A 45,263-nucleotide genomic window follows, 5' to 3' on the forward strand; every position below is an offset into this window, starting at 1 on the left:
ATAGCCTCAAGAATAGTAAGAAGTAGTCGCTACATAATATTTAAGCTTTGCAGTAGCTACGCATATAAAAATGATTTTTATGAGATTGTAGCAAATATTCACAAGTTAGAATGAAATTCTTTTATTATTGTTCTTTGATAAGTTCAAAAAGTAAAATTTTATACTATAGGTGAAATCTATTCTTCTTTAATGTAAATATCTGTAATTTATGAAAATTTTATTCATATAACAATTATACTAAGATTTCTTATAAATATTTTTCAGTTTAATTTTTGGTTGGTGAATAATTCAGGTTAAATTTATTTAACCTATACATATTTACAAAATATGCAGCGACTATAAAATTTATTAGGGCCAATGAAAAATATATGGACATAAAGTAGCTGTTCATAAATTTATCCTTCTTTATTAAGTCATTTGCTTTTCCTATAAAAATTTCTTGGCTCGATCCATATTCATAGGAAGATTTCATATAGATATCTATCTTATTTTCTCCGTTTAAATTAATAAACTCCATTGGTATAAAATAGGTATATCGTGCATTCCAATCGTTATAAATAAAATCATCAAAGGGAGACTCTCCTATTAAATGGCCATTAATATAAACCTTATGTCCTAAGGGTATGCCTCCTATTGATAACGCTAAATTTTCATTTTTTAGGCTATCTGTTAAATAAAAACTCCTGCTAAACTTAACAATTTTATCTTGTTTCTCCTTTTCCCCTAAAACACTTCTTATGTGTATATCCTGAGTAATATAATTTATACCGTCAAATGTGACCTGCCAATTTTCCTTTAAGTCTATATATGTACTTTTTCTCTCTAAAACCTTATGTCCATACCTAAAAAAGGTAATTAATATACTAAATAAAATAATGCCTGCAAGTAGACTCTCAAATAGCCTCTTCAATTTAGCCGTCCCCCTTAAAGCTAAATGGTTTTATTTAATATATTCTATAATTCAATAAAAACTCCTTCTAAAATTAATCAAATATAAAAATGAATATATTACCCTCATCAGATTGTTGACAAACCTACTTATTAGCTAAAGTATGCAAAAGCCCCATGAAAGGATTTCAATAGGCTCTTTCATAAGCTTTAGCGAAATGAGCCGATGCCTAAGAAATCCTTCATGGGGCTAATCAACATATAACTTTTTCAACAGCTTGCTCAATTTTACTATTCTATCTTACCCTTCATAACATCATCTATTCTTCTATTTATAGTGTCAATAGGTGCCTCCAGCATCATTCTTCCATATCTAAAATTAGCTGCTGCTGCCTCTATTATTACTGCTAAATTTCTTCCTGGTTTTACAGGCATTCTGAGCCTTCTTACTGGTATATTTAAAATATTTATATATTCTGGAGTACCAATTCTATCAAAATCGTCCTCATCTCTCCACTTCTCTAAGTGGATTACTAAGTCAACAGTCTTTTCTTCTAATACCGAACTTAAACCATATAAAGACTGTATGTTTATTATTCCAAGCCCTCTAACCTCAAGCATACCTGAAGTTATGTAGGGACTTTTACCATATAAAACCCCATCTACTAATTTAATTTCAACAGCATCGTCACTTATAAGCATATGTCCCCTTTTAATTAGTTCAAGTGCTGCCTCACTTTTTCCTATGCCACTTTCTCCTGTAATCAAAATTCCTATTCCATAAACATCCACTAAAACTCCATGCATTGTAGTTGTTTTAGCAAGTGCTCTATCTAAATAGTTTATTACCTTATTAACAAGCCTTGTTGTTAATCTTGTACTTCTTAAAACCCATATTTTCTTTTCCTTTGCAAGTTCCATAAACTCCCTATGTGGTTGTAGATTTCTTGCAAATATTACACAGGGTAGATCGTATTGAAAATATTTTTCTAACCTCTCTCTCCTCACAGAAGGTTCAAGATTATTTAGATAATGCCATTCAGCATTCCCTACTATTTGTATTCTTGTATTTACGAAATAATCATAATACCCAACAAACTGTAGCCCTGGTCTTATTATATCATTGCAGTTTATCTCTCTATCCTCATTTCCCTCAACTAATACCTCTAAATTTAAGTCCTCAATAAACTTCTTTATTGTAATTGACATAGTAATCCTCCTACTTCAATCTTGCAATTAAAAACATTATTTTCATTCCCATTTTTGAAAATTTGGTTTCGTATTCTGTCATAATGTTTTCTTTAAAATCGCTATTATGTAAATCATAGGTTAAATATTCAATATCAAATCCTGCCTCTTTAAAGTATTCAATTGAATCATTAAAAAAGCCCTCTTGATCCGTCTTAAACCATATCTCGCTCCCCTTCTTTAAAAACTTTTTATACCTTTCAAGAAAGGTTACATAGGTTAATCTTCTTTTATTATGTCTTTTTTTAGGCCAAGGTGTTGAAAAATTTAAATATATCCTTGAAACCTCATCTTTATCAAACACGTTTTCAATAAAGGCAATTTCCATTGGAATCAGTGCAACATTATCTATTTCTTTATTATTCTCATTAAAAACTTCCTCTACTTTTCTTTTGGCATATACAAGCACCTCATCCTTTATGTCTATCCCAACAAAATTTTTGTCCTTTATCTTTACTGCATTTTCTGCGATGAATTTTCCACGCCCACAACCTAACTCTAAATATATTTCATTATCATTTTTAAAAAATTCCTTCCATTTACCTTTATATTGATATGGATTTGTTACTACAAATCTGCAGGCCTCAAGTTCAGGTCTTGCCCACGGCTTCCTTCTTAATCTCATATAGTCCTCCTATGTTTTTGTAGTTAAATATGCATTTTTATTATATCAAAAAATTATTTTTTAGTGTATTGAAACAAAAATTTATTTTTGCCAGTCTGTTGAATAAGTTAGCCCCATGAAGGATTTCTTAGGCATTGCTTCATTTCGCCAAGCAATTCTAAGCTTTTCTTTGTTTGAAAAAGTCCTACCCTCGCGATGCCATCGTCCTGATGGCCGCTCGGCTCGGCACGTCCTGTGCCGAATTACGGACTTTTTTCAAAATCGAAAAGCAAGAATTGCTAAAGCTCATGAAAGAGCCTATTGAAATCCTTTCATGGGGCTTTTTCATACTTTAGCTAACTATTGGGTTTATCAAAAATCTGACAAAATTTATTTTTACCAGATTGTTGAATAAAAAATACTATGAAAAGTTTTCTTTTCATAGCATAAATACTTTTTTGGTGCGGGTGACAGGACTCGAACCTGCACGTTATTAAACGCTGGAACCTGAATCCAGTGCGTCTGCCAGTTTCGCCACACCCGCCTTTAAGTTATATAATTCTAAAATTATTATATTACATTTTTTCTAATATATGCAAATATATAGTAAAATGGTTGTGATAAAATGTATATGGTTTTTCTGAAATAATATTTAATTTTACCCCTTTCCCTTATCTTTTTTGAAATTAGCTTTTGTTTCCTCTTTAAAAGATTAAAATCGTGTTCACTCAGTTTCCTACCTCCATAGTAATAGGCATCAAGAATATCCTTTATCTTGTTTAAATCAATTTGAAGCTGTCCTTCTATTTTTTCGATATATTCCCTCAATGTCATATCCCTTGAATATTTTATGCCATTTAGCTTACCATAAAATACAATAGTATTTAATATTTTACTTAGCCTATCTATTTTAAAGAATACAAATAAATAGATACATAAATACAGTAAAATTAAAATAGCTATAACATATACATAAATTGGATTATTTATTTTCTCTTTTGCTGCTTCTTTCTTATCCCATTGTTCTTTATCTTTAACATCTTCCTTCTCTTTTGATTTATCCTTTTGCTCTATAGGTTTAATTTCTTTATCCTCTTTTTCTTTACCATTCTTATCTTCCTCTAAAAAGAGAGATTGTGGTAGAAAATCTGAAATACTCACGTGTCCTGGAGTTGCATCAAAGGTAACCCAACCCAATTCCTCTGTATAAACCTCAACCCAGGCGTGTGCATTTTTGTTATAGACAATATTTTCTCCCTTAGTTACATTGACTGTAAAGCCCTCTACGTATCTTGTAGGTATATTTGCAATTCTACACATTACTGCCATAGCACTTGCATAGTAGGTACAGTATCCCCTTTTTTCATCAAATAAAAAGTAGTCCACAAAATCTCTATCATCGGGTACAACACTAACATTTTTATCATACTGAAAATTAGATTTTAAATATCTTTCTATTAATGCTGCCTTTACAAGATTACTTTTATCTTTATGTTGTCTAACGATTTCTTCAGTTAAGCTATACACTCTTTGAGGAACTGAATTTGGAACATTTAAGTAGATAGAAAACTGTCTTATATCATATTTTTTATTCAAACTATTCTTCAATAAATATTCTATATTATTATAATCATAATAAATAGAAATTAAATTATAGGTATCCTTTGAAAACAAATTTTTATCTGCTAAAACTTCCCATTCTCCATCAATAGAAAGCTGTCTATTGGAGCTTATATTAATGCTTTGTAGATAAAGTGGAGTAAATATTGTCTTTGTGTTTATATATTTGGGGATTATTTCAAGATTTATGTTTTTTAGCTTATCTCCTTCAAATATATTTACTTCCTTTAAACCATTAACATCAGGAACTGCATTTTTTATCTCTAATTTATTATTATCTATTTTAGTCCACATACTTCCATTATAGGTTGTCTTTACTGTACCTCTTAAGTGAACTTCTCCTAAGGTGGATTGTGACTTTACAATAAAGGCCTTTGAATTATCATCCTCTATAGGTCCTCCTAATTTTTTATCATCCCTTTGATAACCTGTCATTGATAGAGAAAAACTCTTCTGTTCAAAATTTAAAACTCTATTTACTATTGAACCCGATTCAAAATCCAATTCATCTATATATATGTAAGGTTCATTTTTAAAGGGAAGCAATTTGATAAATAGGTTTGTTGCCATAATAAATATAATTATAAGCGTTAACCACCTAACAAAATAACCTCTTTGGAATTTAAAATTATTGTCTATTGTTTTGGTATTTTTGCTGAAATTATTATATCCATATAGCATTAAAAGAGCTGTAAAATATATAACTGCCCTGTTGATATTAACTAAATCATAATAATATAAGCCATAAAAGACAAATAATCCTACAACAAATAAAAATATTGAACTTTTTTTGTTTTTTATAAGATAGTAAACGACTATATAGCTTGGAATAAATAATATTGTTACAAGGCCTATAAAATATCCATTATAAGTTTCTATAAGCCCACCATTTTCTATCAAACTTTGAACAAAAGGAACAAAACCCTTATATAATTCAATAACTCCATTTTTAATTGCAGGATGTATAAAAAGTAATATTATAGCTAAATTAAATATCCTATATCTAATTGAGATAAACAGACAGACAAGAATAAAAACATATATAAAAATCAATAAATAAGAAAAAATCTTCACCTTAAATAAATTTTGAAGGTTCAATATTATTATTATAAAAAGAATTGATTGTATAAAATTGTACCATATAAACTCAAGGGGTTTATTTTTCATACATAAATCCCCCCTTTATATCAATAGAATTTACTATATAAACTATATCGCTATGTTTTTCCTCTGTATCATCACAGCTTACTATATAGAAATTATTTATATATTCCTTTATTTTATTTAATCTATTCAGCTTTTCACTTGAAATACTACCAGTTATATATAAAATTGTGCTGTGTTTGTTTAATTTTATTCTGTCTTTTACTACATCAATAACATCTATACTACCCTCTGCTCTAACAGTTGCAATTAAATTACTTAACTTTTTGAAATCATTTATATTTTTTCCATCTGAAGAATAAAGTTTGTTAGAAACTACATAAAGTGTTGTCTCTACCCTATTCCTTAATAGATACTCTACAATAGAAATACATACCTCCGCTGCAGTTTCCTCTAAATCAAAACTTTTATAAACCTCTGTCATATCAAGTATAATATTTACAGAATTTGTTCCTGATATATCGTATTCCTTTATCTGAAGTTCTCCACGCTTTGCGGATAGTTTCCAATGTACTCTTTTTAAATTATCTCCTACAACATATCCTCTTATATTCCTTATACTTGTGTAATCCTCATTAGTTGAACTTTTAGCCTTATGGGTTCCAAGTGGTCTAAAATTGGGTAGGTTTAAATTATCAATATAATGAATTTTAGGGTAAACATATATACTTTTCCCTATATCAACGCTTTTTTCAAAACAGATTATTCCAAATACATCCCATAACTTAATCTCTATAGGGCCTAAGCTATATATACCTCTGTATTTAAAATTTATTTTATTGTCCATAATAACCTTTTCAAAAGGCATCAAGGAAAAATATTCTTTTTTAAAATCATTTTCTAAAATAAATATTTTATCAACCTCAACAAAGGGTATTGGTAAAACAGATTTGTTTTCTACAACTGTCTGTAAATTGATTTCTTCATCTGTAGTACAGTAGATTCTATCCACCTTTTGATTTGCATTAATATTCCTCTTGCTTAAAATACACCAAATTATTGAAAAAAACAAACTAAAAAATATTAAATAAAATATTCTATAAAAAACTTCACTCCCTATGGTAGCGACTAACCAGACAGAAATAACTAAAATTACTATTGAGGATTTATTTATTTTAAACATATAGCTTTGCTCCAGGTACTTTCACTTCACTTAGTATTTCTCCAAGTATTTTTACCTCTGAATAACCTCTCAGTTTAATTTCTGGTTTTATCGCTATCCTGTGGGATATGACCTCTATAAAAACTTGTTTTACATCATCTGGTGTAACATAATCTCTATCATTTATGTATGCCTTTGCTTGTGATGCCTTCAATAAATGAATAGATGCTCTTGGACTTGCCCCTATAATTATTTCTTCCCTATTTCTTGTCCTTGATACTAAAGATACTATGTATCTTTCAATTTTATCGTCTATATAAACCTCTTTAACTTCCCTCTGCATTTTTAAAATTTCTTCCCTTTTAACAACTTCTTTTAATTCAAATAGAGGATTTTTATTTTTAAATCTTCTTAATATCATTATTTCTTCATCTTCATTAGGATAACCAATACTAATCTTCATCATAAATCTGTCAAGCTGTGCCTCTAAAAGTGGAAAGGTACCTTCATATTCTATTGGATTTTGAGTTGCAAGAACTATAAATGGTTCCTGTAGTTTATAGGTTTTATTATCAACTGTAACCTGCTTCTCCTCCATTGCCTCAAGTAGGCTCGATTGAGTTTTAGGAGACGTTCTATTTATTTCATCCGCCAATATTATGTTACTCATTATAGGCCCAAATTTAAATTCAAACTCTCCTGTTTTAGGATTTAGTATGTTAACTCCAGTAATATCCGATGGAAGAAGGTCCGGTGTAAACTGTATTCTACTAAAATCGCATCCTAATGACTTAGCTAACGCCTTTATCAGCATAGTTTTACCTACCCCCGGAACATCCTCTAATAGAGCATTTCCTTCAGATAAAAGGCATATTAAAACCTTTTCAACAACCTCCTTCTTACCCACAATAACCTCTCCAACATTTTGTATAATATCATTTACTTTTGTCCTATAACCCATTGTAACCCTCCTATACAATTTTACATTAAATGAAATATTTTACTTTAGACATTTAAATTAATTTCCATTTTGGTACACTGCACCAAAATGGAAAAATTTTAATTAACATTATCTACTTCCTCTGAATTTATGGGCTGTTCATTTATTGTATCATTTTGTGTTTGTGTATTCTGTATTACCTTTTTAGTTCCAACTCTAATTTTACCATTTAATACTTTATAGGTATCGTCACCAAGCTTTTCGGTCTTTATTAGCTTTCCATTTTGATATATCTTTCTGTAGGTTCTTACCTTCATACCAGCAATGGGTTTTATTTCTACTACCTTTTGTCCCTCTGGTAGGTTTGGGTCATTTATATACTCAACCTTAGGTTCTGTTCTTTCATAAACTTCAGACACTATTTCTACAGATTGACCTATTCTTTCATTAGCACCATATATATTAATTGTTATTGTTGAAGTTTCAACAACTGCCTCTATGTATATAGGATTGTTGTAATTATTCTTAAATTGAAAATCTATAGAATCTCCTGCTATGGTAGCATCTCTACCTGGTGCCACATAGGCAACAGCAAGTCCGTGGGGCCTTCTCTTTACTATTTCAAAATTTCCAAGCAGTGCCGCATTATACATAGTTGTTGAAACTTGGCATATTCCACCTGCAAGTCCTGGTTCTAATTTTCCATTTATAATAACTGGTGCCTCCTTGTATCCTTGGTTTTCGTTTCTTGGGCCTAATACCTTTATCATTGAAAATACATCCCCTGGCATAATAACAGTTCCTGTTAAATACTTTGCAGCTATTTTTATATTTCCTGTTCTATTTACGTCTGAAGGCTTAAAGGATGTTGTAAAGGATGAAATCTTTGTTGTTATATTAGACAATGCCTCTGCCTTTATTTTGGCTTCAACTACTTTTGTTGGAACTTCTATTTTTTCTATTTCACCCTCTGGCTTTATCTCATTTTTTATAAATTCTATAAGCTTTGGTTCATCTACAGCAATTCCTGATTTTTCAGGGGTTATAATAAATTTACCTGAAATTCTACTAATTTTTGCATCTATTGGTTCTTTATTTATGTCCTTTGCGATTTTTTTAACTTCTCCTTCTAATATTGTAGTATCTGACACAAAATTTAGTGGTATGTTGTATGGATTTCTTTTTAAATTATACCTTTGTATTGTTTTTTCTATAATATTTCCTGTTTTACCATATGAATAGGCCTCTTCAACAGCTTTTTCAATATCATAATGTGCCTTTAACCTTTTAAAATCTATTGAATACTTCTTATCACCATAAAACATATCAATTTTTCTATTTTGTATTTTACTATTGAACTTTTCGTTGAGTAATTTATTTGCCTCCTCCTTAGTCATACCACCTACATATTCATTATTAATATAGATTCCTTCAAATATTTTATTTGATGCTTTATTTGTGCTGTTTAACAGAAATATTACTGACGAAACAATAAAAAGAATTGTTAAAGAAAAAAATATTATAAGTCCATTTCTTAATCCCTTTTTCACCTAATTTTCCCCCTTTATACTTAGCTGATAATTTTTATTATAAAAATCGCAAAGTTCATTTATAGGGCAATCCATACACTTTGGATTTCTTGCAGTACAAATATTTCTACCGTGCCAAATAAGAAGATGATGTGCACTTGACCACATTTCCTTTGGTATGTTTTCCATAAGATGTTCTTCGGTTTCAAGTACATCCTCTGATTTAGCAAGCCCTATTCTATTTGAAACCCTAAAGACGTGGGTATCCACTGCAATTGCATCCTTACCAAAGGCATTGGATAATACGACATTTGCAGTTTTTCTACCAACACCTGGAAGTTTAGTGAGTTCCTCCAATGAGTCAGGTACTTCTCCATTATATATTTCAATTATCATTTTGCTTGCAGCTATTATATTCTTTGCTTTATTTTTATAAAATCCACAGGTTCTTATGTATTCCTCAAGCTCACTCTGCGATATATTAGCAAAATCCTGAGGTTTATTATACTTTTTAAAAAGAACTTCAGTTGCCTTATTTACAGTGACATCTGTTGTTTGGGCAGATAGCATTGTTGCCACAAGCAGTTCAAAGGGAGTTGTAAAATTTAGTGCACAACCTAAATGTCCATATAAATTCTCTAAAATTTTTAGTATCTTAATTACTCTTGTTTTTTCCATAATAATCACCTAAAATAATTTTATGTTAAAAATATTTTAACATAACAGCTATTTTTTTCAACAAACACTTTTAAGGATGGTGTATAATTTGTCTATAAAAAATCAAATAATCGAATTTTCTAAGTCTATTGGAGTTGAATATATTGGATTTTGTAGGGCTGAATATACAGATGATTTTATAAAAAGATTAAACTACAGCTATCATAAAAATTATAACTGTGAATTTCAAACAACTGAAGTTCAAAAAAGAATTAACATAAAAGAATATATGGAGGATGCTAAAACTTTTATTTCTATAGCACTCCCCTATAAAACTATAGAAATTAATAAATCTAAGCCCTATTTTTCAAAATCTTCCTTAGGAAAAGATTATCACATTGTAGTAAAAAATAAATTAAAACTTATTGAAGACTTTTTACAAAATAATTACAACGCTAAAACCCTTTCCTTTGTTGATACAAGTCCTATGCACGATAGAGAAATTGCATATATGTGTGGTATAGGATTCTATGGTAAAAACTCAACCTTGATAACTGAAAAATACGGCTCCTACGTTTTTTTAGGAGAAATTTTAACCAATATATATATTGAACCTTCAACTCCAATGTCTTCTCTATGCGGTAGCTGTGATAAGTGTCTAAAAGCCTGTCCTGTTGGTGCAATTAAGAAAGATTATTTTATTGATGCAAATAAATGTTTATCATACATCACTCAAAAGAAGGATGATTTGTCAGAACAGGAACAAACAAAATTAGGACTTAGAATTTATGGTTGCGATACCTGCCAGGATGTTTGTCCCTTTAATCATAAAGCACAAATTTCAAATATTGAAGACTTTTTACCTGAGGATTGGAATATTAATATTAATGAAGATGATTTTTTAAATATATCTAATAGCCAGTTTAACAAAACCTTTAAAACTACCTCTGCTGGATGGAGAGGAAAAAAAGTACTTCAAAGAAACTTAATTATAGCAATGGGGAACTCAGGAAAAAAGGAATATTTAGATATATTAAAAAGGTTAAATAAAAATGAATATCTTGAAAAATACATAAAAAATGCAATTAAAAAATTGGAGGTGAAGAAATGAAAAAGGGAATTTTAACTAAAATAATCCTAAATGCTGCATCTATATATATTACAGCTTCAATTGTAAAGGGAGTAGAGATTAGAGGTTTTTTAGCTGCTATTGTTGCTGCAGCAATACTTGGTATAGTAAATGCACTAATTAGACCTATTTTTCTACTTTTCTCACTGCCTATTAATTTGATGACTCTTGGGCTTTTTACATTTGTGATAAACGGATTGATGCTTTCTATTGCCGCATCAGTTACACAGGGCTTTTATATATCTAATTTTGGTTCTGCAATAGTTGCATCTATTATAATATCAATCGTTAGTGCTATACTTAATTTTCTATTAGTTGAATAAAGGAGAACTATTATGATTATAGGATATGCATCAATAACTTTAATGCTCTACTCTCCAACTTCACTTAAGGAAAAGAGGCAGATAATAAAAAGCCTAATAACTAAAATTAGAACAACACTTAATGTATCCTGTGCAGAGGTTGACTTAAACGATAAATGGCAGCTTGCTCAGATTGGTATTGCTACTGTGTCTAATGATAGAAGGATAGTTGATACTCAAATTAATTCAGTAATAAGTTTAATTGAGAAGGATGGTAGAGCAGAAATTGTGGATGTAGTGGTGAATACAATATAAAAAGTCCCCCTGCGGGGACTTTTTATATAACATAGTCCTCTAAATATACTATATTTTCTTCTTTACTTCTTACTATCCTTGCAGGTATTCCAACTACTGTAACATTTGGTGGAACGTTCTTTAAAACAACTGCATTAGCTCCAATCTTTACATTGTCCCCAACAGTAATTGGGCCTAATACCTTAGCTCCTGCTCCTATAACTACATTGTTACCTATTGTTGGATGTCTCTTACCCTTATCCTTTCCTGTACCTCCAAGGGTAACGCCGTGGTATATGGTTACATTATCTCCAACCTCTGCTGTCTCTCCAATAACTACCCCCATACCGTGGTCAATAAAAAGTCCCTTTCCTATTTTAGCCCCTGGATGTATTTCTATGCCTGTAAGGTTTCTTGCTATTTGTGATATGACTCTTGCAAGTACAAACATCCTTCTTTTATAAAGTTTATGGGACAATCTATAGAAAAGAACTGCATAAAGACCTGGATAGCAAAGTATTACCTCCAGCATATTCTTTGCTGCTGGGTCCTTCTCCATTATATTCTTGGCCTCTCTATATAATGTTCTAAACATAATAATCACTCCTCATTAAAAAGTTCTGTTGATAGATATCTCTCCCCTGTATCAGGAAGAAGAACAACTACTTTTTTGCCTCTTCCAAGTTCCCTTGCCTTAAGAAGTGCTGCATATAATGCTGCACCTGATGATATTCCAACTAATATACCCTCTTTTTTGGCAATTTCCCTTGCATATTTCATAGCATCCTCATTTGATACGGTAACTATTTCATCTATAATTTCTCTTTTTAAAACCTTTGGAACAAATCCTGCTCCAATACCTTGTATTTTATGTGGTCCTGGGTTACCTCCAGATAATACTGGAGAATCCTTTGGCTCTACTGCTATAATCTTTACATTTTCTACCCTTTCCTTTAAAACCTCTCCAACTCCAGTGATAGTTCCTCCTGTGCCTACCCCTGCCACAAACATATCAATTTTTCCCTTCATATCCTCTATAATTTCTAAAGCAGTTGTCTTCATATGTGCTATTGGATTATATATGTTTTCAAACTGCATAGGCATAAAGTATCCTTTTTCATTAGCAAGCTCATTTGCCTTTTCTACTGCTCCCTTCATTCCCTTTGAACCTTCGGTTAGTATAATATCTGCACCATATGCCTTTAGTATCCTTCTTCTTTCTATACTCATTGTTTCAGGCATAACTAAAATTAATTTATATCCCTTTGCTGCTGCAACCATTGCAAGGCCTATACCTGTATTTCCACTTGTAGGTTCTATTATCGTGTCACCCTTCTTTATTAGACCTTGTTTTTCAGCCTCTTCAATCATAGATAGAGCTATTCTGTCCTTTACGCTACCACCTGGGTTGAAAAACTCTACCTTTACATAAACCTCAGCACTATTTTCATCAACCATATTGTTTAGCTTAACTAATGGTGTTCTTCCTATTGTTTCAAAGATATTATTATAAATCATCTTAACCCCTCCTAAAAAACTAAAATTTTTGATGCATAACACCTCTTAATTAATTTTTTTACAAATTAAAAAACCTTCTACCTCTGTATATACAGAGGCAGAAGGTTTACTTCCGCGGTTCCACTCTGCTTAGGCTAAAAAAGCCTATCTCCTCTTCAGGCACTAACATACCCTATCTCTATAACGGGAGCTCCCGTAACAGCCTACTTCTATTTTCGGCCTAACACTCCAAGGGGCACTTCAATTATACTCTGCTTAGAACTCTCTCAGCCAAGGAGTTCCTCTCTGTAAAGCTTTATATAATTTACTTTCCCTCTTCACCGTGTTTAATTCCTATTAATTTACTCGGATTTCTTATTTATATTATATGCAACAGCATCAAAAAAATCAATAAATATTTTTAAATTTTTTTATGTATTTTTATTTACAAAAAATATGCTTACCAATAACCTTGATGACAGGTCTTGATAATATCCACTTATTTGTTGTCTTTTCGGGGTTGTAATAGTATATAGCTCCACCTGATGGATCCCATCCATTTAGTGCATCAATTGCTGCCTTTTTAGAACTATCAACAACTTCAGCGTTTATTTGGCCATCTACAACTGCTGTAAAGGCACCAGGCTGATAAACTACTCCTGGTATTGTGGAAGGGAATCTTGGATCCCTAACTCTATTTAAAACAACTCCTCCAACTGCAACTTGACCTATATAGGGCTCTCCTCTTGCCTCACCATTTATAACCCTTGTAAGAAGGTCTAAATTTTGAGAACCTGCCCCCGATGTACTTTGAGTTTTGTTTTGCGAAACATTTATTCCAAGTGCCGCTAATGTTTTAGGCCCTACAACTCCATCAGGACTTAGGCCATTTTTTCTTTGAAAGTTTTTAACCGCTGTATAGGTTTGGTATCCATATATTCCGTCTATTGCTCCATTATAATAGCCCCACCTTTTTAGTCTGGTTTGTATTTCTTTAACTACATCTCCTCTTGAACCATAGGAATAGGTTTGGGCATTAATTACACTGGTTGTAATAAAATATGCAAAATACATCATAAATGCTACCCATACAGCTAAAAATGCCTTCTTCAACTTACATCCCCTCCTTCATTATCTTATTATTTCCAAGAAACGATATAAATTATTACAAAAACTCCTTAATTTTAAAAAATAAAAAACTATGATATATTGGTTTTGCCAAATATCATAGTTAAAACTTTTATCTATTATTTTCACATATCTGTTTTAGCTGTCCATTAGAATATTTGAAAAGTTTATAGGCACTAATATTATTTACAACATTAAGCTCTGTAAAATATAGTTCTCCATTTACCAATCTAATATCTTCAATTAGATTGTTGCTTTTATATATGTTGCTATAAACATTATTTTTTGCATCAACCTGAAATATTTTAAATGTATCTCCCGTTCTACAAACTATATATATATAATTATCATCTACTACCACCGAATATATATCTGAAAGTTCTATTTTAAACCTATCTTTATAATCAATATAATAATAATCCTTAGTGTTTAAATCATTATAAACAAGCTTTAATTTTTTTATATCCAAATAATTTATGTATATATCATTGTATTTATAGTTTGTAATTATAGATAAAGCATTATCTTTTAAATTTAATTTGTTTAGTGCTAACTCTAAGTTTTTAAACTCTGTTAAATTGTAAACATTATAGTCCTTTTCAATATTTATTAAATAAAGTCTATCCCTATTATTTTCTGTAACCTTTACTACAGCACTATACTCATCTATATAATTAACATCTATCTTCTGTGCATCTTCTAAATTAAATATAGTATTATACTCACCTGTATTTTTATCTACTGCAATAAGATATAATATTGAGTTTGATATTGTTTTAGTTATTATAATATTTCCTGATATATTATATATTGGATCATATACTTTTCCCTGTATCTTGTCTTTAGTAAGCTTTAAATTTTTAGGTACTTCATCTACCTTAAACTCTGAAAAAATCCATTTGCCATTTTTTAAAATCCAATTATAATTTTTATATCTTATGCCGCTCTCTTCTACTATGTACTGTATATTTCCATTCAAATCGACTATTTTATACTCATTCTCATATTTAAGTGCTACCTTTTTATTATCTGGACACCACTTTATGTTTTCTATTATATTATAGCTTTCTTCCTTAATATCTACATCATAAATATAATATACAAACATAAATACTAAAAATATAGACAATATAATCGTTATTTTCTTCAAAATACCACCCCTTTTAACTCCTCTTAACATTTTATCATATTTTTATTTAAATACCTATTTTCTTTTTATATTATTATTTTTGTGTTATAATACTAAAACAATACAAAAAGAGGTGATTATATGGCAGATTTTCTACCCATAAGCAAAGAAGATATGAAAAAACGAAATATTCAACAACTTGATTTCATATATATTTCAGGCGACGCATACGTTGACCATCCTTCCTTTGGCCACGCTATAATTACAAGGCTTATAGAACACTATGGTTTTACAGTTGGTATAATACCTCAACCAAATTGGAAGAGTAAAGATGATTTTATGAGGCTTGGAAAACCTAAAATTGCTTTTCTTGTATCATCAGGAAACATAGATTCAATGGTAAACCACTATACAGCCCATAAAAAAAGAAGAAATGATGATGCATATTCGCCCGGCGGAAAAGCAGGATACAGACCTGATAGAGCAGTAATTGTTTACTGTAATAGATTGAGGGAAGCCTATAAGGATGTTCCAATAATAATAGGTGGAATTGAAGCAAGTCTTAGAAGATTTGCCCACTACGACTATTGGGATGATAAGGTTAGAAATTCAATACTAATAGACAGTAGTGCCGACCTACTTATATATGGTATGGGAGAAAAGCCTCTTATGGAAATGCTCAATCTTATCCAATTTGGCAAAAATATCAAGGACATTAAAGATATACGCGGAACCTGTTATTTGACATCTGATATAAGCAATTTAAAAGAATATATTGAACTTCCAAGCTTTGAGGCAGTATCTACTAATAAAAAAGAATATGCAAAGTCCTTTAAAATACAGTATGAAGAACAGGATGCCATAAGGGGAAGAACATTGGTTCAAAGGCACGACAACAAATATGTTGTTCAAAATCCACCCTCCTTTCCACTATCTAAAGATGAAATGGATTTTGTTTATTCTCTTCCATACAATAGAACCTACCATCCAATATATAAGCAACAAGGGGGTATTCCTGCATTAAAGGAGGTTGAATTTAGTATAACCTCCCATAGGGGATGTTTTGGTGGATGTTCCTTCTGCGCATTAAATTTTCATCAGGGAAGGGTAATACAACCAAGGAGCGAAGAGTCAATACTAAAAGAGGCAGAAGTATTAACGAAGCTTCCTAATTTTAAAGGCTATATCCACGATGTAGGAGGACCTACTGCTAACTTTAGAAAACCCTCCTGTAAAAAGCAACTTGAACAGGGTGTATGCAAGAATAGGCAGTGCCTTTTTCCAACTCCCTGTAAAAATTTAGAGGTTGACCACTCTGAGTATTTAAATATGCTAAGAAAAATCAGAAAAATTAAGGGTGTAAAAAAGGTATTTATACGTTCTGGAATAAGATATGATTATCTTATGCTGGATAAAAACGAAGCATTTTTTGATGAGCTAATAAAACACCATATAAGTGGGCAGCTTAAGGTTGCACCTGAACATATTTGTAATGAAGTATTAAGCCTTATGGGAAAACCAAATAGAAAAGTATATGATGCATTTGTTAAAAAATATTTTGAGAAAAATAAAAAATTTAAACTAAACCAGTTTTTAGTACCTTATCTTATGTCAAGCCATCCAGGAAGTACATTAAAAAGTGCAGTAGAGCTTGCTGAATATATTAGAGATATGGGATACAATCCTGAGCAGGTACAGGATTTTTACCCAACACCGGGTAGTCTATCAACAGCTATGTATTATACTGAGATGAACCCTCTAACTGGAGAAAAGGTTTATGTACCTAAATCTAAAGAAGAAAAGGAAATGCAAAGGGCCCTATTACAATTTAGAGATCCTAAAAATTATGATTTAGTATATAAGGCTTTAATTAAGGCAGGAAGAGAGGATTTAATTGGATATGGTAAAAAATGCTTAATACCACCTAAAAAATCTAAGGTCAAAAAGGGTAGATGATAAATGGAAAGACAAGTTCTTATTATAGTTAAATCAATCGTTGATAAAAGCTTAATTGGAACGTATTTTTTCTTCTTTTTAAATTCCTGTTTACAAATACTCTTTCCTCCATATCCAGGAGACACCATAACTATTTTTCAGGGGTATTTGACCTATAGGATGGGATTTAACAAATACTTAATGCTTCTTTCTACTATATCTGGTTCCTTCTTAAGCAGTATGTTTCTTTATTACCTAAGCTATGCGAAATCAGACATTGTACTAAACAATAGGTTTATAATTAAATTTTTTAATCTTGATAAAATAAACAAATTAGAGGATCTATTTAAAAAATATGGTGTATTTTTTATTCTAATAAACAAGTTTATTCCAGGACTTGGTTCTCTTACATTTATTGCAGCAGGTATTTTCAAACTTCCACTAATACCTGCTACTATATCTATTTTATTAGCTAATGTTTTGCATAATACAATGCTGTTTTCTGCAGGTGCCCTAACAGGAGATAATATGGAAATAATTAAGGCTTCTATAAAGGAATATTATAGGCTAATCGTTGGAATAACTGTTATAATATCACTACTCTATTTAATAATAAGAAGCAGAATAAAGCTATATAGAAGGTCAGTTAAATAAGCAAAAATATTTATCCCTAATAATGATTACATTAACATTAATTTTTTTACCAAATAAATTAAACTCTTATTAGGGCTCAAGCTGTTGCCAAAACTAATTGTTAGCTAAAGTATGAAAAAGCCCCATGAAAGGATTTCAATAGGCTCTTTCATAAGCTTTAGCAATTCTTAGCTTTAGACGTAGAAAAAGTCCGTAATTCGGCACAGGACGTGCCGAGCCGAGCGGCCATCAGGACGATGGCATCGCGAGGGTAGGACTTTTTCAAATAAAGAAAAGCTTAGAATTGCTTAGCGAAATGAACGAATGCCTAAGAAATCCTTCATGGGGCTAATCAACATATAACTTTTTAACAGCCTGAGCCCTTGTTAGGGCTTTTTTCATAATTCAATTATGATATATACAAAAAAATGTTACCCACTTACAGTAGTGAGCAACATCCTTTTTAATCAAGTTGAACTTATATCTAAAAATGCTGCAATTAATAAAATAACCTCTGGAATTAGTGTCATTGTCTTAAGTTCCATTCCCACATAAATAGAAATAGCCTGAATTAAAAAGATTAAATAACCAATAATATAGAGAAGGTTTAAAGCTTTAAAATAGGCTGAAGTAATTATTCTAAAATAGTTTGAAGCAATAAAAATAAATAATAATGCAAAAAATGCTACTAAAAGAATCAAATAATTCCTATATTCATTACTGCATATGAACTTAAATCCACCATAAAACTTTATAAAGTTATTAGGTATAATGTATATTATATATGCTTCTAATATTAGAAATGCTACCATAAGCAACTTATCTATTAGTCCGATTTCTGATTTTCTATTCAAAATATATATGCAGTATAAGCCTATAGTAAAAAGCACAACTGGTATTAAAGTAAATTTGCCAAGATTAAATAGATAGTTTAACTTTTTAACGCTGAGAAACAGATAAATTAATATATACCTAAAGGAAGATATAAAAAATAATAGGGCTAAAACAACACTATACTTTTGTTTTTTCTTTAGTAGAATATAAAAATTAAATAAACATAAAACACAGCATATAAAAATTAATGAAAATAGAGTTTTCACCTTTTACCTCTTTTATATTGCTACTATTTAATTAATATTATTGACCTGTTTTATTTATAACCTTAAGGCGTAAATATTTTTATCTTTTTAGAAGATATTCTTACATTAAGTGGAAATTGAGGTCCCACCTCTCCATCTATATCTGTCTCTATGTTTTCATCGCATTCTATTTTAAATTCACTGCTTTTTAAGTATATTACATTGCTACTCTCAAGATGTTCTCCCTTTAACATCTTTAAGAATAAATTAAATAGTTCTACAAGATTAGACTGCTTTATTGCAATTAAATTAAGTTTTTCATCATTTGCAGTTGAATCTGGTGCAAGTTTAAAACCTCCTGCACTGGAACCATTTAATATGACAAATAAATATATATTTTCCTCTATTGTTTTTCCATCGCAGGTTATTTTAATTGGAATAGCTCTAAAGTTTGGAAGCTGTTCTATTCCCTTTAGATAATAGGCTACTTTTCCAAGGGTATTCTTTATATTTATGTCAATTTTTTGTGAAACATCGGTTAAAAGGCCTCCTGCTGCAACGTTTATAAAATACCTATCATTAATCTTTCCTAAATCAAATTCACTAAGTTTACCCTTTGCAATTACATCACAGGCTTCTGTTATTTTTCTTGGTATCCCTAAGTGCGATGCAAAATCATTTGCTGTTCCATAGGGGAATATTCCAAGAGGAACATTAATTTCATTTAAAATCATTGCATTTATTACGTGATTAATTGTTCCATCTCCACCTGAAACAAGTATCACATCATAATCCTTTGCCCTCTTCATACTTGTGTATATATCTTCTATTGACATTGTTCTATATGGAGTTACTTCATATCCTGCTAATTGAAGTCTATCTATTACAGCATCTAACCTATTTCTAAAGGATCTATCACCAGAATATGGATTATAAATAAGTCTTGCCTTTTTCATATTATCGCCCCCCCAAATTATATACTACTCAAAATATCTAATCCCTGCAACTGCAGGGATTAGAACATTATGTCATTTGGTTTAGAAATGTCGCTTAATGCTTCACCTGCATCATCGTGAAGCCTGTTTGTTACAGCAATATCTCCAAGTGCCAACATTCCAACAAGCCTTCCATCTTCAACAACAGGAAGCCTTCTTATTTGCTTTTCTGCCATAAGCCTTGCAGCATCGTGAATATCCTTATCTGAATTTATTGTTGTAAGACCAACTGTCATAACATCCCTTGCTAATACTTCACTTGGATTTTTTCCATAGGCAACATCCCTTAAAACTATGTCCCTATCTGTAATTATTCCTACCACTCTATTACCTTCACAGACTGGAACTGAACCTATGTTGTAATTTTTCATTAAATTTGCAACTTCTGTTACAGGTGTATTAGGAGTTACTGTAACAACTTCCCTTGTCATTATATCCTTTACCTTCATTTAAAACACCTCCATATTTAGTATTTCCAGAAGGTGTTTTTTTACTCTAACTCCTTCATATCCTTTATTATATAAGAAACCACCAAAAGTATTATTATTATAGTTATAGGAATAAGGAGACTCCTATAATGCCTTGTATTAAAGGAATTCCCAAAATAATTATATGCAAACATCTCTGGCATAACACCAAGTACACTTGCTAATATAAAATCTCTATATCTTATGGAAGTAAGTCCACAGGCTAAACTTAAAGCATCATATGGGAAAATTACAGGTAGCCTCATTAAAAATAGAATCTTAAAACCATCCTTCTTTAACACTTTATCAAATTTATTCAATTTACCCTTTGTAACTTTATGGACAAAATCCTTACCTAAAAATCCCGCTACATAGTATCCAACAGTTGCAGAGATAAAACATCCAATTAGTGAAACTATATACCCTAAAAACCATCCATATAATATCCCTGAAACAACGCCAAGAACCCAAGTTGGGAATAACATAATAAAGGGTTTTACTGCATAAATAATCAAAATAACAAATATTGAATATTTACCATAGCTCTCTATAAAACTCTTTAGACTTTTTATACTAACTCTATTAAAACAAAAATGCAATTTACTAACTTTAAATAAGTATATTATGGCTATAAATGATATAAATATAGCTATATATTTATATAATCTTTTTTTTGTCAAATATACCACCCCAAAATTGCTTCATATTATTGTAAAAAAGTTTGTTTTTGTTTATAATATATAATTAGTAAATTAAATAAAAATTCTAAAAGCAGTTACATTAAATATTGTATAACATTTTATGTTTTACTTCAATGTAACTTAAATATTTTATTTGGGGTGATTGTTTTGAAAAAAGATTTTATTCCTAATTTATTTACCTTTGCTAACCTATCCCTTGGAATGGTATCTATTATGGCTACCTTCAACAACAATCTAAAGTTAGCAGCAATTTTGATTATGTCAGCAGCTCTACTTGATAGATATGATGGTAGGATAGCAAGAAGAATAGGGGTTTCAAGTGAACTTGGAAAGGAACTTGATTCATTGGCAGACCTTGTTTCCTTTGGTGCTGCACCAGCAATATTAAGTTGGCAATTATATTTAATTAATTTTGGACTTATAGGTTATATCATAACGCTTTTATTTCCAATAGCCGGTGCCTTCAGACTTGCAAGGTTTAATGTAACAAAATTCAATAATGTATTTACTGGTGTACCTATAACTGTTGCAGGTGCAGTAGTTGCACTTGATAATCTAATTGGATTATATAAGCCTCATAGCTATATATCAACTGTTATATTTATTGTTTTTGCTTACTTAATGGTTAGTAAACTGCAAATTAAGAAGTTTTAAATAGGGTTTAATACCCTATTTTTTTTGTAAAATTATTTAAACATAATACATATTATATAACTGTGAGTATAAAATTTTAGGAGGATTCTAATGAATCTTAAGGGAAGTAAAACTGAAAAAAATCTATTAAAAACATTTGCAGGAGAATCAAGAGCAAGAAATAAGTACACATTCTATGCAGAAAAAGCAAGAAAAGAAGGTTTTGAGTTTATAGCAAAGATATTTGAAATAACATCAGACAACGAAAAGGCACACGCCAGAAGAGTATATGATGATTTCTTAAAGGAAAATAAAACTACTGCTGAAAATCTTTTAGATTGTGCTATGAATGAAGCCTTTGAAGCAGAAAAACTTTATAAAGAGTTTGAGAAGGTTGCTCGTGAAGAAGGATTTGTTGAAATAGCAGACTTTTATAAAGAACTTGCAGAAACAGAAGAATATCATAAGATTAGATTTTTAAAGATACTTGAAAATCTAAAATCAGGTAAGATGTTCAAGAGGGATATTCCTGTTAAATGGCAGTGTTTGAATTGTGGATATGTTCACGAAGGAACTGAAGCACCTGAAGTTTGTCCACTATGTGCCTTTAAGAGGGCCTTCTTTGAAATCTACTGTGAGAACTATAAATAGAGGTGAATGTAATGTGTCCTTGTATGATTGTTTGGGTACCAATTAGCTATTTTGAAGATGAAGAGGATATATTTGAAAACAATAGATTTTTTAGAGCTGATGGCAGTGAAGATGATTATGAAAATAAATTAAAATTATATGAGATGATTGATGAGGAATTTAGTGAAGAATATTTAAAGCAATCAAATAGATAAACAAAAGGTGCTGGGCACCTTTTGTTTATTTTATTGCTGCTTTTCAAATTTTTCCTTTGTTGCACCGCATTTTGGGCACTTTTGAGGCCTACATCTTCCTTCCTTTGTTTCTCCACATACTGTACATTTCCAAACAGCCATAACACAACCCACCTTTTGTATAATATAATAAGAGTGGAAATTCCACTCTTATTATAATTCTAATTACATTTTTTGTATTTGTCAATAATAATTATCTTTTAAATATAATTATTATTCTCCCAATACCTGTTTTCTTAATTTAATTCCAGTTGGGGTTGCTGCAATTCCTCCAAGTGCAGTCTCCCTTAATGCCTCCGGAAGTGCCTTCCCTACCCTATACATTGCCTCCACAACTTCATCAAATGGAATAATGCTTTTTATTCCTGCAAGTGCAAGCTCTGATGAAATTAATGCATTTACAACTCCAGATGCATTTCTTTTAGCACAGGGAGCCTCAACAAGGCCTGCTATTGGGTCACATACAAGTCCCATTATATTTTTTAATGCTATTGAAGCTGCGTTAAGGCACATCTCTGGTGTACCTCCAGCCATTTCTACAATAGCTGCTGCTGCCATAGCAGCTGCTGCACCGCATTCTGCTTGACAGCCTCCTTCTGCCCCAGATACGGTTGCATTCTTTGCAATAATCTGACCTATACCAGATGCCGTAAATAGAGCATTTACAATCTCATCTTCAGTTTTGTTTAACTTTTCTCCCGCTGTAATTAATGCAGCAGGTAAAATTCCACAGGATCCAGCCGTTGGTGCTGCAACTATTCTTCCCATAGCTGCATTTACCTCAGAACAAGAAAGAGCTCTTGCCATTGCCTTAACTACAGTATCACCACATAATGTATTTCCATTTTTTCTATAATCCTCAAATCTTTTTGCATCTCCACCAATGAGTCCACTTACTGATTTTATTTCCTTATCAAGTGCCTCCTGTGCAGATGATTTCATCACCTCAAGGGCCTTTTTCATCTTTAATATTATCTCTTCTCTACTTAAGCCCTGAAGCTCTACTTCATTTTCAATTACAATCTCATATATCTTACACTTTTTAGAATTTGCCAACTCCATCAATTCTAAACCTGTATTGTACATACCTTAACCTCCAATTACTTTACAGGATTTATAGCCTTTGCTGAAATAATATTTTCTACCTTTTCAATGACCTTTAATACATATTCGCTTATTTCAGCATCTGTTTCAATTATCATAAGAGCCTCTTTACCCTTTGCTCTTCTTGTAACCCTCATAGTTGCTATATTTATATTTTGACTTGCTAAAATAGCAGTAACCGAACTTATCATACCCTTAACGTCCTTTTGCTTAACAATAAGTGTTGGATAGTCTCCTGTAAACTCTACCTTGTCTCCATTTATTTCTGTTATTATTATATTTCCTCCACCAATAGATGAACCTACAACCTCAAATTTAGTTCCATCCTCTTTATAAAAAACAATTTTTACAGTATTAGGATGAACATCACCTAAATCTGACTCAACAAATTCTATTTCTATTCCCTTCTCTTTAGCTATATCTAAAGAATACTTAAGTCTATCATCATAGGTTTCCATTCCAAGTACACCTGCAACAAGTGCCCTATCTGTTCCGTGTCCACGATACGTCTTTGCAAAGGATCCGTGAAGATAAAATATTACCTTTTTGAAATTACCTCCTGCAATAGACATTGCAACCTTTCCAAGTCTTGCAGCTCCTGCTGTGTGCGAACTTGATGGCCCAACCATTATAGGTCCAATGATATCGAAGGAACTTAAACTACTCATACTATCTTCCTCTCTCTTAAAATTCGACATTATTTTCACTTTAATTTTATCATTTTATTAATTTTTAAACAATAGAAATTTAAAATTCTTTTTAATTTTTATAAGAAAAGACAGTTGCAAATAAATTTGTTTAACAAAATTTAAATTATATTAATATTATATAATGTAAGTCAAATTAGGAGGTATTATTTTAATGAACCCTTTTGATATGATTCCAACAATGATTATGCCAAATATGGTACCTATTATTGTAGATATCGAAGATGACGAAGATGATAGACAAAAAGGTGATTTTGAAGAAAAAGGGCAATTTAATGAGGTCGATAGAATACTAAACAAAATTGAAAAAAACAATCCTGAAATATTTGTGCTGCTAAAAATGTACAATATGCCTTATCCTGTTGCAAGAAGACTTGTGAGAAGAATAATAAGGCTTACATTAAATTATCAAAAATAAATTTGAATAAGTGCCAAGAGACTTGTCTTGGCACTTGTAATTTTATTTTCCTGACACATTGAGTTCTTTAATTATAATACTTGGACTTCCATAACTTCCAAGTCCAACTGGGAGAGCAAGTTCGAAGTCAGAAAGTACCTCCTCTATTTCATTTAAAACGTTATAGAAATTACCTGCTACTGTTATCTGTTCAACTGGTTTTGTAATTTTTCCATCTTCCACAAGGTATCCCTCTGCCGCAAGTGAAAAATCACCTGAAACAGGATTTGCCCCAGAGTGAAGCCCTTGGAGGCTTGTTATAATAAGGGCCTTTTCTTGCATTTTTATTGCTTCTTCATACCCTAAAGTACCCTTTACAATATACATATTAGTAGGTGCAACTACTACCGGTGATTTATAGGTTGATTTAAATCCATTACCAGTTGATTTTACTCCGTCTTTTTTGGCTGTCTTTATGTCATAAAGAAAAGTTTTTAAAACACCATCCTTAATAACTTCCTTTGTATATGTTTCAACACCCTCATCGTCAAAGGAGCAGCTTAAGGGTGCGTCCTTTAAAAACGGGTCGTCTAATATGGTTATTTTATCTGATGCAATCTTTGTGTTTAATTTTCCCTTTAAAAGCGAAAATCCCTTCTGCACTGAATCTGCTGAAAAAATTGATGAAAATGTTGCAAGTAGTGTTGCAGCTGCATCACGTCTTAGTATTACCTTATATTTTGCTGATGGTATACTTTCTGCACCGAGGGAATTAATAGCCTCGTCACAGGCCTCTTTTACTAATTTTTCGAAGTCTATTTTATTGTAGTTAGTTGTTACCTTAAAGCTGCTTCCACTTTTTACATCATCCTTATCCTTTGCAACAACTGCAATGTATGCTACACCTACACCACCCTCTTCTTCTAAGTTAAGTCCCTTTGTATTTACTATTTTTCTTCTTCCTTTAGTAGTTTCTACAAGACAGTAGTTTACAGAATCAATCCTTGAATCATATTCCTTTGCTCTTTTTTCCATAAACATAGCATCATCAATTTTCTTTTTTGCATCAATATCAACATTAACATCCTGTTCAATTTCTTTGTATTTACCTCCTTGATAAAATTCAGGAAGTACATCTGTTTGTGTTTCCTTTGCATTGTTTTTGGCGTTTTTAATCAGAAATTCTATATCCTCCTCCTCAAACTTTTCTGAATATGCATACCCAAGCCTTCCATCATAAATAGCTCTAAGGGAAATTCCTTTATTTTTATTTACATTATACTTATCTACCTCTTGATTGTATATATTCACCTCAAAGCTATCAGAATCTATGTAATATACCTCCATATCACTAAAACCTTCTTCTCTGCCCCTTCTAAAAAGCTCTTCAATAAACTTATTAAGCTCCATATTATCACCTCCTACCTTCTTCCACCAACAGTCATCTTCTTAACTCTAATCATAGGCTGACCTACATTGGCAGGAACGCTTCCACTTACAGAACCACACATTCCCTGTCCTAACTCTAAATTGTTTCCAACCATATCAATATCAAGTAAAACCTCAGAACCCTTTCCTATAAGTGTAGCCCCTCTTACTGGTCTATCTATTTTTCCATCCTTTATTAGATACGCCTCATTTACAGCAAAATTGAAATCACCTGTTACAGGATTTACCGAACCACCACCCATATATTTTGCATATAGTCCATACTCTGTTGACTTTATTATCTCCTCAGGTGTTTTATCTCCTTTTGCAATAAATGTATTTGTCATTCTTGAGGTTGGTGCATACTTGTAGCTCTCACGCCTGCTATTTCCTGTTGGTTTCATATTCATTCTTCTTCCATTTAACATATCTATCATATATCCCTTTAATATTCCATTTTCAATTAAAACATTTCTTTGTGTTGGATGTCCTTCATCATCAATATTTGATGAACCCCAAGCATTCTGAATAGTTCCATCATCTATTGCAGTTACTACCTCTGAAGCAATCCTTTGACCAAGCTTTCCTGAAAATACTGAATGTCCCTTTGCAACTGATGTAGCCTCAAGGGAGTGTCCACACGCTTCGTGGAATATAACACCTCCAAAACCATTATCTATAACAACAGGCATAACACCAGAAGGGCAAAGGTCTGCGTGAAGCATTGTTACTGCAATCCTTGCTGCCTCCTTCGCGTGCCACTCTATATCAACATTATCAAAGAATTCAAACCCCATAAGCCTTCCTGGGCCAAAGAATCCTGTTTGATTTTCATTTCCGTCAGAAGCAACAGCCTCAATAGCCATCCTTGTTCTTATTCTCCTATCCTCTGCAAATAATCCCTCTGAATTTGCAATTAAAACCTTTTTATCGTTATCTACATATCTAACTGAAACCTGCACTATTTCACTACTATAGCTTTTTGCTATAGTATATGCCTCTTTAACCTTTGAAACCTTTTTCGAAATATCAACTGCACTTGGAACTATAGATATAGGATGAGCATTTGTGTAATCAAGCTTGATAAAGTCTCTACTTTCTACATTTTTAACACCAGTTAATGCATAGGATGCATCCCTTGCTATCTTTAAAAGTCCTTCCCTTGATAAATCATTCGTATATGCATAAATGCATTTAAAACCTGATAAAATTCTAACCCCAGCACCATAATCCTTTCCAGACAGTACACTTTCAACCTTACCATCTGTCATATATGCAGTATTTAAATCATTTTGTTCTATGTAAATTTCTGCAAAATCTCCACCTGTCTTTAATGCTTCATTTAAAACTTCCTGTAGTATTGATTTTTCTATCATCCTTACACCTCCCATTATTATATTATCCTAAATTTTACAGGTAATACCTATATATTAACATTTATATTATTTAAATTCAATTATAATGGCAAAAAATAAAAAGGACTTTGCCCTTTTTCAGATTGTTGAAAAAGTTATATATTAATTAGCCCCATGAAGGATTTCTTAGGCATTCGTTCATTTCGCCAAGCAATTCTAAGCTTTTCTTTATTTGAAAAAGTCCTACCCTCGCGATGCCATCGTCCTGATGGCCGCTCGGCTCGGCACGTCCTGTGCCGAATTACGGACTTTTTCAAAGTCGAAAAGCAATAATTGCTAAAGCTCATGAAAGAGCCTATTGAAATCCTTTCATGGGGCTTTTTCATACTTAAGATAACAAAATGGTTTGTCAACAATATGAAGGGCCTTAGCCCTTTTATTATTCGAAACAGCTTCCCCCTATAAATTCCTTTATTATAGAATTCTTTGGAATTATATCCTCATCCTCAACTGATATAAAATATTGCAGGAAGGATAGAAGCCTTTTTGCTTCAATGTAGGCTGGGCTATCCTTTTTAATCTCAAGAAGAAGAGGTTCTGCATACTTTTTAAGTATGCTCATTTCATAAACAAGGGTTGAATTAAACATTGCATCTGCATCCTCTTGGAATGGGAATATATTTTTCTCTTCTCCTCTTCTTACACTTGGCCAAGACAGGATAGTAGCCTCTGCATTTCTTCCCCTTGAACGATTGTCTCTTACAATTCTTCTAAGCAGTCTTACATCCGTTGTGGGTATTCTATTGTGATTATCAATATTTAATTGAGTTAAGGCACTTATATATATTTTAAACTTATTTTCCCTTGGGATTGCATTTGTTAGCATTTCATTTAGTCCGTGTATTCCTTCAATTACAAGAATAGAATTAGATTCCATTTTATATTTATGTCCCTTCCATTCCCTTTTACCTTCTATAAAATTAAAGGTTGGAATCTCTACTTCTTGACCATCTAAAAGTAATGCAAGGTGCTTATTAAATAGCTCTAAGTCAAGTGCATATATTGACTCAAAATCATATTCTCCATTTTCATCAAGGGGAGTTTTTTCCCTATCTACAAAATAATCATCTAATGATATCGGATGAGGCTTTAATCCTAAAACCCTCAATTGAATAGACAGCCTCTTTGAAAAGGTTGTTTTACCTGATGAAGATGGCCCTGCAATTAATACAATCTTTACCTTATCCTTGTTTTCATAAATTTTATCTGCAATTTGAGCAATCTTTTTCTCGTGAAGTCCCTCTGCAACTAATATTAATTCATTCATCTCCTTATTTACAACCTTGTCATTTAATGCACCAACATCTGCAACATCAAGTATTTTTGCCCACTCCTCCGTCTCCTTAAAAACCTTTGCAAGCTTTGGCACATCTCTAAACTTAATTAGCTTTGTAGGATCATTTTCTTGAGGATAAAGAAGCAAAAATCCTGGATCGTGGAATTTTAAATCAAATAGCTTTAAATACCCTGCTGAAGGCACCATTGGCCCATAGAAGTAGTCATAAAGATATCCACATCTATATAAATTTATATAAGCAAGATTTACATATTTTAAAAGTCTTAATTTATCCTTCATTCCATAGTTTTGGAATATCTTTAGTGCCTCCTCCTTCTTAACCTTAATCTTTTCAAAGGCCTCATCCGCATCTATAATCTCCTGCATCCTCTTTTTTATAAGTTCAATATCCTTCTCCTCTATCTTTCTTTCATAGTGTATCTCTCCATATAGAGCCTTATTTAAGGAATGCTCTATAGTAACCTCTGCACCAGAAAATAGATCCTCAACAGCCTTAATCAATACAAAGGTTAAACTTCTTAAGTATGTTTTTACACCGAGGGGACTTTTTAAAGTTATTGGAAGAACTTCAACATCATAGTGAATCTTTTTAGTTAGCTCTTCAATTTCTCCATCTACCATTGCAACAACTGGATCCTTAAGGTCTTTTCCTGTCTTTAATATATCAAGTAAACTACTTCCAACATTTGCCTTTAATATTTCTCCAGTATCCATTCTCTTTACTGTAATTAGTTTTTCCATAGTTATCCCCCTTTTATAGAGTGTAGTTTATTATATGCAATATTTCATTAAATGTTACATTTACAGTTTATTATATTTTACATAAATATTTTGTTTTTTTCTACTTTAGTTTATCAAAAATAATTGCCTCAACATATATTATATTGAAAAGATAAGGGGGGATAATATGAAAACCTTTGCTGTATATACAGCTAATTTAAACTCATCCAGCGTAACTTGTATTGACACAACCACTGATAAAGTTATCGCTAATATACCTGTTGGAAGTAACCCCTATGATGTAGTGGCAACCCACGACGGCAGATATGTATTTTCATTAAACTCTGGTGATGGAACTTTAAGTATGATTAACACAACAACAAATACTGTAGTATCTACAATAACAGTCGGACAATTTCCTATGTCTGGAGTAATAAGCCAAGATGACCTATTCCTTTATGTAGCCTGTCGTGACAGTGAGTATATTGCTGTTGTAAATATCTCAACTCAAACTTTAGTTACTACAATACCTCTTAATTTTAAACCTGTTAGGATGGCTATTACACCTGATGGTAAATATATATTTGTACAGTGTATAAATGCCTTTAATGTACCTGTAATTGATACAGAAACTCTATCTATTATAAAAAGAATTACTCTTCCTACCTCTTTAACCTATACACCAACCGATCTTTTAATGAGTAAAGACGGAAAATATGTATACTTTGTAAGTTACCAAAGGCCTTTTATAGGAATGATATCTGTTGAAACTCTTGAACTTTTAACACCTTATATAACCTTCACATCAGGAGTATTCAATCCAACATCAATATGTACCTCTCAAGATGGGAAATATGTATTCGTTGCAGGTTTAAGCAGAACAACTGGTATGATAATGCAGCTATCTACAGCACCTCCTCTTAGAATAATAAAGACCAAATTCCTATTTGCTGTACCCTATAAATACGAAACAACTCCAGACTCTAAAAAACTTATTACACTTAATCCAACTTCAGGTAGTATAACAATATTTGATATAAACAATCTTGATAGTAATAAAACAGTATATTTAGGAGGTTCTTTAACCGATATTGAAATAAGACCAGAATCCAAAATTGCCTACGTTACAAACCAAAGTTTAAATATAGCAATAAGGGTTGACCTTGAACACGCAAATCCAGTATCTGCACTTCCAACAGGAAACTATCCTATTTCGCTGCACGGTACTTTAATAGAAGTTCCAACACCTTCCTCACTGCTTCTATGTAGAGCATTAAAAGCAGAAACAAATGATATAGAACTTACCAAAAATGCAAGTATTAATATAACTATAACACCTACCCTCGACCAAAGTCCTGAAGCTATAATATATGGAAATATCACTGCCCCAGACAACAATCCTATTGTTAGTGCTTCAGTAAAGGTTCTTACCACCGATGGATATACAATTTATCACGATATAACCGATAGCAAAGGTTTCTTTACAGGAAGACTTCCTGCGGGGAAATATACCTTAATAGTTGTGTCTCCAGACTACAATTTATCCTATGTTGGGGATTTTATATTAGAAGGCGGAGAACAGAAAAATTTAAGCCTACTACTAAATGACAATATGGTATCTAAACTTGGTGTAATATTTGGAGAAGCTTTAGGAAGTACACTTGAAGGAATAGTAAATGGCGGTGCAAATCTTTATAGAAATGAAGATGGAACAGATAGATTATATGTTCACAGTTTCACAAGTATAAACGGAAGATATAGAATAGCATATATACCTCAGGGAATATACACCTTAAGAATTGCAGCTAATGGCTATCTCCCACAGGATTCGCTTGTTGTAATAGATAAAGACTATATGGTAATATCCTCAACCAATAAACTTTCTAAAGATCCTACAAATCCTCAGGGCAAAATATCAGGTACAGTTATGTATAATGGCGTACCTGTTGATAAGTGCCTTGTTGAAATCTATAGACGTGAAGGAGATATGAAATATGTTGTTGCAATAGCTGAAACAAAATCCGATGGTTACTTTGAATTTGGAAGCCTTCCTGCTGGAACTTACTTTATAGAGACATTTAAGCTTATTCCTCAAAACTAATTATTTTTTAAAATTAGTATGAGGACTTCTAAATGCTCATACAGTTTGTTGACAAATCTGTTTGTTAGCTAAAGTATGAAAAAGCCCCATGAAAGGATTTCAATGGGCTCTTTCATGAGCTTTAGCAATTCTTAGCTTTTCGACTTTGAAAAAGTCCGTAATTCGGCACAGGACGTGCCGAGCCGAGCGGCCATCAGGACGATGGCATCGCGAGGGTAGGACTTTTCAAACAAAGAAAAGCTTAGAATTGATTAGCGAAATGAACGAATGCCCAAGAAATCCTTCATGGGGCTTATAACCTTTTCAACAGCCATATGAGCACCTCTAAGTACTACTACTCTATATCTTTTTTACATTTTTGTAATCTATACAATGTCTCCTCTTTCCCTATAATCTCAAATACATCAAATAGAGGTGGTGATACCTTGGAGCCTGTTACGGCAATTCTAAGGAGCATAAAAAGTATTTTAGTCTTTGTGTTTATTTCTTCACAAAGTCTCCTCATCTCTTGCTCTAAATATACCTTATCCCAGTTTTGTATCTTTTCTAAGTGTTTTATTGACTCATCTAAAAGCCTTATTATTTCATCCTTATCTATTTTTTTAATTGATTCTATTATAAAATCTAAGGAATACTCCCTTGGACTTTCATAAAACATCCTAAAGGCATCCTTTGCCTCATCAAGCCTCTTTAGTCTTTCCTGTTCAACTTCAATTATTCTCTTTAATTTTTTATAATCCTCCTCTGTCTTTTTAAAATAGTCTTGTCCTTCGATAAAGGGTAAAATAAGCTCATATAATTCCTCTACACTCTTTCTTCTAATGTAGTGCCCATTATACCATTCAAGTTTTTTAAAATCAAAAACAACATTTGAATTATTTATATTGTCTAAACTGAACTTGTCTATCATCTCATCTATGTTTAAAAACTCTTGACCATCCTTTGGGTTCCATCCTAAAAGCACTATAAAGTTCAATACTGCCTCCTTCAAATAGCCCATATCCCTATATTCACCAATATAAAGTGCACCATCCCTTTTTGAAATCTTGCTCCTATCTTCATTTAATAAAAGTGGAAAATGCACATATTGTGGAATCTTGGCCGAAAGCGACTCTAAAATTAATACTTGGCAGAAGGTATTAGGTATGTGTTCTTGGCTTCTCAAAACGTGGGATATATTCATTAAATAGTCATCTATTGCCGTTGCAAAGTTATATGTTGGAACTCCATCTGATTTTCTTATGACAAAATCCCCCATCAAATTTCCATCCCACTTAAGTTCTCCCCTTACTGCATCATTGAAGGTTATTATTTTATTAGGAACTTTAAATCTTACAACAGGTTTTAACCCTTTATTTAGTTTGTCCTCTATCTCTTCCTTTGTTAAATTTCTACATCTTCCTGAATATTTTGGAGGAAGCTTTTGTTCAATCTGCCTCTTTCTTTCCTCCTCAAGTTCCTCCTCACTACAAAAGCAGTAGTAGGCATATCCTTCATCTATCAATTTTTGTATGTATTTATCATAAATATCTAATCTTTCTGACTGCCTATAGGGGCCATAGGGGCCCCCTACATCTGGCCCTTCATCCCAGTTTATTCCGAGCCATCTTAAACCTTCAAATATCCCCTCCTCAGACTCCTTTGAATTTCTTTTCATATCGGTATCATCTATTCTTAATATAAACTTTCCATTATTCTTTTTGGCAAAAAGATAATTATATAATGCATTTCTTGCAGTACCAACGTGACAGTTTCCAGTTGGACTTGGTGCAATTCTAACCCTAACCTCCATCTATAACACCTTCCTATTTAAATTTTTTATATCATTTTCTATTATTTTTGTTAAATAAGAATCTCCTGAAACCTTTGTAATTTTTAGTGCTAAGTTTAATATTTCCTCCTTATCTTCACTACTACAGTAGAGTGCATTTGCACATTCCTCTAAAGCCTGTTTATATCTACCTCTACCAAAATATTCCTCAGCCATAATTTTTCTAAGCTTAGCATCATAGGGGTCAATCCCCCTCATTAATCTTCCCTCTAATAAATCATCATAATCATACATATCCTCAACAAAAAGAGCCACTTCTCTATGGGCATCCTCTGGAATATCTATAAAATCCTCCTGCCAATAACTGTATCCTGTTAGGCACAAGGATTTTTTAAGCGATTTTTTTAAATATGTATAACCATCCATTTTGCCTGAAAAAATAAGGTGTCTCCCAAGTATATAATATGGTGCAAAATAAGTACCGCAGGCCTTTATAGCCATATTTATATAGCTAACTCCCTTTTTAAAATCTCCATTTTCAAGAAAATATTTGCCAAGATAACATAGGCTCTGTACTGCTTTTTTATCTCTATTTACCATAAGCCTATGATAATCTATTTCAGACTTGTATTGTTTTATTTCGTTAAAATCAAAACCATAATCCTTTGATAAAATCAAACATCTTTCAATGCACTCCTTTGAGGCATTTATATTCTCCTCAAAGGAATATTCATCAACACCATTAATCGATGCAAAATAATCATCCAGCATACATCTATATAAAAATGACTCAAAGTTTGAAGACAAAATCACAAAATTAGAAGTTTCGTGAAGGTATAGCCCTATAAAATAATCATTTACATCAGGGCCATATTTATAAAAGCAGTATAAATCACCATTGCTTATGTCCCCAAAGGGAAGAAGCCTAAAATCCATCTTACCGGGAATTCTTAAAATATTTGCAGATATGTTTTCTGGATATTCAAATCTACAACTTCCAAACTGAATATCTCCACCATATCTATATATAAATTGTTTATATTCCATAGGTAAAAAATACCCATATTTCATTTCAAATTTTTCCAATCTCCCTTTTGCCATACCTTAGTTCCTTTCCTTAAAATGTACTAATTAAATTATATTAATAATCCTAATAATTTACAAGCAAATTGCAAACAATTCTAAATAGTTAAAATTGAATTATAGAGGTTAAAAAAACAATTTTATTCAAATAATACAACATAGGAGGCGAAATTATGGTTGTATTTGTTCGAACAATAATTTTATATATATTCGTCACCCTTGCAATGAGACTTATGGGTAAAAGACAAATAGGTGAGCTTCAGCCCTTTGAACTTGTAGTTGCACTAATGCTCTCAGAACTTGCAACGCTCCCTATGCAGGATACGGCTATACCTTTGATTCACGGAATAATTCCTATCCTAACCTTAATGACACTTGAAATACTAATATCCTTTTTAACCTTAAAGGTTGAATTTTTTAGAAAGCTTTTCTGCGGAACCCCTGATATTCTAATAAAACACGGAAAAGTATCTGAAGAAGAGTTAAGAAGGCAACGCTTTAACTTAGATGACCTGATTGAAGAGCTCAGAATGATGGGATACCTTGACATTGCAGACATTGAATATGCAATACTTGAAACCAGTGGAAAACTCAGCATAATCCCTAAAGCAGAAAAATCGCCTGCAACAAGAGAGGATTTAAACTTAAATCACCAATCTGTAAAGTTGCCAGTTAGTATCATACTTGATGGGGTTTTAAATAAAAAGAATCTATCCATAACTGGTCACGACCTTAATTGGCTTATGGAAAATTTAAAAAGTAAGGGTATTGAAGATATTAAGGATGTGTTTATTGCTATGATAGATTCTAAAGGAAATCTTTTTATTCAAAGGAGGGATAAGGATGAAGAAAAGAATAAAAAGTAATATAAAGACATCACTAATCATCCTCCTTCTCTTTTCATCTATTACATCCATAGGATTATTAGTAAATAATTTTTTAAATAATACATCTTATTCTTTATTAAATTCAATATGTGTTATACAATTAAATATAGAACACGATAATTGGGATGTATCATATAACGAAATTATGAAACTTAAATCTGAATGGGAAAAAGACAAAAAAATTTGGAGTGCTCTAATTCACCACGATGAAATAGATAAAATATCTGAAAATATGGAACTTCTTATAGAATATATAAAGGCTAAGGATAAAACAAATTCATTAAGTCACATTGCTGTATTAAAAAATTATATAGAACATATACCTGAATTGGATAAACTAAGCCTCCAAAATATTTTTTAAAAAAATTATTTGCTTACGCCCAAAAATGTACTATAATATACATAGTGCCTAATTGTCCCATAGGGACTATTTGTGTCCCATAATACATATAAAGGAGGATTTACAATGCCACTTGTTACAACTAAAGAAATGTTTAAAAAAGCCTATGAAGGCGGATATGCAATTGGTGCTTTTAACATCAACAACCTTGAAATACTTCAAGGTGTTGTAAAGGGTGCAAAGGCTAAAAATTCACCAGTTATACTTCAATGCTCAACTGGTGCACTTAAATATGCAGGCCCAAAATATCTAAGAGCTATGGTTGAGGCTGCTGCTGAAGAAACAGGAATTGATATAGCACTTCATCTTGACCACGGCCCAGATTTAGATGCAGTAAAACTTGCAATAGCAAGCGGATTTACTTCAGTTATGTTTGATGGTTCACATTATGATTTTGAAGAAAACATAAGAAAGACTAAGGAAGTTGTTGAATATGCACACGCACACGGTGTTGTTGTTGAAGCTGAACTTGGTGTGCTTGCTGGAGTAGAAGATGACGTGGTTGCTGCTGAGCACGTTTACACTGACCCAGACCAAGCTGTTGAATTTGTTGAAAGAACTGGATGTGACTCCCTTGCAATAGCTATTGGTACATCCCACGGTGCCTTCAAGTTCCCACCAGATTATGAACCACAACTAAGATTTGATATACTTGAAGAAATACAAAGAAAGCTTCCAAACTTCCCAATAGTTCTTCACGGTGCATCAGCAGTTGATCCAGAAACTGTTGAAATGTGCAACAAGTTTGGTGGAAACATTGCAAACGCTAAGGGAATTCCAGTTGAAATGCTAAGAAAGGCTGCTTCAATGGCTGTATGTAAGATAAATATGGATACAGATTTAAGACTTGCTATGACAGCCGCAATAAGAAAGGTATTTGCAGAAAATCCAGCTGAATTTGACCCAAGAAAATACCTTGGTGCTGGTAGAGATGCTATACAAAAGGTTGTTGAATACAAGATCGAAAACGTTCTTGGTTCAGCAAATAGACTATAATATAAAGCAGACCTATATGGTCTGCTTTATTTCAATTATTTTTTTGCATAAGAAACTATTGAGTATTCCCCTCTTTCAACATTATAAAAGAGGTACTCCCCTTGTGAGTTTGTTCTTGTATATTTTATAAACCTTCCATCCTTTGTTTGAAGCACAACAAGTGCATCCTTAACTCTATTACCCTCACTATCTACTATAACACCACTTATAGTACCATAAATCATATTAGGTTTAATTTGAGGATATATAGTTAATGAATTAAGTCCAGGTCTTAAGCATATTTTTTCTTTATAGTAAAACATATTGTTTTCTGCCTTAATAATATATATTCCGCTTGCAACCTTATCAATAAAAAAAACACCATTCTTATCTGTAACAGTTCTTTCACATAGTGTAAGTATTCCATAATAACAGGAATATAATTCTACTTGACACATATCAACTGGTTTATTATTAAAAACTACTCTTCCAACAAAAATAGATAGTATATTTTCAAGCTTATTCAATATTATTGTTACGCTTAATTTTTGTCCATCAAATAAAAATATATTCTGAAAGTCTGATGTAGAATACCCTTCACAGGTTGCAAATATCTTATAGCAATTCTTATTATCAAAAATAAATAATTTAAAATTTCCATATCCATCAGTAATTGTATGTTCAATTGGATTAGAAAACACATCTAAAACCTTAACACAGGCACCACATATACCCTGCCCCTTTGAATTGATGACTCTTCCTTTTATAATTTTTACAGTATTTTTTCTTTCTTCTATCCTCCCATCAATTCTAATCTCATTATTCATAAAATCACCACCAATTCCACCTACTACATATTATTCACAACATACCTTTTTTTGTCATATTATATTACAGGAAAGAAAAAGGAGTATTTTCTATGCCAATTGATATTAGAAAGGTAATGATGTACTTTGAAGAAAAGTTCAATTTAATATACAGTAAACTTGATACTTTAAACAACTCCTTTTGTATATGTGAAACTATTACTAAAAGTATTACAAGGGAAGAGACGATTATAATAAAGCCTACCACTCAAAATATTATAATCAAGGACATAATTGTATCTTCTACATTTGATGACAATCCTATGTGTGAAATTAAAGTAAACTTTGGATTATCCTATGTAATATTCGTTATAACAAAGGAACAGCCAACTCTACACATAAATCTAACAAATGGAATACTACTTAAATACAATCTACCTGCTACAGCAAAGATTGAAAATGGTTGTAGCAGTGCATCCATAACCTTAATATACAAAACTCTTTAGGGGGGATATAAATGTCAAATCAAGTAAGTGACCTATATATTTTAGGTCAATCAGTTGCAAAGCAGCTTACAGGTATAGGACAAGAAATTCGTATTGACCTTGACCTACAGCCAAACCCAAACATTGACTCAGGTACAATTATAGGTACTATTAAGGATGAAAATGGAAACCCAATACCTGGTGCAATAGTAAAGATATTTGATGCACAGGGTAACCCAATAGCCCACACCTTTACAGATGCACAGGGTAATTATACCTTCTCTCCATTCCCTCCTGGAACACAATACTATATATCTTCAATTGCTCCGGGATTTATATTTTCACCATTACAACTATTTGCACTTCAACCACGACAACAGCTTCAAATTGACATTACACTTACCTCTGACCCTAAGGCAAACCTTTCTATTATTGCAGGTGATGTATTTACAACAACAGGTGAACCAATACAGGATGCCATAGTTCAGCTATTTAAGGTAAACCAAGATCAGACAGAAACACTAATTGGAACAACATTTACTAACCAGACAGGACAGTTCCTGTTTATGGATGTAGACCAGGGAACCTATAGGATACGAACAAGTAAATTTGGATATATAAGCGATACTTCAACTATATTAATAGATGCAAATAGAATGATAGGTAAACTTGTTATCACTCTTAACGTTGATCCAAATGCTTCAAAGGGTACTATCTCTGGTTATATTAAGGATGATAACAATCAACCAATTGCAAATGCTGTTGTTACTCTTTACAGGGTTGAAGCTGATGGTAAACTTACACCAATTAAATTTACAAGAACTAATGCTCAAGGTATGTATCTATTCTCAGACGTTCCAAACGGTAACTACAAAGTTAAGGCTAATAAATTATCTGTATAACAAAAAGTGCCCAAAAAACTGGGCACTTTTTACTGTCCTTTATTTTGTTCACCTGTATTTTGGCCATCGTTATTTTGCTGACTTGTCCCTTGGTTATTTTCTGAGTGGTTACTCTCCTGTTCATTTCCACCCTGATTCGATTGACTACCTTGATCAGCATTTCCTTGGTTATTGTCTTGTTTATTGTTTTGCTCCGTTGTTGTATTTTGCTTATCTTTATCACTACTATTTATTTCGTCTTGTTTTTTGTTATCTATATAATCATCAACATCCTGTGAATCTGTCTTCTTTTTTGTCTCTTCCTTTGGTATTTCCAATTTTATAACCGGTGGTTTCTTCCCTCGTTTATCAATAGGCTTGTCTTGTGAATGATAGTTGTTTACCATATAAATAGGTGCATTTGATGAAGCTCCTGATGCTGAATATAAAAACTTTTCAAGCATAATAGCATTCTTTTGAAAATCAGGTATTAAAACACTCATACCATTCACATAGGTATCCTCAAAGGTATAATCAAAGGGCACCCTTGCCTTTTCAACTGGTGTATTTCCAAATTTATAGGCAGTGTATCCTATATTCATAAGTTTAGTTGTAGGAATATTTGTTTTTATATATGGAAGTACTGCCTTTGCTAACTCTGGCAGTTTAAATACACTTACACCTCTAACCTTATCAATTAAAAGTCCTAATACCTTTCTTTGTCTCTCGGTTCTCTCATAATCTCCATTACCTACTTTTCTTATTCTACAATAGGAAAGTGCCTGTTGCCCATTTAGTTTTTGATAGCCAGGTGCTGTAAGTAAAGTTGAGTTTTTGCCATTTACCTCTTTTATATATTTATTGATTTCATCTACTTCATAATCCTTAACCTCAACCTCTATTCCTCCAAGTGTATCAATAACATCTTGGAAGGCATTAAAATCTATGCAAATATAATATTGAACGTTAACCTGAAAATCCTCATATAAAGTTTTCATTAAAAGTTCTGGCCCACCTAATGTAAAGGCAGCGTTTATTTTATGAGGCCTGTACCCTGGTATTGGAACATACATATCCCTCATAAAGGATGTAAGTTTTATTGTTTTATTGTTGGTATCTAATGTTGCAAGTATTATAGAATCTGTTCTTGCAGCCTCTCCCTTTTCTCTTGCATCAATTCCTATTAAAAGTATATTTATAAAACCTTTTTCTTCTTCATATTCAAACTTTTGCCTTTCCTCTTCAGATGAAAAGAAATCCTTTGGAGTTGGAACGTGTATTGTATCATTTATATAGCAAAAAACGCCCAAAGTTAGTCCAATTAAAACAATTAATGGAATCAATATATATTTTAGCTTCTTCATATTAACCTCCCTAATGATAGTATATACCTAATATATTATGCCACAAAAATATAAAGGAGACAATTGAATTATATGAATAAAATGTAAAAAACTCTTAAACTACAATTAAAAATTTAAAAGGTTGAATTATATAAAAGAATAGCCATTTTGTTGTATTTTCTCAACAAAATGGCTATTATATGCTTTATTTATTTGTAAAAATCACATAATCATAGGGCTTGAGTTGATATTTTTGAACTCCGTTTTCTGTAACTTCTCCAGCATTTCCCTTGATTATTTTGTTAAATCCATTGTCATTAATTAGTTGCTTATCAATCAGTACATTTTCTTCCCTTATGTTTACAATAACAAGTCTCTTCTCGCCATTTTTATCCCTTATAAAAGAAACAGCAAGGGGTGTTGTATCAAAGGAGACTATATCTCCATATTTCATTACATCATCGCTTAATCTAAACTTAATAAAATCTCTATAGAAGTTAAGTAGTGAATTTGGATCCTTATCCTGTTCTTCTACAGATGGTGAATACTCTCCTACATTGTGTTTTATTAACTCCCACTTTGTTTGTCCTTGGCCAGTTGTTCTATACCACTTAAAGGGTTCCCTTATTTCTTCATCTGGTTTATGCCCCTTCATTCCTATCTCTTCACCATAATATATAAATGGATTTCCTGGTAAACTTAAATAAATTGCTGCTGCTGCCTTGTTCTTTTCTACACTATCAAGCCTTGACATAACTCTATCCATATCGTGGTTTGTTAAAAATGGTGCATCTACATAGTCTTTGTACTCTGCTTTATATGCATCATAGGTATACTTTAATCTTTGAGAGAACTTTGTAGAGAAGCCTGTGTTTAATGCCTCAATTATTTTTTCTGCAATGTTGAAATTGAAGCAGGAATCAAAGGCTGTAAAGAATGGTGCTATCTTTGATTCTGAATCCCAAACCTCCCCAACTATATATGTATCATTTTTAACGCTTCTTACATAGTTTGAAAATTCCTGCCACCAAGCAACTGTGTCCTTAAACCTCTTACCATCGTATATATGCAGTGCAGCATCTATTCTAAATCCATCAACACCTTTATCTATCCAAAACTTTGCTGCATCCTTTATTTCCTTTCTTACCTTTTTATTATCAAAATTCAAATCTGGCATCTCTGACCAGAAGGTAGCATAATAATAGTTTTTACTGTCCTTAGTATGCCAAGCCTTTTGTCCTATACCTGAAAGCTCTCTTAGATTTGTATCCTTATCTGACCAAATATAATAGTCCTTATACTTTCTGTCTCCCTTTAAAGCCTTTTCAAACCAAGGATGTTTGCTGCTGGTATGGTTTGGAACAAAATCTAATATTACTTTTATTCCATTTTCGTGTGCCTTCTTAACTAAATTTTCAAAGTCCTCCATTGTACCAAAATCCTTGTTTATTCCCTTATAATCCGTAACATCATATCCGTGATAGCTTGGTGATGGATATATAGGATTTAGCCATATTGCATTTGCTCCTAAACTTTTTATATAGTCTATTTTTTCAGCAACTCCCTTTAAGTCTCCTACTCCATCTCCATCAGAGTCATAGAAGGACCTAACAAAAATCTGGTAAACTACAAGTCCATCCTGTTTTGTTCTTGGTGCAATCGTTTGCTCTTTTTTAAAAAAGCACCCTACACTTGATAGTAGAGCAGCTAATGCTAAAAATAGTGCTAAAAATCGTTTTTTCATATTCTTTTCCCCCTGTTATATAAATTTATTAGTTTTAACATCTCCTCATCTGGTGCTATATACCCTGCCTTTTTACCCTGTTTGTTATATAAAAAAACATATCTATCCTCATTGCAATTCCAAGGTATAAACAAATTCTTCTTTGTTCCATCTAAAACCTTTATTTCACTTTCTTTACCGAAGGCTTCAAACTCCTTAACATCAATATCCAATAGTGTTTTTCTCTTTTGTTTGTTGTATATCGCATCTATTTGAAGGTTTCCATTTGTAAATATATACTCATATTCTGTATACTGCCTATTTCTCATATACAGCATTAAATATGTAATTATACTTAATAGTATAAAACCTATAAAAAACTTAATATTAAATGTAAACAAAGTAAAAAGCAAAGCTATTGAAGAAATGAATCCAAAAGCATAAATCAATACATTAAAGACTCCATAGAGACTATTTTTTTCTGTTCCTAAATGTTGCTCATAGAACTTGTCCATAAAAACTACCTCCTAAGTTTCGCAATCTTCGTAAATATTATATCATATAAATAGAATAATACCTGCAAAATTAAAAATAAAAATAATGTAATAAACTTCATATGACTTGTAATATTTATTGTAAATATATTTCCGCTTACCATATATACTAAAAATAAAATTGAATTAAACCACAAAAACTTAAACAATATTTTTTCCCTCCGGTTTAATGAAGACAGTTCTATAAAGTAGTTTATTATTGGATAGATACCTAAAAAGCTGTATATAATCCAACACAGACTATTACATCCAAAAATATAAAGTAAAATTAAAGAATAAAAATAGGCTATAAATCCAAAACTCACTCCACATTTTTTTATTGGATATGATAAAATAAAGGTTGTTATCAATATAATTATTAAGTTTAAAAATAATATATTGTTTAGTTTTTGTGAAGTTATCATTATCATAGAAGTTAGTGTTCCAACCAAAATTGATATATTTAAATCTCTCCTCATTCTATACACCCTTAAGCTAAAATTATAAAAAATATTAATAATATTTTACAATAATTTAAATAAAATTTCTACACTTTATTTTGGAGGAATTGCTATGAAGGAAATAGAGGTTAAAGTTTTAAATGTTGATTTGGAAAAAATAAAGGAAAAACTAAAATCTTTAAACGCAGAAAAGGTTAAGGAGGAAAATCAAAAAAACTACTTCTTTAGTCTGCCAAACGGGGAAAATGGCTATGTAAGAATAAGGATAATAGAAGATTTAATAGATAGAAAAGAAAAAATTACACTTTGCATAAAAAAAATATTTAAAACTGATTTTGCAAGACAAAATATAGAACACGAATTTGAAGTATCTGATTTTAATGAATGCATAAATTTTTTAAATGAATTAGGTATAAATGATTTTAAAAGGGAAGATAAGCATAGAGAAAGCTATATATTAAATGGTACATTAATAGAATTTGATACTTGGGATAAAAAAGTTTTCCCTATCCCATATATGGAAATTGAGGCTCCAAGTATTGAAGCTTTGGAGGATATATTAAAAATTTTAGACATACCAAAGGATAAAATAACATCAAAGGGACTTTTGGAGATTAAAAGGGATATGGGATTAATTTAGCTACATATTGTTAATAAAGCGACATTTATCACCTAAAATATAGTGGTAGGTAAATGTCGCTATTATTTATATCTAAACAAAAGCCTATTAAAAAAATGATATATAGATTTAAACCGATAAAGATTTCTTAGACATTTTTTCAATTATATTTCTACTTTAGCAGTATCAAAACGGCTGGAATAGTTACTACTGATAAGATAGTTGTTAAGAAAACAACCTTTGAGGCATATTCTGCATTTCCTCCATATTTTTCTGCCATAATAACAGTATTGGCAGCCGCAGGCATTGCTGTTATTATTACTGGAATGTTTAAATAAAAGTCCTTTAATCCAAATAGGTTCAAGATAAAATAAACTATTAAAGGAATTGAAATTAATCTAATAAAGGAACCAAAATATACTGAATATCCTTCAAAAATTGATTTTATCTTGGCATCTGCTAAAGTAGAACCAATTATAATCATAGAAAGAGGAGTTGTCATTGAACCGACCATTTCCAGAGTTTTAATAATAGGTGTAGGAAGTTCAACTGAGAAAAGGAATATGATTAAACCTATAAAAACTGATAATATTCCTGGGTTTAATATTGCCTTTCTTAAATTTTGTTTGTCCCCTCTGCCTGAAAATATAAAAACTCCAGCTGTCCACATCAATATATTAAAGGGTATATTAAAAAGTGCCGCATAGAAAAGTCCTATTTTACCATAAATACTCTCTACAACAGGATATCCCATAAAACCACAGTTTGAAAATACAGTTATAAACCAAAGAACTTTATATTCATCCTCATTAAACCTTTTATAAATTATACTTCCTAATAAGAGTAAAACTGTATGGATTACCGTTGATATTAAAAATAGTTTTATGCCTAAATTCAGCATATCCTTTGAGAATTTAAAATTGAAGGAGGCTATAATCATAAAAGGGAGTGTAACGTTTAATAAAAGCTCTGAAAGACTTTTATTTACCTGAAGATTTATAAATCCCCTTTTTCTTGATATATAACCCACCACCATAATTAAAAAAAGAACGATTACTTGAGTTACTATTGTATTCATCCTTTATCCTCCAAATTACTTACTATATTTTTTAAAAACAGTTCATATATTTCCTTATTAAATTTATTAAGTGCGATTGGTTTTAGGTTGTTATCGGTAAATCCGTGTACTGTATAACCTTCTGCTAAAAGTGTTCCTCCTCTATATACTTTATATCCAAATTTTACCTTAACTCTTGAAACTTCTAAAATACTTGCTTCTATTTCAATTAAATCATCATAATAGGAGGGACTTTTATATTTTACATTCACCTCTACTACAGGAAGCATAAGTCCTATTTCCTCAAGATGTCTATAATCAAATCCTAAACTCCTTAAAAGTTCTGTTCTTCCTACATCAAACCAAACTATGTAATTGGAATGATATACAATACCCATCCTATCAGTTTCCTTATACCTTACTCTAAACTGTGTCTTCATTTAAATCACTCCCTTCAATATATAATTTATCATAGTTTATGTTAAAAAAACATAACAAAATTGATTTTTAAA

47 protein-coding genes, 1 tRNA gene and 1 other annotated feature are annotated in these 45,263 nt (G+C 31.6%); of the genes, 16 read left to right on the top strand and 32 right to left on the bottom strand.

The window, feature by feature from the left end; translation table 11 throughout:
* Positions 1-265 precede the first annotated feature (265 nt).
* The 9 genes from BUB63_RS05290 to nth form a co-directional block, all read right to left on the bottom strand.
* Positions 266-910, bottom strand: a complete 645-nt coding sequence (locus BUB63_RS05290; RefSeq protein WP_073248261.1) for a hypothetical protein — start codon at positions 908-910, stop codon at positions 266-268.
* Between the two features lie 269 nt (positions 911-1,179).
* On the bottom strand, positions 1,180-2,097 hold the full coding sequence (hprK, locus tag BUB63_RS05295) for an HPr(Ser) kinase/phosphatase (RefSeq protein WP_027308376.1): 918 nt from the start codon (positions 2,095-2,097) through the stop codon (positions 1,180-1,182).
* Between the two features lie 10 nt (positions 2,098-2,107).
* Positions 2,108-2,761, bottom strand: coding sequence for a tRNA (guanosine(46)-N7)-methyltransferase TrmB (trmB, locus tag BUB63_RS05300; protein WP_073248263.1), 654 nt, complete (start codon positions 2,759-2,761; stop codon positions 2,108-2,110).
* Between the two features lie 438 nt (positions 2,762-3,199).
* A tRNA-Leu gene (locus tag BUB63_RS05305) sits at positions 3,200-3,284 on the bottom strand.
* 26 nt (positions 3,285-3,310) lie between these two features.
* The gene (locus tag BUB63_RS05310) at positions 3,311-5,527 is read right to left on the bottom strand and encodes a transglutaminase-like domain-containing protein (protein WP_073248265.1); all 2,217 of its coding nucleotides are present in this window, start codon (positions 5,525-5,527) and stop codon (positions 3,311-3,313) included.
* The gene (locus BUB63_RS05315) at positions 5,517-6,647 is read right to left on the bottom strand and encodes a DUF58 domain-containing protein (protein ID WP_073248267.1); all 1,131 of its coding nucleotides are present in this window, start codon (positions 6,645-6,647) and stop codon (positions 5,517-5,519) included. The genes BUB63_RS05310 and BUB63_RS05315 overlap by 11 nt, the downstream gene beginning before the upstream one ends.
* Positions 6,640-7,587 (bottom strand): AAA family ATPase, encoded by a 948-nt coding sequence (locus BUB63_RS05320; protein WP_073248269.1) that lies wholly within the window; start codon positions 7,585-7,587, stop codon positions 6,640-6,642. The genes BUB63_RS05315 and BUB63_RS05320 overlap by 8 nt, the downstream gene beginning before the upstream one ends.
* Before the next feature lie 98 nt (positions 7,588-7,685).
* Positions 7,686-9,116: a VanW family protein gene (locus tag BUB63_RS05325; protein ID WP_073248270.1), complete on the bottom strand. Its 1,431-nt coding sequence runs from the start codon at positions 9,114-9,116 to the stop codon at positions 7,686-7,688.
* Entirely contained in the window at positions 9,117-9,773 is a 657-nt protein-coding gene (gene nth, locus BUB63_RS05330) for an endonuclease III (RefSeq protein WP_073248272.1), read from the bottom strand.
* Positions 9,774-9,861: 88 nt separating this feature from the next.
* Here nth and queG point away from each other — a divergent pair, with 88 nt between their 5' ends.
* Genes queG through BUB63_RS05345 form a run of 3 tightly spaced genes read left to right on the top strand, consistent with a single transcriptional unit; the run spans position 9,862 to position 11,498 of the window.
* The gene (gene queG, locus BUB63_RS05335) at positions 9,862-10,863 is read left to right on the top strand and encodes a tRNA epoxyqueuosine(34) reductase QueG (protein ID WP_073248273.1); all 1,002 of its coding nucleotides are present in this window, start codon (positions 9,862-9,864) and stop codon (positions 10,861-10,863) included.
* Positions 10,860-11,204 carry a phage holin family protein gene (locus tag BUB63_RS05340; RefSeq protein WP_073248275.1) on the top strand — a complete coding sequence of 115 codons (345 nt, stop codon included), beginning with the start codon at positions 10,860-10,862 and terminating at the stop codon, positions 11,202-11,204. The genes queG and BUB63_RS05340 overlap by 4 nt, the downstream gene beginning before the upstream one ends.
* Before the next feature lie 12 nt (positions 11,205-11,216).
* Entirely contained in the window at positions 11,217-11,498 is a 282-nt protein-coding gene (locus BUB63_RS05345; protein WP_027308384.1) for a DUF503 domain-containing protein, read from the top strand.
* A 22-nt stretch (positions 11,499-11,520) separates the two neighbouring features.
* On the opposite strand, the gene epsC is transcribed toward BUB63_RS05345, so the two are convergent.
* The 4 genes from epsC to BUB63_RS05365 form a co-directional block, all read right to left on the bottom strand.
* A complete protein-coding gene (gene epsC / locus BUB63_RS05350; protein ID WP_027308385.1) occupies positions 11,521-12,072 on the bottom strand; it encodes a serine O-acetyltransferase EpsC in 552 nt (183 codons plus the stop codon).
* Positions 12,073-12,077: 5 nt separating this feature from the next.
* Positions 12,078-12,995, bottom strand: coding sequence for a cysteine synthase A (gene cysK / locus BUB63_RS05355; protein ID WP_027308386.1), 918 nt, complete (start codon positions 12,993-12,995; stop codon positions 12,078-12,080).
* Positions 12,996-13,085: 90 nt separating this feature from the next.
* Positions 13,086-13,325 (bottom strand) — a binding site (T-box leader).
* Positions 13,326-13,415: 90 nt separating this feature from the next.
* Positions 13,416-14,051, bottom strand: a complete 636-nt coding sequence (gene sleB, locus BUB63_RS05360) for a spore cortex-lytic enzyme (RefSeq protein ID WP_073248325.1) — start codon at positions 14,049-14,051, stop codon at positions 13,416-13,418.
* Positions 14,052-14,214: 163 nt separating this feature from the next.
* Positions 14,215-15,252 (bottom strand): hypothetical protein, encoded by a 1,038-nt coding sequence (locus BUB63_RS05365; protein WP_073248277.1) that lies wholly within the window; start codon positions 15,250-15,252, stop codon positions 14,215-14,217.
* A 120-nt stretch (positions 15,253-15,372) separates the two neighbouring features.
* Between BUB63_RS05365 and BUB63_RS05370 the strand changes: the two genes are divergently transcribed.
* On the top strand, positions 15,373-17,187 hold the full coding sequence (locus BUB63_RS05370) for a YgiQ family radical SAM protein (RefSeq protein WP_073248279.1): 1,815 nt from the start codon (positions 15,373-15,375) through the stop codon (positions 17,185-17,187).
* A 3-nt stretch (positions 17,188-17,190) separates the two neighbouring features.
* Complete coding sequence (locus tag BUB63_RS05375; protein ID WP_073248281.1) at positions 17,191-17,820, top strand: DedA family protein; 630 nt, start codon at positions 17,191-17,193, stop codon at positions 17,818-17,820.
* 446 nt (positions 17,821-18,266) lie between these two features.
* On the opposite strand, the gene BUB63_RS05380 is transcribed toward BUB63_RS05375, so the two are convergent.
* The 4 genes from BUB63_RS05380 to BUB63_RS05395 all read right to left on the bottom strand — a co-directional run bounded on the left by BUB63_RS05380 (position 18,267) and on the right by BUB63_RS05395 (position 21,020).
* Complete coding sequence (locus tag BUB63_RS05380; protein WP_073248283.1) at positions 18,267-18,899, bottom strand: hypothetical protein; 633 nt, start codon at positions 18,897-18,899, stop codon at positions 18,267-18,269.
* A gap of 62 nt (positions 18,900-18,961) precedes the next feature.
* Positions 18,962-19,834, bottom strand: coding sequence for a YegS/Rv2252/BmrU family lipid kinase (locus BUB63_RS05385; RefSeq protein ID WP_073248285.1), 873 nt, complete (start codon positions 19,832-19,834; stop codon positions 18,962-18,964).
* Positions 19,835-19,893: 59 nt separating this feature from the next.
* Positions 19,894-20,322 carry a CBS domain-containing protein gene (locus BUB63_RS05390; RefSeq protein WP_073248287.1) on the bottom strand — a complete coding sequence of 143 codons (429 nt, stop codon included), beginning with the start codon at positions 20,320-20,322 and terminating at the stop codon, positions 19,894-19,896.
* A 41-nt stretch (positions 20,323-20,363) separates the two neighbouring features.
* Positions 20,364-21,020, bottom strand: a complete 657-nt coding sequence (locus BUB63_RS05395; RefSeq protein WP_084106541.1) for a TVP38/TMEM64 family protein — start codon at positions 21,018-21,020, stop codon at positions 20,364-20,366.
* A gap of 168 nt (positions 21,021-21,188) precedes the next feature.
* On the opposite strand from BUB63_RS05395, the gene pssA reads away from it, so the two are divergent.
* From pssA to BUB63_RS05410, 3 genes are all read left to right on the top strand, one after another.
* Positions 21,189-21,695, top strand: a complete 507-nt coding sequence (pssA, locus tag BUB63_RS05400) for a CDP-diacylglycerol--serine O-phosphatidyltransferase (protein ID WP_073248291.1) — start codon at positions 21,189-21,191, stop codon at positions 21,693-21,695.
* Between the two features lie 90 nt (positions 21,696-21,785).
* On the top strand, positions 21,786-22,325 hold the full coding sequence (gene rbr, locus BUB63_RS05405; protein WP_027308395.1) for a rubrerythrin: 540 nt from the start codon (positions 21,786-21,788) through the stop codon (positions 22,323-22,325).
* 11 nt (positions 22,326-22,336) lie between these two features.
* The gene (locus BUB63_RS05410) at positions 22,337-22,519 is read left to right on the top strand and encodes a hypothetical protein (protein ID WP_073248292.1); all 183 of its coding nucleotides are present in this window, start codon (positions 22,337-22,339) and stop codon (positions 22,517-22,519) included.
* Between the two features lie 30 nt (positions 22,520-22,549).
* Here the strand turns inward: BUB63_RS05410 and BUB63_RS14065 are convergent, their stop codons facing one another.
* From BUB63_RS14065 to sdaAB, 3 genes are all read right to left on the bottom strand, one after another.
* Positions 22,550-22,660, bottom strand: a complete 111-nt coding sequence (locus BUB63_RS14065) for an RCKP-type rubredoxin-like domain-containing protein (protein WP_341465373.1) — start codon at positions 22,658-22,660, stop codon at positions 22,550-22,552.
* 111 nt (positions 22,661-22,771) lie between these two features.
* Complete coding sequence (gene sdaAA / locus BUB63_RS05415) at positions 22,772-23,644, bottom strand: L-serine ammonia-lyase, iron-sulfur-dependent, subunit alpha (protein WP_073248295.1); 873 nt, start codon at positions 23,642-23,644, stop codon at positions 22,772-22,774.
* Positions 23,645-23,658: 14 nt separating this feature from the next.
* On the bottom strand, positions 23,659-24,330 hold the full coding sequence (gene sdaAB, locus BUB63_RS05420) for an L-serine ammonia-lyase, iron-sulfur-dependent subunit beta (protein ID WP_027308398.1): 672 nt from the start codon (positions 24,328-24,330) through the stop codon (positions 23,659-23,661).
* A gap of 193 nt (positions 24,331-24,523) precedes the next feature.
* On the opposite strand from sdaAB, the gene BUB63_RS05425 reads away from it, so the two are divergent.
* Entirely contained in the window at positions 24,524-24,787 is a 264-nt protein-coding gene (locus tag BUB63_RS05425) for a hypothetical protein (RefSeq protein ID WP_027308399.1), read from the top strand.
* 42 nt (positions 24,788-24,829) lie between these two features.
* Here BUB63_RS05425 and BUB63_RS05430 read toward each other — a convergent pair whose 3' ends face one another.
* From BUB63_RS05430 to BUB63_RS05440, 3 genes are all read right to left on the bottom strand, one after another.
* Entirely contained in the window at positions 24,830-26,176 is a 1,347-nt protein-coding gene (locus BUB63_RS05430; RefSeq protein ID WP_073248297.1) for a TldD/PmbA family protein, read from the bottom strand.
* A gap of 11 nt (positions 26,177-26,187) precedes the next feature.
* Positions 26,188-27,570 (bottom strand): TldD/PmbA family protein, encoded by a 1,383-nt coding sequence (locus BUB63_RS05435; protein ID WP_073248299.1) that lies wholly within the window; start codon positions 27,568-27,570, stop codon positions 26,188-26,190.
* 418 nt (positions 27,571-27,988) lie between these two features.
* Positions 27,989-29,647: a nucleoside kinase gene (locus tag BUB63_RS05440; protein ID WP_027309231.1), complete on the bottom strand. Its 1,659-nt coding sequence runs from the start codon at positions 29,645-29,647 to the stop codon at positions 27,989-27,991.
* Between the two features lie 166 nt (positions 29,648-29,813).
* Here BUB63_RS05440 and BUB63_RS05445 point away from each other — a divergent pair, with 166 nt between their 5' ends.
* Entirely contained in the window at positions 29,814-31,727 is a 1,914-nt protein-coding gene (locus BUB63_RS05445) for a carboxypeptidase regulatory-like domain-containing protein (protein ID WP_073248301.1), read from the top strand.
* Positions 31,728-32,061: 334 nt separating this feature from the next.
* Here BUB63_RS05445 and gltX read toward each other — a convergent pair whose 3' ends face one another.
* Both gltX and BUB63_RS05455 read right to left on the bottom strand, forming a co-directional pair.
* Positions 32,062-33,519, bottom strand: a complete 1,458-nt coding sequence (gene gltX, locus BUB63_RS05450; RefSeq protein WP_073248303.1) for a glutamate--tRNA ligase — start codon at positions 33,517-33,519, stop codon at positions 32,062-32,064.
* Positions 33,520-34,599 (bottom strand): SMI1/KNR4 family protein, encoded by a 1,080-nt coding sequence (locus BUB63_RS05455; protein ID WP_027309244.1) that lies wholly within the window; start codon positions 34,597-34,599, stop codon positions 33,520-33,522.
* A 152-nt stretch (positions 34,600-34,751) separates the two neighbouring features.
* Here BUB63_RS05455 and BUB63_RS05460 point away from each other — a divergent pair, with 152 nt between their 5' ends.
* From BUB63_RS05460 to fba, 3 genes are all read left to right on the top strand, one after another.
* Positions 34,752-35,447 carry a YetF domain-containing protein gene (locus BUB63_RS05460; RefSeq protein ID WP_027309243.1) on the top strand — a complete coding sequence of 232 codons (696 nt, stop codon included), beginning with the start codon at positions 34,752-34,754 and terminating at the stop codon, positions 35,445-35,447.
* Positions 35,425-35,829 (top strand): DUF4363 family protein, encoded by a 405-nt coding sequence (locus tag BUB63_RS05465; RefSeq protein WP_073248305.1) that lies wholly within the window; start codon positions 35,425-35,427, stop codon positions 35,827-35,829. Before BUB63_RS05460 ends, BUB63_RS05465 begins: the two co-directional genes overlap by 23 nt.
* A gap of 105 nt (positions 35,830-35,934) precedes the next feature.
* Positions 35,935-36,864 (top strand): class II fructose-1,6-bisphosphate aldolase, encoded by a 930-nt coding sequence (fba, locus tag BUB63_RS05470; protein WP_073248307.1) that lies wholly within the window; start codon positions 35,935-35,937, stop codon positions 36,862-36,864.
* Positions 36,865-36,899: 35 nt separating this feature from the next.
* Here the strand turns inward: fba and BUB63_RS05475 are convergent, their stop codons facing one another.
* Positions 36,900-37,670 (bottom strand): carboxypeptidase-like regulatory domain-containing protein, encoded by a 771-nt coding sequence (locus tag BUB63_RS05475; protein WP_073248309.1) that lies wholly within the window; start codon positions 37,668-37,670, stop codon positions 36,900-36,902.
* A gap of 92 nt (positions 37,671-37,762) precedes the next feature.
* On the opposite strand from BUB63_RS05475, the gene BUB63_RS05480 reads away from it, so the two are divergent.
* Complete coding sequence (locus BUB63_RS05480) at positions 37,763-38,155, top strand: hypothetical protein (protein ID WP_027309239.1); 393 nt, start codon at positions 37,763-37,765, stop codon at positions 38,153-38,155.
* Between the two features lie 11 nt (positions 38,156-38,166).
* A complete protein-coding gene (locus BUB63_RS05485; RefSeq protein WP_073248311.1) occupies positions 38,167-39,036 on the top strand; it encodes an MSCRAMM family protein in 870 nt (289 codons plus the stop codon).
* Between the two features lie 29 nt (positions 39,037-39,065).
* Here BUB63_RS05485 and BUB63_RS05490 read toward each other — a convergent pair whose 3' ends face one another.
* From BUB63_RS05490 to BUB63_RS05505, 4 genes are all read right to left on the bottom strand, one after another.
* Positions 39,066-40,379, bottom strand: coding sequence for an LCP family protein (locus BUB63_RS05490; RefSeq protein ID WP_073248313.1), 1,314 nt, complete (start codon positions 40,377-40,379; stop codon positions 39,066-39,068).
* Positions 40,380-40,563: 184 nt separating this feature from the next.
* Positions 40,564-42,102 (bottom strand): alpha-amylase family glycosyl hydrolase, encoded by a 1,539-nt coding sequence (locus BUB63_RS05495; RefSeq protein ID WP_073248315.1) that lies wholly within the window; start codon positions 42,100-42,102, stop codon positions 40,564-40,566.
* Positions 42,099-42,596, bottom strand: a complete 498-nt coding sequence (locus BUB63_RS05500) for a DUF6106 family protein (protein WP_073248317.1) — start codon at positions 42,594-42,596, stop codon at positions 42,099-42,101. Before BUB63_RS05500 ends, BUB63_RS05495 begins: the two co-directional genes overlap by 4 nt.
* Before the next feature lie 5 nt (positions 42,597-42,601).
* Complete coding sequence (locus tag BUB63_RS05505) at positions 42,602-43,093, bottom strand: hypothetical protein (protein WP_073248319.1); 492 nt, start codon at positions 43,091-43,093, stop codon at positions 42,602-42,604.
* 94 nt (positions 43,094-43,187) lie between these two features.
* Between BUB63_RS05505 and BUB63_RS05510 the strand changes: the two genes are divergently transcribed.
* Entirely contained in the window at positions 43,188-43,715 is a 528-nt protein-coding gene (locus tag BUB63_RS05510; RefSeq protein ID WP_073248321.1) for a class IV adenylate cyclase, read from the top strand.
* Between the two features lie 151 nt (positions 43,716-43,866).
* Here the strand turns inward: BUB63_RS05510 and BUB63_RS05515 are convergent, their stop codons facing one another.
* Together BUB63_RS05515 and BUB63_RS05520 are read right to left on the bottom strand one after the other, a co-directional pair.
* Entirely contained in the window at positions 43,867-44,772 is a 906-nt protein-coding gene (locus tag BUB63_RS05515) for an AEC family transporter (RefSeq protein ID WP_073248323.1), read from the bottom strand.
* Positions 44,769-45,191: an acyl-CoA thioesterase gene (locus BUB63_RS05520; protein WP_027309232.1), complete on the bottom strand. Its 423-nt coding sequence runs from the start codon at positions 45,189-45,191 to the stop codon at positions 44,769-44,771. The genes BUB63_RS05515 and BUB63_RS05520 overlap by 4 nt, the downstream gene beginning before the upstream one ends.
* Between the last annotated feature and the right edge of the window lie 72 nt (positions 45,192-45,263).

It is taken from the genome of Caloramator proteoclasticus DSM 10124 (assembly GCF_900129265.1).
Lineage (GTDB): Bacteria > Bacillota > Clostridia > Clostridiales > Caloramatoraceae > Thermobrachium > Thermobrachium proteoclasticum.

Bases quoted from the DNA above. Each gene is read 5' to 3' on its own strand.
- hprK (WP_027308376.1), bottom strand. From the start codon at position 2,097: ATGTCAATTACAATAAAGAAGTTTATTGAGGACTTAAATTTAGAGGTA.
- trmB (WP_073248263.1), bottom strand. From the start codon at position 2,761: ATGAGATTAAGAAGGAAGCCGTGGGCAAGACCTGAACTTGAGGCCTGC.
- BUB63_RS05310 (WP_073248265.1), bottom strand. From the start codon at position 5,527: ATGAAAAATAAACCCCTTGAGTTTATATGGTACAATTTTATACAATCA.
- BUB63_RS05315 (WP_073248267.1), bottom strand. From the start codon at position 6,647: ATGTTTAAAATAAATAAATCCTCAATAGTAATTTTAGTTATTTCTGTC.
- BUB63_RS05320 (WP_073248269.1), bottom strand. From the start codon at position 7,587: ATGGGTTATAGGACAAAAGTAAATGATATTATACAAAATGTTGGAGAG.
- nth (WP_073248272.1), bottom strand. From the start codon at position 9,773: ATGGAAAAAACAAGAGTAATTAAGATACTAAAAATTTTAGAGAATTTA.
- BUB63_RS05340 (WP_073248275.1), top strand. From the start codon at position 10,860: ATGAAAAAGGGAATTTTAACTAAAATAATCCTAAATGCTGCATCTATA.
- BUB63_RS05345 (WP_027308384.1), top strand. From the start codon at position 11,217: ATGATTATAGGATATGCATCAATAACTTTAATGCTCTACTCTCCAACT.
- epsC (WP_027308385.1), bottom strand. From the start codon at position 12,072: ATGTTTAGAACATTATATAGAGAGGCCAAGAATATAATGGAGAAGGAC.
- cysK (WP_027308386.1), bottom strand. From the start codon at position 12,995: ATGATTTATAATAATATCTTTGAAACAATAGGAAGAACACCATTAGTT.
- sleB (WP_073248325.1), bottom strand. From the start codon at position 14,051: ATGATGTATTTTGCATATTTTATTACAACCAGTGTAATTAATGCCCAA.
- BUB63_RS05370 (WP_073248279.1), top strand. From the start codon at position 15,373: ATGGCAGATTTTCTACCCATAAGCAAAGAAGATATGAAAAAACGAAAT.
- BUB63_RS05375 (WP_073248281.1), top strand. From the start codon at position 17,191: ATGGAAAGACAAGTTCTTATTATAGTTAAATCAATCGTTGATAAAAGC.
- BUB63_RS05385 (WP_073248285.1), bottom strand. From the start codon at position 19,834: ATGAAAAAGGCAAGACTTATTTATAATCCATATTCTGGTGATAGATCC.
- BUB63_RS05390 (WP_073248287.1), bottom strand. From the start codon at position 20,322: ATGAAGGTAAAGGATATAATGACAAGGGAAGTTGTTACAGTAACTCCT.
- rbr (WP_027308395.1), top strand. From the start codon at position 21,786: ATGAATCTTAAGGGAAGTAAAACTGAAAAAAATCTATTAAAAACATTT.
- BUB63_RS05410 (WP_073248292.1), top strand. From the start codon at position 22,337: ATGTGTCCTTGTATGATTGTTTGGGTACCAATTAGCTATTTTGAAGAT.
- BUB63_RS14065 (WP_341465373.1), bottom strand. From the start codon at position 22,660: ATGGCTGTTTGGAAATGTACAGTATGTGGAGAAACAAAGGAAGGAAGA.
- sdaAA (WP_073248295.1), bottom strand. From the start codon at position 23,644: ATGTACAATACAGGTTTAGAATTGATGGAGTTGGCAAATTCTAAAAAG.
- sdaAB (WP_027308398.1), bottom strand. From the start codon at position 24,330: ATGAGTAGTTTAAGTTCCTTCGATATCATTGGACCTATAATGGTTGGG.
- BUB63_RS05425 (WP_027308399.1), top strand. From the start codon at position 24,524: ATGAACCCTTTTGATATGATTCCAACAATGATTATGCCAAATATGGTA.
- BUB63_RS05430 (WP_073248297.1), bottom strand. From the start codon at position 26,176: ATGGAGCTTAATAAGTTTATTGAAGAGCTTTTTAGAAGGGGCAGAGAA.
- BUB63_RS05435 (WP_073248299.1), bottom strand. From the start codon at position 27,570: ATGATAGAAAAATCAATACTACAGGAAGTTTTAAATGAAGCATTAAAG.
- BUB63_RS05440 (WP_027309231.1), bottom strand. From the start codon at position 29,647: ATGGAAAAACTAATTACAGTAAAGAGAATGGATACTGGAGAAATATTA.
- BUB63_RS05445 (WP_073248301.1), top strand. From the start codon at position 29,814: ATGAAAACCTTTGCTGTATATACAGCTAATTTAAACTCATCCAGCGTA.
- gltX (WP_073248303.1), bottom strand. From the start codon at position 33,519: ATGGAGGTTAGGGTTAGAATTGCACCAAGTCCAACTGGAAACTGTCAC.
- BUB63_RS05455 (WP_027309244.1), bottom strand. From the start codon at position 34,599: ATGGCAAAAGGGAGATTGGAAAAATTTGAAATGAAATATGGGTATTTT.
- BUB63_RS05465 (WP_073248305.1), top strand. From the start codon at position 35,425: ATGAAGAAAAGAATAAAAAGTAATATAAAGACATCACTAATCATCCTC.
- fba (WP_073248307.1), top strand. From the start codon at position 35,935: ATGCCACTTGTTACAACTAAAGAAATGTTTAAAAAAGCCTATGAAGGC.
- BUB63_RS05475 (WP_073248309.1), bottom strand. From the start codon at position 37,670: ATGAATAATGAGATTAGAATTGATGGGAGGATAGAAGAAAGAAAAAAT.
- BUB63_RS05480 (WP_027309239.1), top strand. From the start codon at position 37,763: ATGCCAATTGATATTAGAAAGGTAATGATGTACTTTGAAGAAAAGTTC.
- BUB63_RS05485 (WP_073248311.1), top strand. From the start codon at position 38,167: ATGTCAAATCAAGTAAGTGACCTATATATTTTAGGTCAATCAGTTGCA.
- BUB63_RS05490 (WP_073248313.1), bottom strand. From the start codon at position 40,379: ATGAAGAAGCTAAAATATATATTGATTCCATTAATTGTTTTAATTGGA.
- BUB63_RS05495 (WP_073248315.1), bottom strand. From the start codon at position 42,102: ATGAAAAAACGATTTTTAGCACTATTTTTAGCATTAGCTGCTCTACTA.
- BUB63_RS05500 (WP_073248317.1), bottom strand. From the start codon at position 42,596: ATGGACAAGTTCTATGAGCAACATTTAGGAACAGAAAAAAATAGTCTC.
- BUB63_RS05505 (WP_073248319.1), bottom strand. From the start codon at position 43,093: ATGAGGAGAGATTTAAATATATCAATTTTGGTTGGAACACTAACTTCT.
- BUB63_RS05510 (WP_073248321.1), top strand. From the start codon at position 43,188: ATGAAGGAAATAGAGGTTAAAGTTTTAAATGTTGATTTGGAAAAAATA.
- BUB63_RS05515 (WP_073248323.1), bottom strand. From the start codon at position 44,772: ATGAATACAATAGTAACTCAAGTAATCGTTCTTTTTTTAATTATGGTG.
- BUB63_RS05520 (WP_027309232.1), bottom strand. From the start codon at position 45,191: ATGAAGACACAGTTTAGAGTAAGGTATAAGGAAACTGATAGGATGGGT.